We start from the raw sequence: 52,579 nt of genomic DNA, 5'->3' as shown, positions 1-52,579 counted from the left end.
GCGCGGGGGGCCGTGTCCACGCCCCTCAACACGGGGAGGCCCCCGGCCCACCGCCGGGGGCCCTTCCGCGCTTGCGGCTACTTCTCCGGCAGGGCGAACTCGCACCAGACGGCCTTGCCTCCGCCCGGAGTGCGGCGGCAGCCCCAGGACGAGGCGATCGTCGCGACGATGGAGATGCCGCGGCCGGTCTCGTCGGCCGGTTCGGCGCGGCGGCGGCGCGGGAGGTGGTCGTCCCCGTCGGTGACCTCGATGATCAGGCGGCGGTCGGTGCGGCGCAGCCGAAGGCGCATGGGCGGCGTGCCGTGCTGGAGGGAGTTCGCGACGAGCTCGCTCGCGGCCAGTACGCCGAGATCGCACAGTTCGACCGGGAAGCGCCAGGAGGCGAGGACTCCCTGCGCGAAGGCGCGGGCGCGCGGGGCGGCCTCGATGCCGCCGAGGAGTTCCAGGGCGGCGTTGTGGAACAGCTCGGCGTCGGCGCCGGTGCGGGCGGGCTGCTGGAGGACCATCACGGCGACGTCGTCGTCGTGATCGGCATCCACGCCGAGGGCGCGCATCAGGCGGTCGCAGATGACGGCCGGGGTGCCCTGGGCGCCGGACAGGGCCCGTTCCAGGGCGGCGACGCCTTCGTCGATGTCCTCGCCGCGGCGTTCGACGAGGCCGTCGGTGTAGAGGACGGCGGTGGAGCCGGGGCCCAGGGCGATGGTGCCCGAGGTGTGGAGCCAGCCGCCGGTGCCCAGCGGCGGGCCGGTGGGGTCGGCGGCCCTGCGGACGGTGCCGTCCTCGTCGCGCACCAGGATCGGGAGGTGGCCGGCGGAGGCGTACGCGAGCAGCCCCTCGTTGGGGTCGTGGACGGCGTAGACACAGGTGGCGATCTGGCTGGCGTCGATCTCGGCGGCGAGGCCGTCGAGGAGCTGGAGCACCTCGTGCGGGGGCAGGTCGAGGCGGGCGTACGCGCGGACGGCCGTACGGAGCTGGCCCATGACGGCGGCGGCGCGGACCCCTCGGCCCATGACGTCGCCGATGACCAGCGCGGTGCGGCCGGCGCCGAGGGTGATGACGTCGTACCAGTCGCCGCCGACGGCCGCCTCGGTGCCGCCGGGCTGGTAGGTGGCGGCGATGCGCAGGTCGTCGGGCTGTTCGAGTTCCTGCGGGAGGAGGGAGCGCTGGAGGGTGACGGCGGCCTCGCGCTGGCGGCGCTCGCTCGCGCGCAGGCGTTCGACGGCCTCGGCGTGGTCGGTGACGTCGGCGAGGTGGATCAGGATCCCGGTGTGGCCGGGGTCCGGTTCGGGGTCGCGCCCGGGGGCGGACCGGGGGAACTCCACCGGCGAGCAGGTGACGGTGTACGAGCTGGTGCCGCCCGGTGCCGTGCGGTTCTTGGCGGTACGGGGCTTGCCGCTGCGCTGGACCTGGTCGAGGAGGGGGAGCAGGCCGAGCTCGCCGAGCTCGGGGAGTGCCTCGTGGGCGGGGGCGCCGGGGGTGCGGGCGCCGAAGCCGGCGGTGTAGGCGTCGTTGACGTAGGCGACGCGGTGCTCGGGGCCGTGGACGAGGGCGACCAGGGCCGGAAGCCGGCCGAGGACCTCGCGCACGGAGAGCTCTTCGGGGGTGGGCACCGCGGCGGTGACGCCCGTGCGCGGCACGGGGGCGACGGCCGGGGTGGTGCCGGATCCGCTGCCGGTGCCGCAGACCGTGGGGTCCGCGGGGCGGCCGTCCGCGGCGGGCGCGGACCGCTCGGTTCCGGGGTCGGCGCGGCCGCCGCGGGCTGCCGGGACGGAGCCTTCGCCCCGCTTGGCCTGGGCGGCGGCGTGTTCGGTCCGGGCGGCGGCGCGGCGCTGCGTTCCGGGAAACCGGGCGCTCCAGCGCGTGAAGTTCACTGCGTTCAAGCCTCGTGGTGTCGCAAGTGGTCGCTGTGTCGCTGGTGATCGGTCACGGACGGGACGTTGTCACTCTGTGCAGGTGTGAGCCCACCTATGGTCACACGTCCAGTGTGTCCGACCGCACTGACAACGTCAGCCCTGGCTGTCCTGCGGGGGGTTGGGGGCGGGGTTCGGCGGGGGTTCCTTGGGGCCGCCGCCGGCGGCGAGTTCGAATTCTGCCCTGGGGTGTTCGAGTGAGCCTAGGGAGACGATCTCCCGCTTGAAAAGACCGGAGAGGGTCCATTCCGCGAGGACGCGCATCTTGCGGTTGAACGTGGGGACGCGGCTGAGGTGGTATGCGCGGTGCATGAACCAGGCGGGGTAGCCCTTGATCTTGCGGCCGTAGATGTGCGCGACGCCCTGGTGGAAGCCGAGGGAGGCGACGGAGCCGACGTACTTGTGGGCGTACTCGGTGAGGACTTCGCCGCGCAGGGCGGCGATGAGGTTGTCGGCGAGGACCCTGGCCTGGCGGACCGCGTGCTGGGCGTTGGGGGCGCATTCGCGGCCCGGCTGCGCGGCGGTGATGTCGGGGACGGCGGCGGCGTCGCCGGCGGCCCAGGCGTGTTCGACGCCCTCGACCGTGAGGAAGGAGGTGCAGGCCAGCCGGCCGCGCTCGTTCTTCGGCAGGTCGCAGGCGGCCAGGATCGGGTGCGGTCTGACTCCCGCGGTCCACACGACGGTGCGGGTGGGGAATCGGGCGCCGTCGCTGAGGACGGCGACGCGGTTCTCGCAGGATTCGAGACGGGTCTCCAGGCGGACGTCGATGCCCCGGCGGCGCAGTTCGCGGACCGTGTAGACGCCCATCTCGGGGCCGACCTCGGGGAGGATCCGGTCGCTGGCCTCGACCAGGACCCACTTCATGTCCTCGGCCTTGACGTTGTGGTAGTACCGCGCGGCGTAGCGGGCCATGTCCTCCAGTTCCCCGAGGGCTTCGACGCCCGCGTAGCCGCCGCCCACGAAGACGAAGGTGAGGGCGGCGTCACGGATGGCGGGATCGCGGGTGGAGGAGGCGATGTCCATCTGTTCGATGACGTGGTTGCGCAGGCCGATCGCCTCTTCGACCGTTTTGAACCCGATGCCGTAGTCGGCGAGTCCCGGGACGGGGAGGGTGCGGGAGACGGAGCCGGGGGCGAGGACGAGTTCGTCGTACTCGATCTCGACCGCGCCGGTGCCCTCCTCCTCGGTGGCGAGGGTGGTGACGGTCGCCGTGCGCTTGGCGTGGTCGATGCGCCGGGCCTCGCCGATGACGATGCGGCACGTGCCGAGGACCCGGCGGAGCGGGACGACGACGTGGCGGGGGGAGATCGAGCCCGCGGCTGCTTCGGGGAGGAAGGGCTGGTAGGTCATGTAGGGCTCGGGGGTGACCACCGTGACCTCGGCTTCGCCGGCTCTCAGCCTTCTCTGGAGCCTGAGCGCTGTGTACATGCCGACGTAGCCGCCGCCGACGACCAGGATGCGGGTGCGGGGCGGGGTACCGGGGTCCGTGCCCCGGGAGTTAGCAGCCTTCACCATCCCATGACGCAACGTGGCCGGGAGTTTGTCCACAGCCCCGACAGATTGTGTGACCGGAGGTAGTGCTGGGACGGGGCTGAAGCGGACCTTGGAGGGGGGTGCAGATTCGCAGGTCAGAGGGTGCGGAAGGGGTGATTCCGAGAGGGTGGAACGGAAAAGTGGGGGTGAATGCTCCGATCGGGCGGTGCTCCGTCGGGGGCTGCCTCTTCTGAATTGACTCTGGCTCAACTATGTTCGTATCTCGTCGAGGAGTAAGACCGGGCCCACCTGACCGTGGCCCCCTCGACATGAAGGCGGGGAGCGTCTCCGGGGGGAGACAAATGATTACCGGGGGAAACATATGAACATTTCCGATTTCCATGGTTCTGCGACCGCTCTCTCGGTCGAGAGCGAGGGTCGCGGCATCGCGGGCGGCACCACACACGGCGTGGGGCGGTCCACGCCGCTGCGCGTCGACGCCCAGCGCAATCTGGAACACGTCCTGCGCGCCGCCCGCGAGGTCTTCGGCGAACTGGGCTACGGGGCTCCGATGGAGGACGTGGCGCGGCGCGCGCGCGTCGGTGTCGGCACGGTGTACCGGCGCTTCCCGAGCAAGGACGTCCTGGTCCGGCGAATAGCCGAGGAGGAGACCGCCCGGCTGACCGACCAGGCCAGGACCGCGCTGGGCCAGGAGGAGGAGCCGTGGCAGGCGCTGTCGCGCTTCCTGCGCACCTCCGTGGCCTCGGGCGCCGGGCGGCTGCTGCCGCCGCAGGTGCTCCGGGTGGGCTCGACGGGCGAGGACGGCGTCGAGGAGTCCGAGGCGGCGCGGGTTCCGCACCAGCGCCAGGCCGTCGAGGCCGGCGGGGCTCCCGGACTGCGCGTCGTGGGCGCCCGGCCCGCGATCGAGGACGAGCCGTCGGACGACTCGGGTGCCGGTGCGCTGCTGGAGGTCGTCGGCCGCCTGGTGGACCGTGCCCGTGAGGCCGGTGAGCTGCGGACCGACGTCACGGTGGCCGATGTGCTGCTCGTGATCGCCACGGCGGCGCCCGCGCTGCCCGACCCGGCGCAGCAGGCGGCGGCTTCGGCGCGGCTGCTCGACATCCTGCTCGAAGGGCTGCGGTCCCGCACGGTGTGATTCCGGGTGACAGTGCGGTATTTCGCCGGACTGTCCCCGGATGGGTGGATGGTGTGCAAACGGGTTCGACGCGTGGCACCCGTGTGACACGCTTGATCGGTGTACCGGTTGAGTGTGTCGTGCGGGGGCTTCCGCGATGAGCGTTGACGGGCGGGAAGGGCCACTCGGTGGCACCGGTGGCGAGGTCGAGGCGGGCAGCCCGCCCGCCCGCCAGGTACCCGCCCAGCGCGAACCGGGAGGCCGGCACGCCGCTTCGGCGGGCATCGGCATCGGAACCGAACTGCCCCCTTCCGACGGCGACTTGATCGCCCGGCTGCGGGGCGGGGACGACGGTGCGTACGAGGAGCTGTTCCGTCGGCACGCCGATTCCGTACGCCGCTACGCGCGGTCCTGCTGCCGGGACGCGCACACCGCCGACGACCTGACCGCCGAGGTGTTCGCGCGGACCCTGCAGGCGGTACGGGGCGGGGCCGGCCCGGACCAGTCGGTGCGGGCCTATCTGCTGACCACCGTGCGCAGGGTCGCCGCGGCCTGGACGAAGACCGCGAGGCGGGAGCATCTCGTCGAGGACTTCGCCGTCTTCGCCGAGCAGGCGGCCACGGGTTCGGCGGGCGGGGCCGGGCTGTCCGGGCTGTCCGGGGACGACACCCTCGAACTGGGCGCGGACGTCCGGGCGATGCACGAGGCCGAGCAGTCCCTCGCCATGCAGGCCTTCCGGAGTCTGCCCGAGCGGTGGCAGGCCGTGCTGTGGCACACCACCGTGGAAGAGGCCTCGCCGAGCGCGATCGCGCCGCTGTTCGGGCTGAGCGCCAACGCGACGGCGGTGCTGGCCAGTCGCGCCCGCGAGGGGCTCAAGCAGGCGTACCTGCAGGCCCATGTGAGTTCGGCGCTGACTGCGGGGGGCGACTGCGCGCGGTACTCGGACCGGCTGGGGGCGTACGCGCGCGGCGGCCTGCGGATGCGGGCGGAGCGGGGGCTCCGGGGGCACCTGGAGGAGTGTGCGCGGTGCCGGCTGGCCGCCGGGGAGCTCAAGGACGTCAACGCGGGTATCCCCGCACTGCTTCCGGTCGCCGTCATCGGCTGGTTCGCCGCCGGGTACGCGGCCAAGGCGGCCGGGGTGGTGGCCGGTGGTGCCGTCGCCGCGGGCGGAGCCGGGTTCGCCGTGGCCGCCGTCGGCGGGTCGACCGCGGGAGCAGCTGCCGCCGGGGCCGGGGCCGCGGGCACGGGGGCCGCAAGCGCGGGGGCCGCTGGTGGGGCTGCCGGTGCGGGGGCTGCCGGTGGGTCCGGTGCCGGGGCCGGGGTCGGGGGGGCCGTGGTGTCCGAGGCGCTGGGGCTGCCGGTCAAGGCCGCCATCGCCGCCGGGATCGCCGTCGCGGCGGCCGCCGGGGTGGTGTTCGCGCTGGCCGGGGACGACACCGAGCCTCAGGCCCGGGCGAAGCCCGTGCCCGGAGCGGTGGCTCCGGCGGTGCCGGCCGCGCCCGCCCTGCCGGAGCCGCCCGCGCCGGAGCCGAGCCCGCCGGAGCCGAGCCCGCCGGAGCCGAGCCCGCCGGGGGCGGAACCGCCGCCCGCGCGGGTCTCCGTACCTCCGCGCAGCCCGGCACCTGCCACGCCTGCCGTGGCCGCTCCCCCTGGCCCCTCGCCGTCGTCATCGCCATCGCCGTCTCCCTCTCCCGGCCCGGAGCAGCCCTCGCCGATGCCGGCTCCGAGCCGGACCTCACCGAGGCCCACCCCCACACCGGTGCCTGCGCCGAAGCCGGCACAGGGGTTCCAGCTGGCCCGGCTCGGCCACTCGGCGTACGGGGACCACAGCGGCCCGGAGCTCCAGACCTGGCGCAGCAGCTGGGTGTGGCAGCGCTGGGGCCTGGAGGTGGGCGACCGGCGGTTTGGACAGGGGATCACCGTGAACCCCCGTTCCTCCGTGGAGATCGCCCTCAACCGGCCGTGCACGGCCTTCTCGGCGCGGGCCGGGGTGGACGGCCTCTCCCCGTACACCGACGGCTCGGTGCGGTTCTCCGTCTACGCCGACGGGAAGCGGCTGTGGCAGTCCGCCGCCCTCGGGTACGGGGACGCCCCGGCGGCCGTGGACGTCCCCCTCGCCGGGCGCGGGACGCTGCGGCTGGTGGTGGAGAAGGCGGGGCAGGGCAGGCTCCCGACCCTGGCGAGCTGGGCCGACGCCGTGATCAGCTGCCGGTGAGGAGGGTGACGACCTCGGCCGGGGAGAGTGCGGCGCCCGCCGCCGCCTCCTCCTCGTAGCGGTCGGGGCCCAGCACGGCGCGGGTGCGGTCCGGGAGTCCGCCGACGGCGGCCCGTTCCGGGGCCGAGCGCGGGTGGCCCGCACGCCAGGCGGTGGCAGCCGCGAGCAGCCGTACGGCCTCCGCGGCGCGGTCGGCGGCGTCCAGCAGCAGGGCCGCGGTGTCGGTGAGCGAGGCCAGGACGCGCTCGGCGCAGTGCGCGGCAACGGCGGCGGCCAGGGCCGGCCCGAGCTTGGCGAGGCCGGCCTCCGGGCCGTGTTCGCGGAAGGCGAGGACCGCGTCGATGTCGTCGAGCCCGGCGGTGAGCTGTGGGGGAACCGTGATCTTGCCGGCCGCGGTCCGGGCGGTTTCACAGGCGGCGCGGGCCCGGTCCTGGTCCCCGCGCACGAGGGCGAGCAGCGCGGTGAGGAGGCCGCCGTAGGCCTGGATGTCGTAGATGCCACCGTGCGCGTACTGTTCGGCTTCGTCGTGGGCCTGCGCCACCAGGCGTTCGGACTCGACGAAGTCCCCGGCGCAGAAGGCGGTCTCCGCGAGCCGGGCGATGGCGAAGGGCGCCTCGATGTGGGCGCCGACCTCGCGGGCCAGGCGCAGGCACTCCTCGTACTCGGCGCGGGCCCGGTCGTAGCGGCCGCGGGAGAGCGCCACCTCGCCGGCGGCGCTGGCGACCTGGCCGCGGGTCCAGCGGTCGCCGACCCGGCGGGCGATCTCGTGCAGTTCGGCCAGGTCGGCGTCGACGGTGGACAGGCCGCCGGTGATGTCGATGGCCACATGGGTGCGGAGCATGAGGGTGACCCCCAGTTCCCAGTCGCCCCCGTGGCGGCGGCAGTTGGCGACGGACTCGTCGAGCCCGGCGCGGAAGTCGATGGTGCCGCCGGTCAGGAAGGTCGTCATCGGCCAGAGCATGCCGGGGAACCGGGCAGCCTCGGGGCCGCCGCTCGCGAACACCCGCTGGATGTCGGCGGCGAGCGCGACGTTCTGCGGGGTGCTGAACTCCTCGGGCGAACGGCCGTCGCCGAGCAGGACGAGGTGCAGGATCCGCAGGCGCATGAAACGCCAGTACGCGGGCGTGCCCTCGGGCGCCTCGGCGGGGGTGACGGCCAGGACGCGCCCTGCCCAGTCGGCGCCCTCGGTACGGTAGTTGCGAAGCCACCAGAACCAGCCGAGGGCGAGCGCGAGGCGCTGGGCGCACTCGATGGTCCCGGCGGTCCCTGAAGTCCCTGCGGTCCCGGCGGTGGTGTGGAGGAGCGCTGCGCGCAGGTTGTCGAGCTCGGTCTCGATGCGGCGGATCCAGGGGAGCTGGGCGGCGGACCGCACGAGGGGTTCCGCCTCCTCGGCGAGGGACAGGTAGTGCGCGGCGTGTCGGTGGGCGGCGGCGGCCCGGTCGGCGGGGTGCGCGGCCGCGCGCTCGGCAGCGTACTCGTGGATGGTCTCCAGCATCCGGTAGCGCATTCCGTCGCCCGGCTCGGGGCCCGGCTCGGCCAGGACGAGGGACTTGTCGACGAGGGAGCCCAGGACGTGGGCGACGTCCGGGCCCCGGCCGTCGGCGTCGGCGTCGGCGTCGGCGGCCGTGCAGACGGCCTCGGCGGCCGGCAGGTCGCAGCCGCCGGCGAAAACGGACAGGTGGCGCAGCACCGCCCGCTCGGGCTCGTCGAGCAGGTCCCAGGACCAGTCGATGACGGCGCGCAGGGTCTGCTGGCGCGGCAGGACGGTACGGGCGCCGCTGGTCAGGAGCCGGAAGCGGTCGTCGAGGCGGTCCGCGATCTGGCGCGGGGTGAGCAGCCGCAGCCGGGCCGCGGCCAGCTCGATCGCGAGCGGGAGGCCGTCGAGGCGGGCGCAGATCTCGGCGACCGTCTCCGGGTCCGCGTCGGGGCTGAAGCCGAGGCGGACGGCGGCGGCGCGGTCGGCGAAGAGGCGGTGCGCGGGGTCGGGCGGGAGCGGGTCGACGGGGCGGACCGTTTCGCCGGGCACGCCGAGAAGTTCGCGGCTGGTGGCCAGGATCCGCACGCCGGGGCAGTGGGTGAGCAGCTCCTGGGCCAGCTCGGCGGCGGCCCCGATGACGTGTTCGCAGTTGTCGAGGACGAGAAGCAGGCGGCGCTGCGCGCAGTGCTCGACGAGCTGGGCGGTGGGGTCGTCGGCGGTGGTCTTCTCGCGGCCGACCAGGGTGTTCTCACGCAGGCCGAGGGCGCTGAGGACGGCGCCGGGGACGGCCCCGGGGTGGTCGAGGCGGGCGAGTTCGACGAGCCATCCGGGTTCCGGGTGGGCGGCGGCCGCGTGCTCGGCGAGCCGGGTCTTTCCGGAACCGCCGGGTCCGGTGAGGGTGACGAGGCGGAAGCGGGCCAGGTCGGTGTGCAGGGAGGCGAGTTCGGGCTCGCGGCCGACGAAGGAGGTGAGGCGGGGGCGGAGGTTGCCAGCGGGCAGCGGGGGCGCGGGCGGCGACCAAGGCGAAGGCGCGGGCGAAGGCGCCGACCAGGGCGAAGGCGCGGGCGAAGGCGCGGGCCGGAGCAGCTCCGCGTGCAGGGCGGTGAGTTCGGGGCCGGGGTCGGTGCCGAGGCGGTCGGCGAGGGTGCGGCGGGTGTGCTCGTACGCGGCGAGGGCGTCGGCGGGTCGGCCCGCGGCGCGGAGCGCGCGGAACTGCTGGACGCGCAGCGGTTCGTCGTACGGGTTCTCGTGGATCAGCGCCTCGATCTCCGGCAGGAGTTCGGCCGGGGCGGTGACGCTGCCGCGCAGGTCGGCCTCGATGCGGTCGCGCAGCGCGGCGCGGCGGCGGGCCTCGGGGGCGGCCGCGTGGGCGGAGCGGGCGGACTCGGGCAGGTCGGCGAGGGCGGGTCCGCGCCACAGGGCCAGGGCGGTGCGCAGGGTGTCGGCGGCGCCGGCGGGGTCGGTGGCGAGCTGCCGGCCGCCTTGGACGGCGAGCCGCGTGAACCGGTGCAGGTCGATGTCCTCGCGGGCGGCGGCGAGGCGGTAGCCGCCCGCGGGGTCGGCGTGGACGGAGTCCCGGCCGCCGAGGGCGCGGCGGAGCCGCGCGACGAGCGCCTGCAGGGCGGCGGGGGCGTCGTGGGGCGGGTCGTCGCCCCAGACCTCGTCGACGAGGTCGGGTACGGAGACCCGGGCGCCGGCGCGCAGGGCGAGGGCGGTGAGGAGCGCGCGCAGCCGGGCGCCGCCGATGGGAAGGGGGGCTCCGGTCTCGTCGCGCGCCTCGGTGGCGCCAAGGATGAGATACCGCACCGGGCAATTCTGCCTGGTCCCCGCGGCGGGCGGCAGCGAATTCGTGGCCGGTCCGGGGCCCGCGGACCACGGGGACCGGCCGCGGACCGGACCGTCCCGTCGGGCTCCCGAGCGGTGCGCACGGCCCGCGGCCGCCGGTGGCAGGCCGCGCCCGACCTGCGGCCGGCAGACCGTCCGGTCCCGGCTCGGACCGTCCCGCTCCCGGGCCCAGGCGGCCCCGCCGAGGCCCCACCGAACCGGACCGCACGGGGACGGCCCACGACCCCCTACGGCCCGGGCGTCATCCGCCGGGCGGGGGCCTGCGCGGTGGCGCGGCGGCGCACGGTGTCACGAGCCGCTGCGCAGCGGGCGGGGAGAGCCTCCGGGGCCGAGCCGCGCGAGCGGCGCGTCGAGGGGAGGAGCCGGGACCGCGCGGCGGCGGGGCGTGGAGGTCCCGGTCCAGCAGGTGCCGCGGCGGGCCAGCAGGCGGTGCAGCCACAGCTCCATGGAGACGAGTTCCGCCAGTCCGTCCAGCGGGACCGGGCGGCCGTCCGCGGCGTCGAGCAGGGCCTGTTGGACGACGCGGGCGTCGATCAGCCCGGCGTCCGCCAGCAGGGGCGAGGCGAACAGTGACAGCAGCTCGGTCAGGGCGGCCCGCAGTCCCAGCCGGGTGGCCGTCTCGTTCGGGGTATGGGCCGTGACGCCCCAGCCCGGCGGTAGTTCCCGTACGCCGGCCGAGGACAGGACGCTGCGCAGGATCGCGGCCCGGGCCCCGGGCTGGACGCGCAGGGATTCGGGGAGGGCGCGGGCGGCCCGTACGACCTGGTTGTCCAGGAACGGGGCGTGCAGGCGCTGGCTGCGGACCTCCACGGCCTGTTCGAAGACCCGGTGGTCCGCGGCGTGGCGGGCGAGCAGCGCGCGGGCGCGGGCCTCCCCCGGCCGCAGCGACAGCGGAGGGCGGCCTGCGGCGGCCGTGAGCCGGATCGATACTTCCGCCAGTGCCTCGCCCGTCAGCCAGCCCGCCGCCGGGCCCGGCCGGGACCAGGTCAGGGCCGCGAGGGAGGCGTCCACCGGACCGGAGACGCACTCGGTGGCCCCGCCCTCGCGGAGCCTGGCCGCGGCGGCTTCCATACCCGCGCGGTACGACGTACGGGCGAGTCGGCGGGCCGCGGCGTACACGGTCAGCGGTACCAGCAGGGACTCCCCGGAAGCTCCGGAGGCGGAGGCCGACCGGGCCAGGGCCGCCACCGGGCGCAGCAGGTGGCGTCGGCGGCGGTCCATCAGGAGGTCGGCCATGCGGGCCGGATGCGCGTCGAGGACCTGGCGGGCGCCGTGGCCGGTGAAGTGGTCGGCCGAGCCGGCGGCCAGCCGGCGCCGCTCGCGGCCGGCGAAGACCAGGGAGGGACCGGGTTCGTCCGTGAGCGGGCCGTCGAGTTCGGCGTACGGGAGGGCTTCCTCGGCGGCGGCCACCACGACGTGGTGCAGGCGCGGGTCGGCCGCGATGGCCCGGGCCCGCTCCAGTTCCGGCTCGCGGCCCTGCGGGGTGGCCAGGTCGTTGAAGGTGACCGCCAGCAGCCGGGCCCCGCTGGGGCTGGCCAGGCTGCCCGGGGCTCCGGGCAGGCCGGCCGCGAGCAGGGCCAGGGTCGCGGAGGCGCTGCCGCCGGAGAGGTCGGCGCCCACGCCCGGCGCCGGGGCGCCGCGCGCCGCACGCCGGTCTGCGGGGCCCATGCCGGGCACGGGGCCGGGATCGTACGGCGGCAGCGTGTCGGGGGCATGGCGGGGGGCCGTGAGCCGGGCGCGCACGGCATCCACCAAAGCTTCCCGTACGCCCTCCACCGCCCGGTCGGGATCGGACTCGGGCGCGGCCACGGCGAGCGAGGCGACCGCCTCGTAGCCGGTGATCTCGCGGGAGCCCTCGCGCAGGATGAGGGCGTGCCCGGGCGGGATGCGGCGGACACCGGCGTACGGTGTGCCGTCGCCCAGTGCCTCCGGGCTGTCGGGGCAGGCCAGCAGGGCGGCGAGATGGCCGATGTCGAGCTGGGCCTCGATGAGGTCGGCGAGCGGGAGGGCGGCGGTGGCGTACGCCGTGCCGCTCGCCCAGGGGGTGTAGAAAACGGGCCGTGCGCCCGCGAGGTCGCCGACGACGGTGATCCGGCGGCCGGTCTGGACGACGGCGGTGTAGCTGCCGGGCCACTGGGTGAGGTGGCGCAGGGCCCCGCCACGGGCGGCGTAGAGCGCGCGGCGCAGTTCGGCGTCGGTCGCGCCGCAGCAGCCGAGGACCGCGAGCCGGGTGAAGGGGTCGGCCGGGTCGGCGGTGAGGGTGCGGATCTCGTCGGGGCGCCAGTCGCCGACGGCCCAGAGGGGGTCGGGGTCGCCCCAGAGCAGTTGGGCGCCCACGGGGTGGACGGTGCGCTCGGCGTCCACGCCCGGGTCGCCCGGGTGGGCGGCGTCCGCGATGCCGCCGTGCAGGGGCGCGCCGTTCTCGCCGTAGCCGCCCTGGCCATAATCGCCCCGGCCGTTGACGCCCTGGCTGTTACCGCCCCGGCCGGAGACGCGGCCGGCCGTGCCGAAGCTCGCGGCGATACTGCTCCAACCCACCAACCAGCGCACCGCCGCCTCCCCAGCCTGTGGGCACATGACCGGGGCACGGGCAGCACGGTCGGCGCTGAGGGCGCGGCCGGCGGGACCCCGGGTGGCTCGGGTCCATGCTGCCACGGGACAGGCGTGCGGGAGGGGCAAAGGGGGCGCGCATGCGAACGAACACGCCCCCGCCACGCGGTATTTGGCGTTCCGTTCCACTCGCCCGATAGATCACTTTCGGCCATTCTTCGGCCGCACTGAGAGCCGCTGGAGGCCCCCGGCCCCCGGCGCGCGGGCGCGGTACGGGAGGCGGTTGCCACCCCCCGGACCGTTCCGCCGCCCGCGGGGATTGAGGCAGCGGCATCCCCCGGCCCGCCCGGTCCGCGCGGCGGGCCGACCCACGCACCGCACATCGAATCGCCGGGCCTCCTGCCGGGCCAGAGCGCACGGACGGGCGCACGGCCACACGGACGGAGCACGCGATGACACGTGCGCCCCGATTCCGGTCCGGACCGGGCTGTGCAAACGGACAACAATCCCGCCATACGGAAGTCGAGGCCTTAACGCTTGGGAGGCGGGGAACTACGCTGGGTTTACGAAATGCCGGGCGCCTATGCCCCGGCGGCGTATGCGTTCCGCGTGTGACGAGGGGTGGCGCATGTCCAGGGAGCTCCGCGAGCCCAATGAGAAGCTCGGCGCCGTCCTCGCCCTCGCGGGCATCAGCAACGCCGGGCTGGCCCGGAGGGTCAACGACCTCGGCGCGCAGCGCGGCCTGACGCTTCGGTACGACAAGACGTCGGTGGCCCGGTGGGTGTCGAAGGGGATGGTGCCGCAGGGCGCCGCCCCGCATCTGATCGCGGCCGCCATCGGCGCGAAGCTGGGGCGGCCGGTGCCCCTGCACGAGATCGGGCTGGCGGACGCGGACCCCGCGCCCGAGGTCGGCCTGGCCTTCCCGCGCGACGTGGGCGCGGCGGTGCGGTCGGCCACCGACCTCTACCGGCTCGACCTGGCCGGCCGGCGCGGCGGTGGCGGGATCTGGCAGTCGCTCGCCGGTTCGTTCTCGGTGGCGGCGTACGCGACGCCCGCCTCGCGCTGGCTGATATCTCCCGCCGACGGTTCGGTGGCACGCGAGCCGAAGGTCCCCGGAACATCGCTCCAGACCCCCTCGGCTCAGGCGCCCACGGCTCTGGCACCCACGGCTCAAGACGCGCCGCAGCACGACACACCGGCGGTCGGCCCCGCGACCGGCCCGACGACAGGCCCCATGACGGGGGCGGCGGGCAGCCTGCCCGCCCCGCCGTCCACCGTTGTGCCCGCCCAGCCCGGCCCCGAAACGCAGCGGGACCACGGCCAGCGCGTGGGCCACAGCGACGTGACGAAGCTGCGGGAGGCCGCCGAGGACGCCCGCCGCTGGGACTCCAAGTACGGCGGGGGCGACTGGCGTTCGTCGATGGTGCCCGAGTGCCTGCGGGTCGACGCGACGCCCCTGCTGCTCGGCTCCTACACCGACGAGGTGGGCCGCGCGCTGTTCGGCGCGACCGCCGAACTGACCCGGCTCGCCGGGTGGATGGCCTTCGACACCGGCCAGCAGGAGGCGGCCCAGCGCTACTACATCCAGGCGCTGCGCCTCTCCCGCGCCGCCGCGGACGTACCCCTCGGCGGTTACGTACTGGCCTCGATGTCCCTGCAGGCGACCTACCGGGACTTCCCGGACGAGGGCGTGGACCTCGCGCAGGCGGCCGTCGAGCGCAACCGGGGCCTGGCCACCGCCCGCACCATGAGCTTCTTCCGCCTCGTCGAGGCGCGGGCGCACGCGAAGGCGGGCGACTCGGCGGCCGCGAACGCCGCGCTGCGGGCGGCGGAGGGCTGGCTCGAACGCGCCCGGGACGGCGATCCGGACCCGACCTGGCTGGGTTTCTACTCGTACGACCGCTTCGCGGCGGATGCGGCGGAATGCTACCGGGACCTCAAACTCCCCCGGCAGGTCCGGCGCTTCACCGAGCAGGCCCTGTCCCGGCCAACCGAGGAGTACGTCCGGTCGCACGGACTGCGCCTGGTGGTGAGCGCGGTCGCCGAGCTGGAGTCGGGCAACCTCGACGCGGCCTGCGCGGCGGGCACCCGGGCGGTCGAGGTGGCGGGCCGGATCTCCTCGGCGCGGACGACCGAATACGTACGGGACCTGCTGCACCGCCTGGAACCGTACGGGGACGAGCCGCGCGTCGCGGAGCTGCGCGAGCGGGCCCGGCCGCTGCTGGTGGCGCCGGTGTAGGACCCGTCCGACCGCGTTGTCGGTGGCGGGGTGCAGTATGCAGGGGTGGGAGGTGTCGGCGTGGGCGGTGGCGTGGGCGGTGGCGTGGACTGCGATGTGCTGGTGATCGGCGGCGGAATCGTCGGCCTGTCGACGGCGCATGCCCTGTCGCGCCTGGCTCCGGGAACCCGGGTGGTGGTCCTGGAGAAGGAGACCGGTCCGGCCCGGCACCAGACGGGCCGCAACAGCGGGGTGATCCACAGCGGGATCTACTACCGCCCCGGTTCGCTCAAGGCGCGCTTCGCGGTGCGCGGCGCCGCCGAGATGGTCAAGTTCTGCGCGGAACACGGGATCGCGCACGAGGTGACGGGCAAGCTGATCGTCGCCACCGGGCGAGAGGAGCTGCCGCGGCTGCACGCCCTGGTCCAGCGGGGCCGGGAGAACGGCATTCCGGTGCGCGAGCTCGGCCCGGCCCAGATCACGGAGTACGAACCGCAGGTGCGGGGCCTGGCCGCGATCCACGTGGCGAGCACCGGCATCGCGGACTACGGCGAGGTGACCGCCCGGCTCGCGGAGTCCTCGGGAGCGGAGATCGTCTACGGCGGCGCGGTGGACCTGATCTCCCGCCGCCCCTCCGCCGTGGCGGTCCGCACCACCTCCGGCCTGGTGGTCCGGGGCCGCGTCCTGGTGAACTGCGCCGGCCTCCAGTGCGACCGGATCGCCCGCCTGGCCGGGGACGACCCCGGGATGCGGATCATCCCCTTCCGCGGCGAGTACTACGACCTGGCCCGCCCCGAGCTGGTCCGCGGGCTGGTCTACCCGGTCCCCGATCCGGCCTTCCCCTTCCTCGGGGTCCACCTGACCCGGGGCATCGGCGGCGGCGTCCATGTCGGCCCCAACGCCGTGCCCGCCCTGGCCCGCGAGGGCTACGCCTGGTCCACGGTCCGGCCGCGCGACGTCGGCTCCGAGCTGTCCTGGCCGGGATCCTGGCGGATGGCCGCGCGGCACTGGCGGTACGGGGCGGGCGAGATCCACCGCTCGCTGTCGAAGCAGGCCTTCACCCGGGCGGTACGCCGCCTGCTGCCGGCCGTCACCCCCGCCGACCTGCGCCCCGCCCCGGCCGGGGTCCGCGCGCAGGCCGTCCTGCGGGACGGGACCCTGGTGGACGACTTCCTGATCCGGGACGCCCCGCGGACGGTGCACGTCCTCAACGCCCCGTCGCCGGCCGCGACCGCCTCGCTCCCGATCGGCCGCGAGATCGCCGCCCGCGCCCTGCGGACCCTGCGCGCGTCCTGACCGGTCGCCGCCGCGCGGCGGGGGTGGCCCGGTGCAGCCGGGCCAACGCCCCGGCCCCCGTCGTAGAATCAGCGCATTGTGTCTGAGTCCCGAAACCCCCAGCCGCCCAGCCTCCCGGACGCCGCTCCGGAGGCGACCTCGTACGTGCCCCCCAAGTGGCGGACCGAGCCCCGGTTCCCCGACGGGCCCTCGCCGGACCCGGCCGGCTCGCACCACGAGCGGCGCATCCGGAGCTTCCAGCCCCGGCGCAGCCGGGTCACCACCGGCCAGGGCGAAGCCCTGAAGCGCCTGTGGGGCACCTGGGGCCTGGACATCGACGGCCACGAGGTCATCGACCTGGAGGCCCTCTTCGACGGCCTCCCCGTCGTCCTGGAGATCGGCTTCGGCATGGGCGAGGCCACCGCCCAGATGGCCGCCGCCGACCCCGCCACCGGCATCCTCGCCGCCGACGTGCACACCCCCGGCCAGGGCAACCTGCTCGCCCTCGCGGAGCGCGGCGGCATGACCAACGTCCGCGTCGCCAACGGTGACGCGATCATCCTGCTGCGCGAGATGCTGCCGCCCGACTCGCTGGCCGGGATCCGCGTGTACTTCCCGGACCCGTGGCCCAAGGCCCGCCACCACAAGCGCCGGCTGATCCAGCCCGAGTTCCTCACCCTGGCCGCGACCCGCATGGCCCCCGGGGCCGTGCTGCACTGCGCGACCGACTGGGAGCCGTACGCCGAGCAGATGCTCGAAGTCCTCACCGCGCACCCGGACTTCGAGAACACGCAGGCGGACGGCGGCTACTCCCCGCGGCCCGACTTCCGCCCGCTCACCCGCTTCGAGGGCCAGGGCCTCGACAAGGGCCACGTCGTACACGACTTGCTCTTCCGTCGCATCGAGAACTGACAACGTCACTCCACGTGTCGGACCGGCTCGGTAGGGTCATCATGTGTTCCGAGCGCTCCGCCCTCAGCTCGCCCGGCTCGCACGCCCGTCGGGCACGGTCCGCATGTGCGTGCTCGTCGTCCTGCTCGCCGGTACGGGGATCGCGATCCTCGAACTCGTACGGCAACAGACCGGCACCCCGGGCTTCTTCGTAGGCCTCGGCCTGGCCCTGCTGCCGGTGGCGCCCCTCATGGCGGCCTTCCGGTGGCTCGGCCGGGCCGCGCCCGCGCCCTGGCTCCAGCTGCTGTTCTGCTTCGGCTGGGGCGCCTGCACGGCAGCGCTGATCGCCATACTGGCCAACAGCTTCGCCACCCAGTGGATAGCCGCGGCCACGGCGGATGCCGCCGACGCCGACACCCTCGGCTCGGTGGCGATCGCCCCGGTGGTGGAGGAGATCGCCAAGGCGGCGGCTCTGCTCCTCGTCTTCGTCTTCCGCAGAAGGCACTTCACCGGCCCCGCCGACGGTTTCGTGGTGGCCGGCTTCACCGCCACCGGCTTCGCCTTCACCGAGAACATCCTCTACCTGGGCAACGCCTTCGGTGAGGACGTGGCGGAAGGCACCGGCGTCCTGGACTCGGTGACGGCGGCGACCTTCTTCGTACGGATAGTGATGTCGCCGTTCGCGCATCCGCTGTTCACCGTGCTCACCGGGCTCGGGTTCGGCGCGGCCGCGGTCAGTGCCCGCCGGGTGCGCAGGATCGGTTTGCCGCTGCTCGGCCTGGCGCTCGCCATGACCATGCACGCCCTGTGGAACAGCGCCTCCCAGTTCGGGGAGTCCGGTTTCTACACGGTCTACGGCTGCGTGATGGTCCCGGCGTTCGGGGTGCTGCTGTGGCTGGCGGTCCGGATAAGGCGACGCCGACTGCGGGCCGTCGCCGGGGAGCTCGCGGTGTACGCGGCCGCCGGCTGGCTCGGCCCGGCCGAGGTCCCGGCCCTGGCTTCGATGCCGGCCCGGTCACTGGCCCGCAGCCTGGCCCGGCGCAGCGGGGGCCGGGCCGCCGGGCGGGCGGTCGCCCTGTACGAGGCGGACGCGGTGGCCCTGGCGCTGCTGCGGAACCGGGCGCGCCGGGGCGGCCCGGTGCGCGAGCCGGACTTCGCCGGCCGGGAGCGGGAGCTGCTGCGCAGCCTCTGGCAGCGCCGGGCGACGGCGGGCCCCGCGCTGGCCCGGGCCGCCGTCATGGAGGAGCTGCTTCCGCCCTGGTTCGACCCCCTGGACCGCAGGCCGAACTGCAGGCCGGACTGCAGGCCGGGCCGCGGCGCCGCACCGGGCGTCGCGCCCGCCGAGGTGCCCGTCGAGGTGCCCGCCGACGCCCTGGCCGGCGTACCGGCTCCCCGGCCGGTTCCTTCGCCTAGACGTCCAGACCCTTGGACGTCAGCCACGCCAGCGGGTCGATCGTCGAACCGCCCTTGCGGACTTCCAGGTGGAGATGGGGTCCGGTGACGTTGCCGGTGGCGCCGACCCGGCCGATGGTCTCGCCGGGCGCGACCGTGCCGGAGGTCACCGACATCGAGGAGAGGTGGCAGTACCAGACCTCCGTACCGTCCTCCAGCTGCAGCACGATCCGGTAACCGTACGCACCGGACCAGCCGGCCGAGGTGATCTTCCCGGCGGCCACGGCCTTGGCCGGGGTGCCGGTGGGAGCGGCGAAGTCGAGGCCTGTGTGGTAACCCGAGGACCACATGGAGCCGGGGTCGCCGTAGTGCGAGGTGAGGGTGTAGGCGGAGGTGGGCAGGGAGTAGCTCCCGGCCAGTTTGGCGACGCGCTCCTGCTCGGCCTTGGCCTCGGCGGCCTTCCGGGCCTCCTCGGCCTCCTGCGCGGCCTTCGCCTCGGCCTGCGCCGCCGCTTCCTCGGCCGCCTTGCGCGCGGCCTCCACCTTGGCCTTGGCCTCCTGGGCGGCGGTCTCGCGGGCGACCCGCTCGGCCTCCGCCTGGGCCTGCGCCGCCGCGGCGGCGTGCTGGGAGTCGGCCTGCTGGAGGATGCGGTTGCGCAGCACCTCCCCGGCATCCGTGTGCCGGTCGGACTGCTGCGGAATGATCCCGGTCCGCGCGTCCGCCCCGGCCGCCTGCCCGGAACCGTCCTCCGCGTCCCGGACGGCGTCCCCGGTGATCCCCTCGCCGGAGCCGCCGGGCATCAGGTCGGGCAACGATGGCAGGGATATGGCGACTTGGGGGCGGTCCTGAGCGGTGGCGATGCCGCCCGCGCCGACCGCCGCGATGACACCGACGCCCAGCACGGTGGAGCTGCGCGCGAGTCCCCCGCGCGGCTTGGCCACCCGGTGCTTGCCGCGGACCGGACGGACCGAATCCTCGGTGGGATTCCACTCGCCCCAGGCACCCGCGGTGGGCGGCTCCTGGATCTCGGTGCCTTCAGGGGCAGGCAAGTTGGAGGCCACCGGGGCACACTCCTCATTGACACGCACGCGCACGGCGCCGTCTCTTGCGACGGCTGGGACGACCGCGCTGCGTTATCGAAAGGTAATAGACGTGGGGGAGTGATTCCAAGCTGTTGCGATTGATCGTTCGTACCAATCGGCCACTCACCGACGACTCTTGGCCATACCTTATCGCTCCAAAACCGGAGCAATCAGGGCAAAAATCAGGGAACTCCGCCACCCCTTCAGCCACGCAGGGGAAGTGACGAACCATCAACTTGCTTGCGGAGCGCGCCCTTTCGACTACGCACCGTTACCCGGCGACGGGGGTGACGGTGGCGGCGGACGGAGCACGACGAAGGCCCGGTTCCCAAGGGAACCGGGCCTTCGTACTGAGTAGCGGGGGCAGGATTTGAACCTACGACCTCTGGGTTATGAGCCCAGCGAGCTACCGAGCTGCTCCACCCCGCGTCGGTAAACACAACTCTACGCCATCCGGGGGGAGGGCTCCGCCAATTAACGGCCGCCGCCCCCTCAGGACCCTCATCGCCGCAGGTCAGAGCCTCGAAACCCGGCTTCCGCAGGGCTGGACCGGGCCGCGGCCGGGCCGGGATCAGGCCGGCACGGGGGGAGTTCAATCGAAGATCATCTCTGTTGCGCGCCGGTGACGCTCCGGGGATGGTTCCGCGATCGGATCCGGGCGAACATTCACCTGTCGCCAGGGCCAGGGGGAACACGGACCGGCCGGGCGACACCAACCACACCAACGGCTCGGCGCTCTGCCGATGCCCCTGTGATTCCCGGGGGGAGTCCACCATGTCCGTTCGCACCGCTGCCGCCGTCGCAGTCGTCGCCGGCGTTGTCACCACTCTGCTGCCGCTCTCGGCCACCGCCGCGTCCGCCGCGCCGACCGTCGGCGACCACGCCCTGCTGCGTACGGAAATGGGCACTCCCGTCCCCAGCGGTCCGCTGACCCGCGGCGGCGCCACCGAGACCTTCGACCTCACGGTGAAGAACCCGACCGGCAAGCCCGTCACGTACAAGCCGTGGATGCTCCTGCACCCGACCGGCCCGAGCCCGCTGCAGCACGACGCCGTCGTCTTCAAGGTCGACGCGGTGGACGCCCCGGCGACCACGTCCTCGTTCGGCCAGCAGGACGGCGAGCGGCAGGGCCTGTTCTACCCGGCGGGCTCCGGGCCGAACGGCGCGCACGGCTTCGACATCCCCGCGAACGGCAAGATGACCTGGAAGGTCACCCTCGGTCTGGGCGCGAACTACCCGACCAACGACGGCGACTTCACCTTCACGGCCGACAGCTACAACAACTCGGTGGACCCCTCCGCCAAGGACTCCCACGTGTTCAAGGTCGACCCGCAGATCAAGACGGGCGCCCTGAAGACCTCGTTCAAGCAGATCAGCTCCGGCATGGACGGCCAGGAGCAGCGCGCGTACCTGGACCTGACCTACGAGGCCACCGGCGACGGCTCCTTCGACTCCGCCCTCGCGAGCACCCTGAGCCTGACGCACCCCGGCGAGGAGAAGGCCGACTTCCGGCTGCAGGCCGTGATCGACGGCCGCTGGCAGGACCTGAAGGCCAAGGACAGCCGGTACACGCTGCCCCGGATCCCCAAGGGCTTCGGCGCCGCGTCCGGCAGCCGCACCCTGCCGCTGCGGGTCAGCCTCGGCAAGGACACGAAGCTCAAGAAGAAGACCACCATCACGATGTCCGTCGAGGTCTCGCTGGCCAAGGGCAACACCTGGCCCTTCAACTCCGCCTCCGTGAAGTTCCCGCTCGCCCCGATCGTGGAGACGGAGCCCACCCCGACCCCGACCCCCTCCACCACGACCGGCAAGACCCCGCCCACCACCACGGTGCAGCCGGCCGCGGCCACCTCCTCGGCCGCCGTCGTCGCCGCGGGCAACACCGACACGACCACCACGGGTTCGGCCACCGGCTCCCTCGCCCACACCGGCGCGGGCTCGGGCACGGGCCTGTACGCCGGCCTCGCGGCCGCCCTGGTCACCCTCGGCGCGGCCGTCGCCTGGCTCGGCGCCCGCCGCCGCCGCGGCCTCTCGGCCTGACCGGCACCCCGTACGACGAAGCGCCCCACCCGATGACTTCGGGTGGGGCGCTTCTGTTCCCGGCGCTTCTGTTCCCGGCGCTTCTGCTGCGCGTGCTCCTGCTGCGCGTGCTCCTGCTGCGCGTGATTCTCTTACCGGCCCTTCGGCTAACCGCCCTTCGGCTGCCGGCGCTGCCGCTGCACCTCGTCGGCGTCGCGGCGGCGCCCGACCTCCCTCAGTTCGGTGACCAGCAGATCCAGCCTCCCGGGGAAACGGTGGCGCGCCGCGGCCCGGATCACCTCACCCTTCAAAGGCCCCATCCCCAGCCCGTCCAGGTCGCCGAGGATCCCGATCAGGTCGCTGGTCATGCGCTGCGCACAGAACCGGATCACCGCCGCCGAGTCACTCGCGGCGGATACGTGGGCCATGGCCCCCGCCCCTCTCAGGGTGTGGACCAGCATCGCGACGTCGGCCGCGCTCCGCCGCTGCGCGCCTCCGACGAGGAGCGTGCGGGCATCCTCGTCCAGGCCCTGGGAGCGCAGGTGGGACACCAACGCCGGGAAATCGGCGACCGGCAGGACCGCTCCACCGGTCAGCAGGAAGTCCTGCACCGATCCGCCGGCGTCCCGGGTGGCCTGGAGCTGGTCGAGGAAGGCCGTGGCCCCCGGGGTGAGCCAGACCTCGGTCGGGCTCGGCGCCGAGGCGTCCCGCGTACCGGCCGACGGCACGGTGGCGGCGGCGCCGGGCTCGTCCCCGCCCATGGGCAGGGGCTGTTGCCCGGCCACAGCCGCAGGCCGGGGCTGCTGCTCGGTCACAGCAGTGGGTAGCGGCTGTTGCCCGGTCAGAGCCGCAGGCCGGAGCTGCTGCTCGGTCACGGCAGTGGGCAGGGCGACGGCCACGGCCTCGGGAAGCCATTGCCTCTCGGTCAGGATGGCGGTCGCGGTCACGGTCGGGGTCACTTCGCTGTCACCCGTCCCGAGCGCCTGGGCGAGTTCCGACACCACCTCGGACACCGCCGGCCTCAGCCCGGGTTCCTTGACCAGACACCGGCCGATCACCTCCAGGCCGGGCGGCAGCCCCGTGAGATCGGGCTCCTCGTAGACCGCGCGGAAGTTCACCGAGTGGGCCGATCCGGTCCCGAACGGGCCGGACCCGGTGGCCGCGTACGCGAGTACGCCGCCCAGCGCGAAGACGTCCGCGGCCGGCCCGACCGGCTCGCCCCTGACCTGCTCCGGCGACATGAAGCCGGGCGTGCCGATCGCCGCGGCCGTCTGGGTGACCGCGCTCAGATCGGATCCGACGGAGATGCCGAAGTCGATCACTCTCGGACCGTCGGCGGCCAGCAGGATGTTCGACGGCTTCAGGTCCCTGTGCACCAGCCCGGCCCGGTGGATGGCCTCCAACGCCTCGCCCAGTCCCGTCCCCAGGGCGAGCACCGACCGCTGCGGCCACGCGCCGTGGGCCTGTACGGCCTCCTGGAGCGACATCCCCTCGACGTAGGCCGTGGCGAGCCAGGCCGGCGTCCCCTCCGGGTCGGCGTCGACGACCGCGGCGGTGAAGAATCCCGTCACCCGCCGCGCGGCCTCGACCTCTCGTGCGAACCGCCGCCGGAACTCCGCGTCCTCGGCGAGTTCCGCCCGTACGACCTTGACCGCCAACGCCCGTCCGCTCACCGAGCGCGCCAGGTAGACGCGGCCCATACCGCCCGAGCCGAGACGCGCGACGATGCGGTAGCGGCCCAACTGCCTTGGATCCCCCGGTTCCAGCTCTTCCACGGCACCTCCTCCGCCGAAGCCCCCTCCCCGGGGCCCGCCTGATCCTGATTAAAGGTCAGATAACGCCTCCTGCCCAGAGTGCGCACCGCACGAGGATCCGGAAACGACGGAGCGCCCCACCGGCCGAAACCAGGTGGGGCGCTCAGCGCCAGGTCAGAGGCATCGCCCCGACCTGTGAGCGGTAGGCCATGTCGGACTCGAACCGACAACCAACGGATTAAAAGTCCGCTGCTCTGCCAATTGAGCTAATGGCCCTCCAGGTGCTCACCCCAGAGCATAGCCGGACAGCGCCCGTCAGCCGATCGGGTATCGGAGACCGGCCTGTCGGCCGCAGCGCCCGGGCCCTGCCGCCCGGGACGGAAAGCCTTCGAGAGCGGGCGGACAGGCGGTCGTGAGCCGCCGGGACGGTGAGGGTCTCGCTGCGGCCCGTGGCCCGGTCGTGGAGGGCGAGCGGCCCCGCCGTCGTGGCCGGGGTGCGGTAGCGCAGCCGATGGTCGCCGAGGCTCGTCCACGGGCCGGACGGCCCCGACGGGCAGTCCGCGAGCGGCACTTCGCGGCAGGCATCGCCGGCGCGGCGGTCGGCGCGCCGGTGGCCGTGGCCGGTGTGGGCGCCGCGGCGCCCGGCACACGGATCGGCCTCATGGAGCGTCCCCGCCCCCTTGGAAGAGCGACAGGGCCCCCACGACCGTGTCGTGGGGGCCCTGTCAGGGGTTCAGCTCAGCCGGGATCAGCCGTTGCGCTTCCAGCGCGGCTTGTCGTCGCGGCGGCCGCCGAAGGAGCCGGTGGAACCGGAGCCGGACGGGCGGTGGTCGTCACGACGGCCGTACGGGCGGTCGCCGGCGCCGCCGGAGCGGAAGCCACCGGACGGACGGTCGTCACGACGGTCGCGGTTGAACGGGCGGTCGCCGCCACCGGAGCGGAAGCCGCCGGAGGGGCGGTCGTCGCGGTTGAAGCCACCCGACGGACGGTCGTCACGGCGGAAGCCGCCACGGTCACCGCCACGGTCGCCACCGCGGTCGTCACGGTTGAAGCCACCCGAGGGACGGTCGTCACGGCGGAAGCCACCACCGGACGGACGGTCGCCACCCGAACGGAAGCCACCCGACGGACGGTCGTCGCGACGGAAGCCGCCACGGTCACCGCCACGGTCGCCACCGCGGTCGTCACGGTTGAAGCCACCCGACGGACGGTCGTCACGACGGAAGCCACCACCGGACGGACGGTCGCCACCCGAACGGAAGCCACCCGACGGACGGTCGTCGCGACGGAAGCCGCCACGGTCACCACCGCGGTCGTCACGGCGGAAGCCGCCACGGTCGCCACCGCGGTCGTCACGGCGGTCGTCACGGCGGAAGTTGCCGCGGTCGCCACCACGGTCGCCACCGCGGTTGTCACGGCGCTCGAAGTTGCCGCGGTCGTCGCGCTGGGCGCGCTGCTCCTCGCGGCGCTCCTGCGCGGCCAGCTCGGCGGCAGCGGCGGCGGCAGCGGCCGCGACCTCGGCCTCGGCGGCCTCCGCCACCTCGGCGACAGCGGCCTCCGGGTCCTCGCCGCGCTCACGCGCGGAACGGGCGACCAGACGGTCGGCCTCCTCGCGGAGCTCCACGGCACGGCGCGACAGGCGCTCCAGCTGCTTGGTGAGCTCGGCGACCTCGCGCTCGGCCTGCTTGGCGGCGTTGTTCGCGGAGTCGGCCTGGACCTCGGTCAGCGAACGCGCACCGGTGATCTCGGCGACCTCCGGCTCGAAGGCGCCGGCGCCCTGGACGATGTGACGCGAGGCGTCGACGCCCGCGTCCTCCATCAGGCGGAAGATCTGGCGGCGCTGGTGCGGCAGGGCCAGGGAGACGACGACACCGGACTTGCCGGCACGGGCGGTACGGCCCGAGCGGTGCAGGTAGTCCTTGTGGTCGCCGGCCGGGTCCACGTTCAGGACCAGGTCGATGCCGTCGACGTGGATGCCGCGGGCGGCGACGTCGGTGGCGACGAGCGCGTTGACGTAACCGTCCTTGAAGTCCGCGAGGACGCGGGTACGGGCGCCCTGCGTCATGCCGCCGTGCAGCGCGTCGGCCTTCACACCGGCCTCGACGAGCTGCTCGGCGATGCGGTCGGCGCCCAGCTGGGTGCGGACGAAGATGATGGTGCGGCCCTTGCGGGCGGCGATGGCGGCCGTGACCGGCGCCTTGTCCTTCGGCTTCACGACGAGGACGTGGTGCGTCATGGTCGTGACGTTGCCCTGGGCGCTGTCGACCTCGTGCGTGACGGGGTTGGACAGGTAGCGCTTGACCAGGGTGCCGATCTCGTTCTCCATGGTGGCGGAGAAGAGCATGCGCTGGCCGCCGCCGGGGATCTGGTCGAGCAGCTCGGTGACCTCGGGCAGGAAGCCCAGGTCGGCCATCTGGTCGGCCTCGTCGAGGACCGCGACCTGGACGTTCTCCAGGGAGCAGGCGCCGCGGTTGATGATGTCGCGCAGACGGCCCGGGGTGGCGACGAGGACGTCGACACCGCGCTCCAGGGCGTAGATCTGGTTGCTCATGGAGGTGCCGCCGCAGACGACCTTCATCTTCAGGCCGAGGACGTCACCGTAGGGCTGGAGGGCGTCCGCGACCTGCATCGCGAGCTCACGCGTCGGCGTGAGGATGATGGCGCGGGGCTTCTTCTTCTCGGTGTGGCCGCCGGCCAGCGAGGCCAGGGTCGGCAGACCGAAGGAGAGGGTCTTGCCGGAGCCGGTGCGGCCACGGCCGAGGATGTCCTTGCCGGCCAGGGCGTCCGGGATGGTCGCGGCCTGGATCGGGAAGGGGGCGGTGACGCCGTTCTGCGCGAGCTTGCGCACGATGCCGTCCGGCAGACCGAGGTCGCCGAAGGTGATCGTGGGCTCGGCGTCGTCGTCGCCGTCGAAGTCGTCGGTGGAGTCCTCGACGGAGTCGTTGAACTCGTCGGACTCGTGGGACTCGTCGGCCGTCACATCAGCCTCAAGAGCCTCGATCGCCTCGTCGACCACGAGGGTCTCTACGGCGTCGACGATCTCGTTGGAGTCGTTCTCGGGCATGACGGCACGGTCAGAACTGGAAATGGACATGCGAAATGCGAAACCTTCCGGAGTCTCGGCACGCGCCCAAACTCCGTGAATCGCAAATCGACCGCCTCAATGCGGTCAGCCACGGCTAGGGAGAGTACGCGCCACACGGCGCTCTTCGGATTCGGCGCCGGGCAATGGGATCAAACGATCTATAACCATACGCACCCTCCCCCGGGTCTGGCAAATCCCTCCTGCCACGATGCCCCTGACCTGCAAGAACGAGCCGGGCCGACGGCCAGGCGCGGCCGGGCGGGGCCGGGCGGGGCGGGCACCGACCCTAAGACTGCGGCCCCGGCTGGGTGCTCGGGTCGGGCTGCGGATTCGTCGGCAGCGGAGTGGGTTCCGTCACAGGAGGTGTCGTGGCCGGCGGGTCCGGGACCGGACTGGCCGGCGGCTGACCGCCGCCCGAACCGCCCGAACCGCCCGAGCCGCCGGCCCCGGCCGATCCGCCGGCGCCCCCGGAACCGCCCGACCCGCCCGAGCCGCCCGCCCCGCCCCCGGGGGGCTGCTGCGGACCCTGCCCGCCCGCCCCGCCGCCCGGTCCCGCCGACGGCGTGGGCACTCCCGGCTTCGCGCCCGTCGCCCCCGGGCTCGGCGAGGCCCCGGTCGCGCCGGACGCCTTGCCGTCCTCCTTGGGCCTGCCGTCCTGGCTCCCCGCAGCGTCCTTCGTGCCGTGCCCGTTGCCGTGGATCCCCGAGCCCTTCCCGGTCGTGGACCCGCCCCGCGCGTCGGCGCCCTTGCGGTCCGCCGGGGAGGAGGCACCGGGCTTCGCGGCGTCGTCGCCGACGCTCATGCAGCCGGCCGTCGCCGCGACCGCGAGCGCGGTGACGGCCAGTCGGAGGGAAGCGGACAACTGGCGCACGGGGCACCTCCGGAGCCTGAGGGTGAGCGGGTCCGCATGAGCGGGTCAATGTGCCCAACTCCCATTGCCCCGTAAGGGACACGCCCTCAGCCGAACAGCTGCTGCGCCACCTGCGACCCGAGGTGTACGGAGCCCAGCCCGACCAGCACCGAAGCGACCACGTTCGCCGCCGCGAGGAACCGCCAGCCGCGCTCGGCCAGCCGCAGCGTCTCGTACGAGAACGTCGAGTAGGTGCTCAGCGCCCCGCACAGGCCCGTCCCCAGCAGCAGGTGCAGCCGCGAGGAGGCGGCCCCGGCCAGCAGCGCACCGGTCAGCACCCCCAGCACCAGGCAGGCGGCCGCGTTGGCCACGAAGGTCCCCCAGGGGAACACCGAGTCGTGCCGCGCCTGCACCGCACGGTCCGTCAGGTACCGCAGGGGCGCGCCCAGGACCGCGCCCGCGACCACGAGCAGCCAGTTCACCGGCGCCCCCGCCACCGCCACGCCCACCGGGTCACCGAGGCGGCCGCCCACACCGCGCCGAGCGCCGCGGCCACCGTCAGCCCGGCATAGGCCAGAGCGGTGCCCGCCTCCCCCTCGTCCAGGAGCCGCGAGAAGTCCACCGCGTAGGTCGAGAAGGTGGTGAAGCCGCCGAGGATCCCGACCCCGACGAAGGGCCGCACCAGCGGATGCGGCGCCGACCGGCCGCCCTCACTGATCAGCACCATCAGTACGCCGATCAGCGCGCAGCCGGCCGTGTTGATCCACAGGGTCGCCCACGGGAACGCCGCGGGCCCGGCCGGCCACAGCAGGGACACCCCGTAGCGCGCCGACGACCCGAGCGCCCCGCCCGCCGCCACCGCCGCGAGCACCCGGCCCCGGGGCTCGGCGGCTTGCGCGGGAACGTGCAGGTCGACGTCCGGGTCGATCGCCTCCCCGCCGGGGACCGGCCGGGTCACCCGTAGCCCAGGGCGTGCAGCCGGTCGTCGTCGATCCCGAAGTGGTGGGCGATCTCGTGCACCACGGTGACCTCCGTCTCCGCGACCACGCTCTCCCGGTCCTCGCACATCCGCAAGGTGGGGTTCCGGTAGATCGTGATCCGGTCCGGCAGCACCCCGGCGTACCACTCGCCGCGGTCCGTCAGCGGGGTCCCCTCGTACAGACCGAGCAGCTCGGGGTCGTCGGCGGGCGGCTCGTCCTCGACGAACACCGCCACGTTGTCCATCAGCCGCGTCAGCTCCGGCGGGATCCGGTCCAAGGCCTCTGCGACGAGCTCTTCGAACTCCTCGCGCGTCATCTCCAGCACCGGGCCATTCTCCCTCCGGCAGCGGCGCCTCCCGCTTGCCGGGGGGAAACCGTTTTGGCGATAGCTCCCCGGATCCCATATGCTTCTCACGTCCCCGACGCGCTGGAAAGTGCCCGGCGGGCCTTTAGCCCTCATCGTCTAGTGGCCCAGGACGCCGCCCTTTCAAGGCGGTAGCACGGGTTCGAATCCCGTTGGGGGTACGCATTACCGTGTGCAAGACTTGGTCTCGCACACTGCAAGGTCCTGTGGAGCAGTTGGTTAGCTCGCCACCCTGTCAAGGTGGAGGTCGCGGGTTCAAGTCCCGTCAGGATCGCTGAAGCCGGAAACGGTTTCGTGGCTGGGTAGCTCAGTTGGTACGAGCGATCGCCTGAAAAGCGATAGGTCGCCGGTTCGACCCCGGCCCCAGCCACCATCAAGAAGGCCCCGTCCATCGGACGGGGCCTTCTGTGGTTACTCCCCTTCGGTGACCGCCCGAACCTTGCGGCGCCACTGCACCAGCCCGACGGCCGCCGCCCCCGCCGCGACCAGTCCGAGCAGCGCCGCGTCCGGGACCGCGGCAGCCAGGGTCCGGACCCGCTGCTCCACCGCGAACGAGTCGTCCACGTCCAGCAGCCCCGGCAGCGCGCTCGCCCCGTCGAAGGCCAGGAACATCGCGCCCAGCGCGATGAAGAACAGCCCGGACAGCAGCGAGGTGGTGTGCAGCTCGAAGCGGCCCGCCCGCAAGGCCCTGCCGCGCAGCCAGCGCCGCCTGCCCAGCTCGAAGCGCTCCCACAGCAGGGCCAGCACGAACAGCGGTACGGCCATCCCCAGCGCGTAGACGGCGAGCAGCAGGCCGCCGTAGACCGGGCTGCCGCTGACCGCCGCGACCGTCAGGACGCTGCCCAGGATCGGGCCGGCGCAGAAGCCGGCCAGGCCGTAGACCGCGCCGAGGGCGTACACCGACAGGGCGGTCGTCGGCCGGATCCTGCCCGACAGCTCCGAGGCGCGCTTCGAGGCGAAGCCGAGGCCGAGGATCTGGGCGAGTCCCAGCGCGATGATGAGCCAGCCGCCGGCGAGGACCAGCGCGTCACGGTTGCCGTGGAAGAACCGCCCCGCGTACGAGCCGGCCGCCCCCAGCGGTACGAGGGTGCTCGCGAGGCCCGCGTAGAAGATTCCGGTCCGCGCCAGCAGCCGGGACGCCGAGTCGATCGAGTACGCGAAGAAGGCGGGCAGCAGCAGGGCGCTGCACGGGCTGAGCAGCGCGAGGAGGCCGCCGAGAAGGGCGGCCAGGTATCCGATGCCGGTCACTCGCCCGCCGCCGTCCTGGCCCGGGTGATGGCCGCGGTGAAGGCGCCGATCGGCTGGGCGCCCGCGATCGGCTGCCCGTTGACCAGGAAGGACGGGGTGGAGGTGACGCCGATGGCGTAGCCCTCCTCCCGGTCCTTCGCCAGGGCGGCGGCGGCCTGCTCCCCGGCCATGTCCCGCTTGAAGCGCTCCAGATCGGGGACGCCTGCCTGCCGGGCCAGCTCCAGGAGGCGGTCCTCGCCGAAGCCCTTCTCCTTGGCCCCGTCGGCGTACGCGGCTTCGTGGAACTGCCGGAACCGGTCCTGCTGCCCGGCCGCCCAGGCGGCCTTGGCGGCGGCCTCGGAGTCGGCGCCGAAGATCGGGAAGTTGCGCCACTCGATGCGCAGGATGCCGTCGTGCACGTACCGCTCGATCAGCTCGGGCTCGGTGTCCCGGGCGAACTTGCCGCAGTAGCCGCACTTGAAGTCGGAGTACTCGATCAGCACGACGGGCGCGTCCGGCCTGCCGACGGCGAGTTTGTCGCCGGCCTCGCGGCGGGCCAGCGCCTTCAGCCCGGCGGCGGGGTCGGTACGGGGCGCGGCGGAGGCCGCGGGACCGCCGGTGGGCTCCTCGGCGGGGGCGGTGGCCTGCCAGGAGACGAGGCCGAGGGTGATCGCCGCGACCGCGATCGCGGCGGAGAGAAGGAGGGGCTTGCGGGCGGAAGAAGACACAGGGGTACTCCAGAGGTACGGATGACAGGGGACCGGCACGACCGGTCCCCCTAGATCCGCATCACGGAGAGCTCCACCGGTCCGGGGGCCGGCCCGTCGGGTCCGCGGACGAGGATCCGTACGGGCGCCGCCGCGTACGGCCGGGCCGCCTCGGGGCACAGCCGCGCAGGCGGGAGCTGGGCGTGGTCGGACCCGGTGCGCGGCGGTACGGCGGGGAGGCCGCCGTGGTCCGGGGCTCCGGGGGCGCACGAGGGCCCGCGGTCGTCGGCGGCCGCGGTGACGTGGCGCCGCGCGGCGTCCGGGGCCGTCACCGGGCCCGGCCCGGCCGTGGCCGCGATCAGGCCCCGGGCCACGTTCGCCGACGGCTGCGCCGCGACCGTCCACCCGGCGGCCGGGCCGGCCGTGGCGGAGCCCGCCACGGCCGGGAGCACCGCGCAGATCACCGCGGCCAGGCAGGCCACGACTGCCAGAGCGGCGCGGTCCCATCGGCACCGGAGGCGGCGGGGGCGGGACATGGTGGGCGGCCTCTCATTCGCGTACGGCGTGGAAACTGGCGCAGTCGTCCCGAAATGGTACGGGTCCTCCTCACAAATGCGTTCGCCACCCGGCGGCCCCGGGTGAGATCCTCGACCAGGTATGTCTACTTCCTTCGCCGCCCTGCAGACGCTTCTCGGTGAGATCTCCCTCCGCGACGCGCACCGCCTCGGCCGCCGCCTCGAGGGCGCCCGCCGCATCCGCAAGCCCGAGGCCAAGCAGGCCGTGCTCGACGAGATCGCCGCGGAGGCCGAGAAGGCCGCCGCGCGACTGGCCGGCCGTGCCTCGCGGATGCCGGAGGTCACGTATCCCGAGAACCTGCCCGTCAGCCAGAAGAAGGACGAGATCGCCGAGGCGATACGCGACCACCAGGTCGTGATCGTCGCGGGCGAGACCGGCTCCGGCAAGACCACGCAGATCCCCAAGATCTGCATGGAGCTGGGCCGCGGCGTCCGGGGCATGATCGGGCACACCCAGCCCCGCCGGATCGCCGCCCGCACGGTCGCGGAGCGCATCGCCGAGGAGCTGAAGTCCGAGATCGGCCGGACGGTCGGCTGGAAGGTCCGGTTCACCGACCAGGTGGACCAGGACGCGACCTTCGTGAAGCTGATGACCGACGGCATCCTGCTCGCCGAGATCCAGACGGACCGCGAGCTGCGCGCGTACGACACGATCATCATCGACGAGGCCCACGAGCGGTCGCTGAACATCGACTTCCTGCTCGGCTACCTCGCCACGCTGCTGCCCAAGCGCCCCGACCTCAAGGTGATCATCACCTCCGCGACCATCGACCCGCAGCGGTTCTCCCGGCACTTCGGGGACGCGCCGATCGTCGAGGTCAGCGGGCGGACGTACCCGGTCGAGGTCCGCTACCGGCCCCTGCTCGAAGAAGAGGGGGACGACAGCGACCGCGACCAGATCACCGCGATCTGCGAGGCCGTGGACGAGCTCCAGTCCGAGGGGCCGGGCGACATCCTGGTCTTCCTGTCCGGCGAGCGCGAGATCCGTGACACGGCGGACGCCCTCAACAAGCGGAGTCTGCGCTTCACGGAGGTGCTGCCGCTCTACGCGCGCCTCTCGCACGCCGAGCAGCACCGCGTCTTCCAGCAGCACACCGGCAGGAGGATCGTCCTCGCGACCAACGTCGCCGAGACCTCCCTCACCGTCCCGGGCATCAAGTACGTGATCGACCCGGGCACCGCCCGGATCTCCCGCTACAGCCATCGCACCAAGGTGCAGCGCCTGCCCATCGAACGGATCTCGCAGGCCAGCGCCAACCAGCGCAAGGGCCGCTGCGGCCGCACCAGTGACGGCATCTGCATCCGGCTCTACTCCGAGGACGACTTCGACGCCCGTCCCGAGTTCACGGACGCCGAGATCCTGCGCACCAACCTGGCCTCCGTCATCCTCCAGATGACCGCGGCCGGCCTCGGCGAGATCGAGAAGTTCCCCTTCATCGACCCGCCGGACCACCGCAACATCCGCGACGGCGTGCAGCTGCTCCAGGAGCTCGGCGCGCTGGATCCCTCCGAGAAGGATCCGAAGAAGCGGCTCACGCCGATGGGCCGCCAGCTCTCCCAGCTCCCGGTGGACCCGCGCCTGGCCCGCATGGTCGTCGAGGCCGACAAGAACAACTGCGTGCGCGAGGTCATGGTCATCGCGGCGGCCCTGTCCATCCAGGACCCGCGCGAGCGCCCCTCGGACAAGCAGACGCAGGCCGACCAGAACCACGCCCGGTTCAAGGACGAGACCAGCGACTTCCTGTCGTTCCTGAACATGTGGCGCTACGTGCGCGAGCAGCAGAAGGAGCGCGGCTCGTCCTCCTTCCGCCGGATGTGCAAGCAGGAGTACCTGAACTTCCTGCGGATCCGGGAGTGGCAGGACATCTACTCGCAGCTGCGTACGGTCGCCAAGACCATGGGCATCCACGTGAACGAGGCCGACGCCCCCGAGCAGCACGTCCACATCTCCCTGCTGGCGGGTCTGCTCTCGCACATCGGCCTGAAGGACACCGAGAAGAACGAGTACCTCGGCGCCCGCAGCGCCAAGTTCGCCATCTTCCCGGGCTCGTCGCTCTTCAAGAAGCAGCCGAAGTTCGTGATGTCCGCCGAGCTGGTGGAGACCTCGCGGCTGTGGGCGAGGGTCAACGCCAAGGTGGAGCCCGAGTGGGTGGAGCCCCTCGCGCAGCACCTGATCAAGCGCACGTACAGCGAGCCGCACTGGGAGAAGGACCAGGCGGCCGTGATGGCGTACGAGAAGGTCACGCTGTACGGCGTGCCGATCGTGGCCCAGCGGAAGATCAACTACGGCCGGATCGACGCCGAGGTCTCGCGCGAGCTGTTCATCCGCAACGCGCTGGTCGAGGGCGACTGGCGGACCCACCACAAGTTCTACGCCGACAACCGCAAGCTCCTCACCGAGGTGGAGGAGCTGGAGAACCGGGCGCGGCGCCGCGACATCGTCGTGGACGACGAGACCCTCTTCGACTTCTACGACCAGAGGATCCCCGAGCACGTGGTGTCGGGGGCGCACTTCGACTCGTGGTGGAAGCACAAGAAGCGGGACGAGCCGGAACTGCTCGACTTCGAGCGGGAGATGCTCCTCACCGAGAAGGCCGCCGGGGTCACCAAGGCCGACTATCCGGACTCCTGGCGGCAGGGGCAGCTGAAGTTCCGGGTGACCTACCAGTTCGAGCCGGGCGCGGACGCCGACGGCGTGACCGTGCACATCCCGCTCCAGGTGCTCAACCAGGTCACCGACGAGGGCTTCGACTGGCAGATCCCGGGTCTGCGCGAGGAGGTCGTCACCGAGCTGATCCGCTCGCTGCCGAAGCCGATCCGCCGGCACTACGTGCCCGCGCCGAACTTCGCGACCCGCTTCCTGGACACGGCGGTTCCCCTGCAGGAGCCGCTGCCCGTGACGCTGGCGCGCGAGCTCCAGCGGATGGTCGGGGTCCCGGTGTCCGCCGAGGACTTCGACCTCACCCGGATCCCGGACCATCTGAAGATCACCTTCCGGATCGTCGACGAGCGTCGCAGGAACCTCGCCGAGGACAAGGACCTGGAGGCACTGCGGCTGCGTCTGAAGCCCAAGGCCCGCCAGGCCCTGTCCAAGGCCGCCGCGGCCACGGCCGAGCGGGCGGGCGGGGAGTCGGTGGAGCGCACCGGGCTCACCGGCTGGACGATCGGCACGCTGACCAAGGTCTTCGAGACCCGTCGGGCGGGCCAGCCGGTGAAGGCGTACCCGGCGCTGGTGGACGAGGGCACGAGCGTGTCGGTACGGCTCTTCGACACCGAGGCCGAGCAGCAGCAGGCGATGTGGCTGGGGACGCGCAGGCTCATCCTGCTGAACATCCCCGTGAATCCGGCGAAGTTCGCCTCGGACCACCTGACCAACCAGCAGAAGCTCGCCCTCTCCAGGAACCCGCACGGCTCCATCCAGGCGCTGTTCGACGACTGCGCCACCGCGGCGACCGACAAGCTGATCGCGGACCACGGTGGCCCCGCGTGGGACGAGGCGGGCTTCCGCAAGCTCTACGAGGCCGTCCGCGCCGACCTCGTGGACACGACGGTGCGTACGGTCGGCCAGGTGCAGCAGGTACTGGCCGCCTGGCAGGCCTGTGAGCGCCGGCTGAAGGCCACCGGCAGCCTCGCGCTGGTGGCGAACCTGCAGGACGTCAAGACGCAGCTGGCGGCCCTCATGCCGGCCGGCTTCGTGACGCTCACCGGGCTGCGCCGGCTGCCGGACCTCATGCGCTACCTGGTGGCGGTGGACCGGCGGCTCCAGCAGATGCCCACGGGCGTCCAGCGCGACACCACGCGCATGGAGAAGGTCCACGAGATGCAGGACGAGTACGCCTGGCTGCTGGAGCAGTTGCCGAAGGGGCGGCCGGTGCCCACGGCGGTCACCGACATCCGCTGGATGATCGAGGAACTGCGGGTCAGCTACTTCGCGCACGCGCTCGGGACGGCGTATCCGGTCTCCGACAAGCGGATCGTGAAGGCCGTGGATGCGGCGGCCCCGTGATCCGGTTCGACTGCACCCCCTGAGCTGCGGTACAGTCTGATTCGCAGCCGCCCAGCGGCCGCAAATCGAGGACCTGTGGAGCAGTTGGTTAGCTCGCCACCCTGTCAAGGTGGAGGTCGCGGGTTCAAGTCCCGTCAGGTTCGCAGAAACGTCAGGGCCCGTATCCCCCAGGGGATGCGGGCCCTGACGCGTTGGCGGCAAAACTTCCGGCCGGCCTCGGCGCCTTCGGCGTTCTCGGCACCTTCGGCACCCCCGGCGGTCCCGAGGTCCTGCGCGGCCCGCACGGCCCCGGACACGTCCGCCCCCGCTCCGCGACCTCCCGCGCCCCGCCCGGCGGCCACAGCGGCTCGTGGCGGCCCCGCCGGGGCGCACGCAGCGGCCGGCTGCCGCCCGTCGCACCGCCCCGCCGTCGCACCGGTCCGCCCTGCACCGCCCTGAGGTCGAGATTCCCCCGTTCGCATGATGCGCCGCAGGAGGCGCGCCTCCTTACGGGGAACACGGCCGGTAATACAAGAGTGATCATCTGTGACGGGAGTCACCGCACGGGTTTTTGGGACATGTGCTTTTATCGCACCCATACACCCGCTCAATTTAATATGTGCAATGGCACCTACCCGAAGGCTCCGCCGCGTCCACTCGACACCGCCTTGACCTGGGCATAAAAAAGATCGCGCTGGACCCGGCGGAGTCCAGCGCGATCGACGACTGAGGTCCTGTTGGGGCAGGTCCGGCCGTATGAAGCTATGTGGGTTTCATCGGATTGGGGGACCCGATATAGACCCGTTAAAGCGGGGTGTTTGCGCGACCTCAGGCCTCGCTGCGCTGCTGCGGAATTCCCGCGAGCAGGGCGCGAACCTCAGCCTCGCGGTAACGGCGGTGTCCACCCAGGGTGCGGATGGACGTGAGCTTGCCAGCCTTGGCCCAGCGAGTGACCGTCTTCGGGTCCACGCGGAACATCGTGGCAACCTCAGCCGGGGTCAGCAGCGGCTCGGCATCAGGGGTGCGAGCGGTCATGAGCGGCCTCCTCGGGAGAACCGAACCATCTCGGTTCTTTCCTCTAAATTCTGCACCTTGGCCCGCGTTGCCCGAAATGGACACACGCGGGCCGAGTCGGTTATAGGACGAACGGCTTGTCCTCGGCACTACAACTACACCATCCGTCCAGCCCTAAGGGCCAAACCGACGGAATTGCCCTCCGAGGTGTTCATCAGCGGCGGAAGCCGATGGACCGTCCCATAACGGACAGTCACCCCACTGTGACGATCAGTCACAGAGTGATCAGGAAGCGATCAGGAGCCGTCAGACCCCCCGTAGAGCGCAATGCCGAGCATTCCGCCCTTAGTTGGGCGGAAGGAACCCTCCCCGGACTCCTTGTCCTATTTTGGCACGAGGGTAGGGGAAGGGCGCAAGGGTGTGGTTAGTGCGGTCCGTCACGCTTGGGCCAATGGCCCGTATCGGGACGTAGGTCCTGGAGCTTAGTCCTGAATGCCATGATCAAGGCCCTGATCAGCCATTTATGACCGTTCGGACGATACGCGGTGGTCCGTACGGGTGCCGCGAGACCTGCCGGGGCCGGTTTCGGCCCCCGGGAACTAATTCGCGAACAGTCTCTCCCGGACCGCCCTCCACCGGTCCGCCAGCTCCCCGTAAGCCTCGGCCGCCCCCTCCTCGTCCCCCGCCCGCAAGGCCGCGATCCCCGCCGCCAGCTCACCCGCCGACCGGTCCGCCGCGAGCCGGTCCGCCGGCAGCGCGTGCAGCAGCCCGCCATAGTCCAGTTCGACCATCGACCGCGGGTGGAACTCCTCCAGCCAGCTCCCGACCTCGACCAGGCCGTCGGCGAGCGCCCCGTACCCCTCCGCCTCGCGCAGGGTCCGCAGGGCCCGCGCGAGACGTCGCCGCGCCTGCACCATCGGCGTCCGGTAGCGCAGCCGCTCACCCGCCACGTACTCCCGCTCCTCGTCGGCCACCAGCACGAACCAGCGCAGGGGCACCTGCCACACGCCCGTACGGATCCAGGGGCGCGCGTCCGGGTTCCGCTCGCGCCAGCGCTCGTACTCCTCGGCCGCCCGCCTGCGCATGAGCGGGGGGAGCGCCGCGTCCAGCACCGTGGGCGGGAACCACTCGACCAGCTCCTGGAGCGCCAGCCAGCCACGGAGCCGGGTGCGCCACGGGCAGACGAGCAGCACCCCGTCGACCTCCGCCGTGAAGGCGTCCGCGCTCTCCTGCGCCGGCACCCCCACCCGGGGCACCCGGACCAAGTCCGTGAGCGATCTGCGCAGTTCGTCCTGGGCGGTCGGGGCCGTCCCGCGCCGGGCGTAGTCGGCCCAGTGCGTGCGCTCCTCCTCGGGAAAGGCCGCCAGGGGCTCGTAGACACGCAGGTAGGAGGCGTACGGGACGGTCGGCGCCGAGCGCGCGGAGGGCAGCAGGGGATCCGGGGTTTCGCTCACGCCCTCCTCTTCCCCCGCGCCGCCCGGACGTACTCCGGGGGGCCGTCGCAGCACGGGAGGATTCCGATCCTCGGACAGGACGACTACGCGCGCCCCGGAGGTCTTACGCTGCTCCCAGCACGCCCTCCCCCCACCCGCAGGGCGGGCGTCATTCCGCCGCATCTCTTCCATGGGAGTCACCACCGTGACCGAAATGACCGACGGCGTCCTGCACACCCTGTTCCGCACGGAACAGGGCGGCCACGAGCAAGTCGTGCTGTGCCAGGACCGAGCCACCGGCCTGAAAGCCGTCATCGCGATCCACTCCACCGCCCTGGGCCCCGCCCTCGGCGGTACGCGGTTCCACGCGTACGCCTCCGACGAGGAGGCCGTCCTCGACGCGCTGAACCTCTCGCGCGGCATGTCGTACAAGAACGCCCTCGCCGGTCTCGACCTCGGCGGCGGCAAGGCCGTGATCATCGGTGACCCGGACGTCCTCAAGAGCGAGGAACTGCTGCTGGCCTACGGCCGGTTCGTGGAGTCCCTCGGCGGCCGCTACGTGACCGCCTGCGACGTCGGCACCTACGTCGCCGACATGGACGTCGTGGCCCGCGAGACCCGCTGGGCGACCGGCCGCTCCCCCGAGAACGGCGGCGCGGGCGACTCCTCGGTGCTCACCGCCTTCGGTGTCTTCCAGGGCATGCGCGCCAGCGCGCAGCACCTGTGGGGCGACCCGACCCTGCGCGGTCGCAAGGTCGGCGTGGCCGGCGTCGGCAAGGTCGGCCACTACCTGGTCGAGCACCTGCTGGAGGACGGCGCCGAGGTCGTGATCACGGACGTGCGCGAGGAATCCGTGCGCCGGATCCTCGACAAGCACCCGGGCAAGGTCACCGCGGTCGCCGACACGGACGCACTGATCCGCGTCGAGGGCCTGGACATCTACGCCCCCTGCGCGCTGGGCGGCGCCCTGAACGACGACTCGGTCCCGGCCCTGACCGCCAAGATCGTCTGCGGCGCGGCGAACAACCAGCTCGCCCACCCCGGCATCGAGAAGGACCTCTCGGACCGCGGGATCCTCTACGCCCCGGACTACGTGGTCAACGCGGGCGGCGTGATCCAGGTCGCCGACGAGCTGGTCGGTTTCGACTTCGACCGCTGCAAGGCCAAGGCCACGAAGATCTTCGACACCACTCTGGAGATCTTTGCTCGCGCGAAGGCGGATGGCATTCCGCCGGCCGCCGCGGCCGACCGGATCGCCGAGCAGCGGATGGCGGACGCCCGCGCCGCGCGCGCCGTCTAGGCATCCGCCGGGGCTCCCGGAAGCGCCCGCCGGGGTGCGGCGAGACGGAACTCACTGCACTTCGGCGGGTCGCGGGCCAGGAAAGCGTTAAAATCGCGGTGACCAGCGAGGACGGGGCGCCTTGTTGGTTCTGCACCGGGGCGCGTCATGCGGGCGGCGTACCGTATGGCCGCGGAAGCAGGTACCGTTAAACCCCTACGGACGGTCTCTCCACGGAGAGCCCGCTCCGAACCATGAACGCGTGTCAGACTCTGGGGCCGTCGAGCCCCGTCACCGAGGGGGTCGAGCCATGGGGCGCGGCCGGGCCAAGGCCAAGCAGACAAAGGTCGCCCGCCAGCTGAAGTACAACAGCGGCGGGACTGACCTCTCGCGTCTGGCCAATGAGCTGGGCGCATCGCCGACGGATCCGCTGCCTGTCAGCGAGCCGGTCGAAGTCGATGACGATCTGGACGACGACGACCCGTACGCCAAGTACGCGGATCTGTACAACAGCGATGACGACGACGAGGACGAGGAGTCCGGTCCGTCGGCACAGCGTCGCGGCGCTTGACGCCCTGAGGCGTCTGCACGACAGGTCAAAAGACTGAAACCCGGCCCGGGGCATCGCCCCGGGCCGGGTTTCAGTGCTGCTCAGCTCGCGTAGGAACCGGTGAGGGTCGCACCCTCGGTACGGTCGCCGCGGTCCAGGATCTCTCCCGCGACCCAGGCGTCCACACCCCGGTCGGCGAGCGCGGTCAGGGCCACGTCCACCGACTCCTGCGGGACCACGGCCATCATGCCGACGCCCATGTTCAGGGTCTTCTCCAGCTCCAGCTGCTCCACCTGCCCGGCCTTGCCGACCAGGTCGAAAATCGCGCCCGGCGTCCAGGTCGAACGGTCGACCGTGGCGTGCAGGTGGTCCGGAATGACCCGGGCCAGGTTCGCCGCGAGGCCGCCGCCGGTGATGTGCGAGTACGCGTGCACCTCGGCCGTACGGGTGAGTGCCATGCAGTCCAGCGAGTAGATCTTGGTGGGCTCCAGGAGCTCCTCGCCCAGGGTGCGGCCGAGCTCCGCGATCTCCTGCTCCAGGGCCATCCCGGCCCGGTCGAAGAGGACGTGCCGGACCAGCGAGTACCCGTTCGAGTGAAGGCCGGACGAAGCCATCGCGATGACGGCGTCACCCGTACGGATGCGATCCGCGCCGAGCAGCCGGTCGTACTCGACGACACCGGTGCCGGCGCCCGCCACGTCGAAGTCGTCCGGGCCCAGCAGGCCCGGGTGCTCGGCGGTCTCGCCGCCCACCAGAGCGCAGCCGGCGAGGACACAGCCCTCGGCGATGCCCTTGACGATGGCGGCGACACGCTCGGGGTGAACCTTGCCGACGCAGATGTAGTCGGTCATGAAGAGCGGCTCGGCGCCGCAGACGACGATGTCGTCCATGACCATGGCGACCAGGTCGTGGCCGATGGTGTCGTACACGCCCAGCTGGCGGGCGATGTCCACCTTGGTGCCGACCCCGTCGGTGGCGGAGGCGAGCAGCGGGCGCTCGTAGCGCTTGAGGGCGGAGGCGTCGAAGAGGCCGGCGAAGCCGCCGAGGCCGCCGAGGACCTCGGGGCGCTGCGTCTTCTTCACCCACTCCTTCATCAGCTCGACGGCGCGGTCTCCCGCTTCGATGTCCACGCCTGCGGCTGCGTAGCTGGCACCGGTGGTCTTCTCTGTCATGACAGGAGAGAGCTTTCGTGTCGTTACTGCGGGTGGTGCTGGGCCCCCCGGAGAAGCCTCGAAGAGAGGGCCCAGCGCAGGTTGAGCCGGCGAACGAACGCGCCTACGGGCGGCGGAGCGCGTCGGCGGCGTCCGTGCCGCCGGCCAGCTCGGTCTCCAGCAGCTGCTTGCCCAGGAGCTGCGGGTCGGGCAGCTCCATGGGGTACTCGCCGTCGAAGCAGGCACGGCAGAGGTTGGGCTTCTGGATGGTGGTCGCCTCGATCATCGCGTCGAGCGAGATGTACGAGAGCGAGTCCGCGCCGAGCGACGTGGCGATCTCGTCGACCGTCATGCCGTTGGCGATGAGCTCCGCCCGGGTGGCGAAGTCGATGCCGAAGAAGCACGGCCACTTCACCGGCGGCGAGGAGATCCGGATGTGGACCTCGGCCGCGCCGGCCTCGCGGAGCATCTTGACCAGGGCGCGCTGGGTGTTGCCGCGGACGATCGAGTCGTCGACGACCACCAGGCGCTTGCCCCGGATGACTTCCTTGAGGGGATTGAGCTTCAGGCGGATGCCGAGCTGGCGGATCGTCTGCGAGGGCTGGATGAAGGTCCGGCCGACGTAGGCGTTCTTGACCAGGCCGGAGCCGTACGGAATTCCGCTGGCCTCGGCGTATCCGACGGCGGCGGGCGTGCCGGACTCCGGCGTCGCTATCACCAGATCGGCGTCGACCGGGGCTTCCTTGGCCAGGCGCCGGCCCATCTCGACACGCGAGAGATAGACGTTCCGGCCGGCGATGTCGGTGTCCGGGCGCGCCAGGTAGACGTACTCGAAGACACAGCCCTTGGGCTTCGCTTCCGCGAATCGGGAGGTCCGCAGACCGTTCTCGTCGATCGCGATGAGCTCACCCGGCTCGACCTCGCGGACGAAGCTGGCGCCGCAGATGTCGAGGGCGGCGGTCTCACTCGCGACCACCCAGCCGCGCTCCAGGCGGCCGAGGACCAGCGGGCGGATGCCCTGCGGGTCACGGGCGGTGTAGAGGGTCCCCTCGTCCATGAAGACCAGCGAGAAGGCACCCTTGACCTGCGGGAGGACCTTGGCGGCCGACTCCTCGATGGTCAGGGGCCTGCCCTCGTCGTCGGTCTGGCCGGCGAGCAGGGCGGTGACCAGGTCGGTGTCGTTGGTGGCGGCCACCTGGGTGGCGCGGCCGTCCTGACGGGGGAGGTCGGCGACCATTTCGGCGAGCTCGGCGGTGTTCACCAGGTTGCCGTTGTGACCCAGGGCAATGGAGCCGTGGGCGGTCGCACGGAAAGTGGGCTGAGCGTTCTCCCAGACGGAGGCTCCGGTGGTCGAGTAGCGGGCGTGACCGACCGCGATATGACCCTGGAGCGAGCCGAGAGAGGTTTCGTCGAAGACTTGGGATACGAGGCCCATGTCTTTGAAGACGAGGATCTGGGAACCGTTGCTCACAGCGATTCCCGCGGACTCTTGTCCGCGGTGCTGCAGTGCATACAGTCCGAAGTAGGTGAGCTTGGCGACCTCTTCACCCGGAGCCCAGACACCGAAGACGCCGCAAGCGTCCTGGGGGCCTTTCTCTCCGGGGAGCAGGTCGTGGTTGAGTCGTCCATCACCACGAGGCACGCTCCCGAGTGTAGGCGAGATCGACCACTGGTCCGAATTGGGGACGGCCGGGAAATGTCACAGCACAGAGGGTGACGGGATGCCCTCGTCTCGGTATTCGGATGCCCTTGTCGATTGCTACAAGAGCATGCGCACACATTCTCGCCCCGCGCAGCCCCTCGGTGACCGTTCCGTCACCCTCCTCGGGCGCCGCCACGCAGGCACCTGGCCCGTGCCGTGAGCGTCATCCGTCGCCGCCGCGCGCAGCCACAACTCCTCCTCGCCCTTCCTCATTTCGGCTCCGACCGGCCCCGCCCTGCCGCGCCGCGCGCCATCCCGCGCCCCGCCGGGAGCCGCCGGCAGCCGACGGGCGGGCCGCGGCTTGAAATACTTGTGTCTTCGTACGAGAGGGAGCTGCCCCGGCGTGCCCCCGACGTGCCCTCGGCGGCGCCGTCGCAGTGACCGCCGCCGCTGCGGCGGGGCCGGGAGCGGGCCCGGCGGCGGCTGCCGAGACCGCCGGGGACGGGCGCGCAGGATCCGGCGAACGCGCCTTCCGGACGGCGCACGGGCGGCGTGCGCGCCGTGGCGGAACCGGCCCGGCCGGCGGAGCCGCGGGCGGCCCGGAAGTCGGTGAACGCGCGACTCCTCCCCCGCCGGCCCCCCTGCCGGGCCGGGCTTCCTGGGCGTAGGGGACCTGTCGCCGCTGCCCGACGAGGTGCGGGCCGAGTCGGCGCGCACGGGTGACGTCACTCGGCGGCTGAGGCCCCCGCGGCGGTCAGGCCCTTGCCGTCGGCGGCGGTGAGCGTCAGGATCCGGTCCTGGATCTTCCAGGTGAGCGGACCGCTGCCGAACAGCTCCGTCAGCGCCCGCTCGACCTCGCCCGCCGGGCCCTCGCAGGCCATGCGGGTGGTGGTGAGCGGACCGAAGGTGACCGTGGGCCCGGCGACGGTGGCCTTGGCGCTGAACCGGTTGCAGCCGAGACTGCCGCTCGCCGAGCCGTCGGTCGCGATCGTGAACCGTGCCGCGCCGGCGGCCTCGGCGGGCACGGAGGACGCGGTCCCGCCACCGGTCAGGGAGTCGACGGACCACTCGGTCGCGGTGAGCGGCGCGTCCGCGGCCGGGGGCTTCGACGTCATGGCGATGGTGCTCCCGTCGGCGGTCTTCAGGGTGAGCCGGTCGGGGCCCCGGTCGATGGTCAGCCGACCCGTGAACAGCCTGGCGAACTCCGTCTCGAAGGCCTGGTCCGCGCAGGCCATGGCGGTCGTCGCGCCGGGGGTGACGGTCAGGGCGGAGGTTCCTTCGAGGACCACCGCCGCCGTGAACCCGTTGCAGCCGTAGTTGCCCTTGGCCTCGTCCCGCCCGATGTCGAGACGGGCGGCGTCCGGCGCGTGCAGGGTGCGGCCGCCGGTGGTCAGGGACTCCACGGCCCAGGAGCCGACGGGCTCGGGGAGCCTGCGGGCGCCGCCGTCCCCGGACTGGCCGCACGCGGCGAGCGCGAGGACGAGCGCCAGGCCGGCCGGAAGGTTCCGAAGAGTACGCATGTTCCTGGGACGGAGACGGCCCCCGGCCGGTTCCGCTCAGCTCATCAGCGGGAGCAGCGCCGCCAGGTCGGCCCGCTCGCCGCTGGCGCTGACCTGCGCCGCGTCGAGGGCCTCGGCCCATCCGGTACGGCCCGTGGCGAGCCGCATCCAGGTCAGCGGGTCCGTCTCCACGACGTTGGGCGGGGTGCCGCGGGTGTGCCGGGGGCCCTCGACGCACTGGACCACGGCGAAGGGCGGGATCCGTACCTCGACCGCGCCACCGGGCGCCTTGAGGGCGAGGGCGTCGGCGAGCAGCCGGGTGCAGGCGGCCAGGACCTGCCGCTCGACGGGGATGTCCAGTCCGGCGGCCCGGTTCAGGTCGTCGGTGTGGACCGCCAGCTCCACGGTCCGCGTGACCAGGAAGTCGGCCAGGGTCATGTCGCCGATCCACAGGGTCAGCACCCGGTCGCCGCCCGGGTTCGCCGCCAGCGCCTCGGCCAGCCGGGCGGCCGCCCGGTCGAACAGCTCGGGCAGCGGGGCCCCGTCCACGGTTTCCCTGGCCGCCTCGGAGATCTTCCCGGCGAGCGACGCGGTGGCGAACGGCCACTCCACGGCCGAGATCTCGGCGACGCCGGCGGGCGGCCGGGCGAGGCCGCTCGCGAGCGAGTCCGCGATCCACGCGATGTGCCCGGCGAGGTCGGCGACGCTCCAGTCCCCGAGCCCGCTGGGCCGCGCCAGCTGCTCGGGCGTCAACTCGTGTACGGCGTCGGCGACATGTGCGAACTGCGCGGTGACGGCCGCGCGGATCTTCGCGGGGTCGTACCTACGCTGCTTCTTCTTCCCGGGCGGCATGCGGCGACCCTATCCGGGCGGCGTCGGCTCGGTGCGTCCACGCCGCGCGGCGGCGTGGGCACCGGGAGACCGCGGGAACCCGCCGCGGGCAACGCCGAGGCCCCGCCCACGGCGTGGACGGGGCCTCGTACGCGAAAGGCGGGATCAGGCGAGCAGCGCCGGGATCGTCGCCTCGTGAGCGGTACGCAGTTCCGCGAGCGGAATCGTGAACTCGCCCTGGACCTCGATCTCCTCGCCGTCCACCACGCCGATGCGGGTGGCGGGCAGGCCCCGCGCGCCGCACATGTCGGTGAAGCGGAGCTCCTCGCTGCGCGGGACGGACACGATGGCGCGGCCCGCGGACTCGGAGAACAGGAAGGTGAACGCGTCCAGACCCTCGGGCACCACGATCCGCGCACCGTTGCCGCCGCGCAGGCAGGACTCGGTGAGCGCCTGGATCACGCCGCCGTCGGACAGGTCGTGCGCGGCGTCGATCATGCCGTCGCGCGAGGCGGAGATCAGGATCTCGCCGAGCAGCTTCTCGCGGCCCAGGTCCACCTTGGGCGGCATGCCGCCGAGGTGGTCGTGGACGACCTGGGACCAGGCCGAGCCGCCGAACTCCTCGGCCGTGTCGCCCAGCAGGTACAGCAGCTGGCCGGTCTCGGCGAACGCCATCGGCGTACGGCGGTTGACGTCGTCGATCACACCGAGGACCGCCACGACCGGGGTCGGGTGGATGGCGGTGTCGCCCGTCTGGTTGTAGAGCGAGACGTTGCCACCGGTCACCGGGGTGCCCAGCTCCAGGCAGCCGTCCGCCAGACCGCGCGTGGCCTCGGCGAACTGCCACATGACGTCCGGGTCCTCGGGGGAGCCGAAGTTGAGGCAGTCGGAGATGGCCAGCGGCTTGGCGCCGGTCGCGGCGACGTTGCGGTAGGCCTCGGCCAGCGCCAGCTGCGCGCCCGTGTACGGGTCGAGCTTGGCGAAGCGGCCGTTGCCGTCGGTGGCCATGGCGACGCCGAGGTTGGACTCCTCGTCGATGCGGACCATGCCCGCGTCCTCGGGCTGCGACAGGACGGTGTTGCCCTGCACGAAGCGGTCGTACTGGTCGGTGACCCAGGACTTCGAGGCCTGGTTCGGGGAGGAGACCAGCGCGAGGACCTGGGCGCGCAGCTCGGCCGGGGTCGCCGGGCGCGGCAGCTTGCCCGCGTCGTCCGCCTGGAGCGCGTCCTGCCAGGAGGGGCGCGCGTAGGGGCGGTGGTAGGTCGGGCCCTCGTGGGCGACGGTGCCCGGGGGCACGTCCACGATGAGCTCGCCGTGCCAGAAGATCTCCAGGTGGTCGCCGTCGGTCACCTCACCGATGACGGTGGCGATGACGTCCCACTTCTCGCAGATCTCCATGAAGCGGTCGACGTGCTGCGGCTCGACGATCGCGCACATGCGCTCCTGCGACTCGCTCATGAGGATTTCCTCGGGCGAGAGCGTCGCGTCGCGCAGCGGGACGGTGTCCAGCTCGACGCGCATGCCGCCGGTGCCGGCGGAGGCCAGCTCGGACGTGGCGCAGGAGAGCCCGGCGCCGCCGAGGTCCTGGATGCCCGCGACCAGCTTCTCCTTGAAGATCTCCAGGGTGCACTCGATCAGGAGCTTCTCCTGGAACGGGTCGCCGACCTGGACGGCGGGGCGCTTGGTGGGCTTGGTGTCGTCGAAGGTCTCGGACGCGAGGACCGAGACGCCGCCGATGCCGTCGCCGCCCGTGCGGGCGCCGTAGAGGATGACCTTGTTGCCGGGGCCGGACGCCTTGGCGAGGTGGATGTCCTCGTGCTTCATCACGCCGATGCAGCCGGCGTTGACGAGCGGGTTGCCCTGGTAACAGGCGTCGAAGACGACCTCGCCGCCGATGTTCGGCAGGCCGAGGCAGTTGCCGTACCCGCCGATGCCCGCGACCACGCCCGGCAGGACGCGCTTGGTGTCGGGGTGGTCGGCGGCGCCGAAGCGCAGCGGGTCCACGACGGCGACCGGGCGGGCGCCCATGGCCAGGATGTCGCGGACGATGCCGCCGATGCCGGTGGCCGCACCCTGGTAGGGCTCGATGTATGAGGGGTGGTTGTGCGACTCGACCTTGAAGGTGACCGCGTAACCCTGGCCGACGTCGACGACGCCGGCGTTCTCGCCGATACCGACGAGCATGGCGTCGTTCTGCGGGACCTTCTCGCCGAACTGCTTCAGGTGGACCTTGCTGCTCTTGTACGAGCAGTGCTCGGACCACATGACCGAGTACATGGCGAGCTCGGCGCCCGTGGGGCGGCGGCCGAGGATCTCCCGGATGCGCGCGTACTCGTCCTCCTTGAGGCCGAGCTCCTTCCAGGGCTGCGCGGCGTCCGGGGTGTCCGTGGCGTGCTTGACGGTGTCCAGGCTCATGCGTTGACCAGCTTCTTCAGTACCGACGTGAAGAACGGGAGGCCGTCGGTGCGGCCCGTCCCGATCAGCGGCTCGACCGCGTGCTCGGGGTGGGGCATGAGGCCGACGACGTTGCCAGCGGCGTTGGTGATGCCGGCGATGTCGCGCAGCGAACCGTTCGGGTTCACGTCGAGGTACCGGAAGGCCACACGGCCTTCGGCCTCGAGTTCGTCGAGCGTGTGCTCGTCGGCGACGTAGCGGCCGTCCATGTTCTTGAGCGGGACGGAGATCTCCTGGCCGGCGGTGTAGTCGCCGGTCCACGCGGTCTCCGCGTTCTCCACCCGCAGCTTCTGGTCGCGGCAAATGAAGTGCAGGTGGTTGTTGCGGAGCATCGCCCCCGGCAGCAGGTGGGCCTCGGTGAGGATCTGGAAGCCGTTGCAGATGCCGAGGACGGGCATGCCCGCCTTGGCCTGCTCGATGATGGTCTCCATCACCGGCGAGAAGCGGGAGATGGCCCCGGCGCGCAGGTAGTCCCCGTAGGAGAAGCCGCCCGCGAGGACGACCGCGTCGACCTGGTGCAGGTCCTTGTCGCGGTGCCAGAGCGAAACCGGCTCGGCCCCGGCGAGGCGGACGGCGCGCAGCGAGTCACGGTCGTCGAGCGTTCCGGGGAACGTGACGACACCGATGCGAGTGGTCACCGTCAGGCCTCGACCTTCACGGTGAAGTCTTCGATGACGGTGTTGGCGAGGAACGTTTCGGCCATCTTGTGGATGCGGTCGAGGGCGGCCTCGTCGACCGGTCCCTCCACTTCCAGTTCGAAGCGCTTCCCCTGACGGACGTCGGCGATCCCGTCGAAGCCCAGGCGCGGCAGTGCACGCTGCACCGCCTGGCCCTGGGGGTCGAGGATCTCCGGCTTGAGCATGACGTCGACTACGACGCGTGCCATCGGGCACTCCCGTGTGTGGTTGGTGCGAAGGCGGTTCCCTCAGCGTACCCGGCCGAAATTTCTACGCGGGTAGATATCCTCCGGACGTGATCACCGGCCGGTTTGGCTTCACCAACGCTTCGCAAAATCACCAGGAAAAACACGCGTCCGGGATTGCGGCGGGACACGCGGAGAGAATTAACTGGGCTTCGCAATGCAATGGGAATCGGGGTACAAAGGAATCACCCCGCGAGGTGGGATTTCACCGCTTCACAACGGGGACGGAAAGATGCATTGCTCCGAAACATCCACACAGGCGACATCGCCCCACGCCAGCAGGTGGCGGCGTCGCACGAAGGGACCGATATCCGTGGCGCAGCGCGTAGTAGTCACGCTCTCCGACGACATCGATGGCGGAGAAGCGACGGAAACGGTCGTGTTCGCTCTGGACGGTAAGTCGTACGAGATCGACCTCAATGCGGCCAACGCAATGAAACTGCGGAAGGGGCTGGAGCCCTTCGTGGCCGCCGGCCGCCGCCAGTCGCGTTCGGGGAAGGCCTTCAAGCACACGTCCATCGCACCGGACCCGGCGGTCGTCCGGGCCTGGGCCCGGTCCAACCAGTACGAGGTCCCGCCCCGCGGCCGCATCCCCAAGAAGATCTACGAGGCCTACAACGCGGCTCACTGAGGGCCGATTTGCCATCCACCCCCCTGCGTCGGCTAATGTGTGGATCACGCCGAGGGGCGAGGCCGCAGGTCAGAACCCCGAAGGTCGTGCGGGTGTAGTTCAGTAGTAGAACGTCCCCCTTCCAGGGGGAAGGCGCAGTGTGCGATCCCTGTCACCCGCTCTGCATCGGTTTACCGACCACCACCGTGGATCAGGTAGAGTGATGCACGCATTGCCGAGGCAGTGCACGCAGTACATGCGGACGTAGCTCAGTTGGTAGAGCACCACCTTGCCAAGGTGGATGTCGCGCGTTCGAGTCGCGTCGTCCGCTCCACAGGAGAAGGCCCCGGTCATTACGACCGGGGCCTTCTTCGTGTTCCTCCTGGTGCTCCCTCGCCTTTGCCGCTCCGGACCTTCCCTGACAAATGTCATCGCGGATCGTGACGGCTCGCACTGCCGGACCCGTCCGGACGACGCGAGGCTTGGGCCATGACCGAAGCCGCCGCCGACCGGCCCGCCCGGATCCGCTTCACGCTGCCCGCCGGGGTGCCCGCGGCGAGGCTCCCGCTGACGCTGCGCGCGGCGGCGTACGGGCAGTTCGTGGAGATCCGTACCGGACGGCTCCAGGTGGCGCTGACCGAGCTGCTGCGCTGGGCGAACGACTCCGGCGTGGAACTGGCGGGGCTCGACGTCCGGTCCGGCCCCCTGGAGGAGGCCTTCCGGGAGTGGCTCGCGCGCACGGGCGAGCCGGGCCCGGCCTGCCGGTGCACGGCAGGAACGTCCTCCGCACTGGCCCGGATCGTGATCACCGTGTTTGCTGATCTGCGGCGGTTCCGCCGGGAACCGCGCGGCCGGCAGAAGAAGGAAAGATCCGGGGGACGGGAAGCATGCCGAAGCTGAAGGGGTGGTGGCGCAACCGGAGCACCGCCGGGAAGGTCGAGCTGTACACGCGCTGGTCGTTCCACTTCTTCGTGGTCATGGAGCTCCTGGGGGTCGGGCTGGCGCCGCTGGCCGGCGCCGTCGGGAACACCCCGCCGCTGGTGCCGGTCTCGCTCGGCCTGATGGCGTGCGCCCACGCGGTGCTGTGCGGAGTGCACTCCTCCAGGGCCCTGCACTGGGTGGTGGGCCGGCGCGAACGCCCCACCCGGCTCGCGGTGGCCACGGCCCTCGCGACGGGTGCGGCCGCGCTCGGCGTCCTCGCGCTGCGCGCCACCGGGACACTCGACCCGGCCGTGGCGCCGCCGCTGGTCTCGGGGCTCACCTGCTTCGCCACCGGATCACTGGTCCTGTCCTTGCGGTCGGTGAGACTCATGTGGTGCGTCGGTCCGGCCGTGGCCGCCGGTACGGCCGTGGCCGTGCTCGCGATGGGCCTGCCGCCGGGGGAGGCGCTGGGCTACGCGGTGGGTGCGCTGATCGGCAACCTGCTCTTCAGCGCCACCTGTGGATTCTCGGCCTGGCTGCTGAAGACGGTCTACGAACTGGACCGGTCCCGCGAGATCCAGGCGCGCCTCGCAGTCGCCGAGGAGCGGCTGCGCTTCGGCCGGGACCTGCACGACGTGATGGGCCGGAACCTGGCGGTGATCGCGCTCAAGAGCGAGCTGGCGGTCCAGCTGGCGCGGCGCGAACGGCCCGAGGCCGTGGACCAGATGATCGAGGTGCAGCGGATCGCCCAGGAGTCCCAGCGGGAGGTGCGCGACGTCGTGCGCGGCTACCGGGAGGCGGACCTCGCCGTGGAGCTGGAGGGCGCGCGGGGCGTGCTGCGGGCGGCCGGAATGGCCTGCAGGGTCGACTTCGAGGCGGCCGGGCACGAACTGCCGCCCGAGGTCCAGTCGGCGCTCGGCTGGGTGGTGCGCGAGGCGACCACGAACGTCCTGCGGCACGGGGACGCGCACAACTGCGTGATCCGGCTGACGGCGCCCCAGGAGGGGCCGGTGACCCTGGTGGTGGAGAACGACGGAGCTCCCGATACGCCCGCCGGGCCGCCCGGCTCGGGGCTGGCCGGGCTGCGGGAGCGGCTCGCGGTGGTGGACGGAACCCTGCGGGCGGGACCGGCGGCCGGCGGCCGCTTCCGGCTGTGCGCCGAGATACCCGGCGGACACGTGCAACGACTGGAGGTGCGGGCGTGAGCCCCGTACGCGTACTGCTCGCCGACGACGAGCACCTGATCCGCGGGGCGCTGGCCGCCCTGTTGGCCCTGGAGGACGACCTGCTGGTCGTGGCCCAGGCGGCCTCCGGGCCCGAGGCCCTCGCCATGGCGCGGGCGCACCGGCCGGACGTGGCGGTGCTGGACCTGCAGATGCCGGGCGCCGACGGTGTGAGTGTGGCCACATCCCTCCGGGCCGAACTCCCCGACTGCAAGACCATGATCGTGACGAGTCACGGCCGTCCCGGGCACCTGAAGCGGGCCCTGGCGGCGGGCGTGCGGGCCTTCGCGCCGAAGACCGTCTCGGCGCAGCGGCTGGCCGAGCTGATCCGGACCGTGCACGCCGGAGGGCGTTACGTGGACCCGGAGTTGGCGGCCGACGCGATCAGCGCGGGGGACTCGCCGCTGACCGCGCGGGAGGCGGAGGTACTGGAGCTCGCGGCGGACGGGGCGCCCGTCGCGGAGATCGCCGAGCGGGCCTCGCTGTCGCAGGGGACCGTACGGAACTACCTCTCCTCGGCGGCGTCGAAGCTCGGGGCCGAGAACCGGCACACGGCAGTGCGTCTCGCACGGCAGCGAGGTTGGGTATAGTAGGTCTCGCCTTACGGCGCTTGCGGACATAGCTCAGTTGGTAGAGCACCACCTTGCCAAGGTGGATGTCGCGCGTTCGAGTCGCGTTGTCCGCTCTGCAGGGAAGAAGCCCCCGGTCCTCGACCGGGGGCTTCTTCGTGTCTCAGGCCGGGGTGATCCCGGTCGTCGCCGTCCAGGTCAGACCGGTGAGCCGCTCGTAGGCCTCGACGTACTTGGCGCGGGTCTGCTCGACGACCTCCTGCGGGAGGGCCGGCGGCGGGAGTTCGCCCTTCGGGTCCCAGCCGGAGGCCGGGGAGGAAAGCCAGTTGCGGACGAACTGCTTGTCGAAGGAGGGCTGGGTACGGCCCGGCTCCCACAGGTCGGCCGGCCAGAAGCGGGAGGAGTCCGGGGTCAGCACCTCGTCGGCGGCGACCAGCGTGCCGTCCTTCGGGTCGAAGCCGAACTCGAACTTGGTGTCCGCCAGGATGATCCCCCGCTCGCGGGCGATGTCCCGGGCGCGGCCGTAGACGGCGAGGGTGGTCCGGCGCAGCAGGGCCGCCGTCTCGGCGCCCTCGGTGCGCACGACCTCCTCGTAGGAGACGTTCTCGTCGTGCTCGCCGACCTCGGCCTTGGCGGCCGGGGTGAAGATCGGCGCGGGCAGCTCGGAGCCGTCCACGAGGCCCTCGGGGAGGGCGAGCCCGCAGACGGTGCGGGTCTGCTTGTACTCGGCGAGGCCGGAGCCGGTCAGGTAGCCGCGGGCCACGCACTCGACCGGAACCATGTCGAGGTTGCGGCAGACGAGCGTGCGGCCGGCCCAGTCGGCGGGCGCGCCTTCGGGCAGGTCGGTGGAGATGACGTGGTTCGGGACGAGGTCGGCCAGCTGGTCGAACCACCAGAGCGAGAGCTGGGTGAGGACGCGGCCCTTGTCCGGGATCTCGGTGGGCAGCACCCAGTCGAAGGCGGACATCCGGTCGCTGGCGACCATGACGAGGCGGTCGTCCTCGTCGCGGTAGAGGTCGCGCACCTTGCCGGTGTGGAGGTGGACGAGGCCGGGAACCTCAACCGGCTCGGGCTTTTCGACGAATCCGGACACGGGGTCTCCCTGTGGGTCTGTACGAGCGCAAACCCATTCTCCCGTACCGGCCCGTCCGCCCCGTCCAGGGGGTGTACCTCCCCGGCGGCGGTCAGTCCCTCTTGCAGATCCGGTCGAGCAGGTTGGCGGTGGCCCGCTGGACCCGCTCGTCGACGTGGCCGGGGCGGTCGAGCGCCGGGGACCAGGCGAAGGTGCCGGACGCGAAGACCAGCGCGCCGCTGGGTGCCCGGTAGAGCGAGGTCTCCTGGTGGCGGCGGTGGTTCTCGCCGTCGAGGTACGGGGAGTGCGCGAGCAGGATCCGGTCCTGGTGCTCGGGGAGCTGGGTGCGGGGGAAGTACCGGTCGGCCTCGCCGGCGACCAGGCCGGGCAGCTCATCGTT

38 protein-coding genes, 9 tRNA genes and 1 pseudogene (1 of these 48 cut by a window edge) are annotated in these 52,579 nt (G+C 72.6%); 21 read left to right on the top strand and 27 right to left on the bottom strand.

Going from position 1 to position 52,579, the window contains the following annotated elements; genetic code table 11:
• Nucleotides 1–77: 77 nt before the first annotated feature.
• Together ACFCZ1_RS10495 and ACFCZ1_RS10490 are read right to left on the bottom strand one after the other, a co-directional pair.
• A complete protein-coding gene (locus ACFCZ1_RS10495) occupies nucleotides 78–1,871 on the bottom strand; it encodes a SpoIIE family protein phosphatase (protein ID WP_376677985.1) in 1,794 nt (597 codons plus the stop codon).
• Nucleotides 1,872–2,006: 135 nt separating this feature from the next.
• Complete coding sequence (locus ACFCZ1_RS10490; protein WP_376677968.1) at nucleotides 2,007–3,425, bottom strand: NAD(P)/FAD-dependent oxidoreductase; 1,419 nt, start codon at nucleotides 3,423–3,425, stop codon at nucleotides 2,007–2,009.
• Between the two features lie 340 nt (nucleotides 3,426–3,765).
• Here ACFCZ1_RS10490 and ACFCZ1_RS10485 point away from each other — a divergent pair, with 340 nt between their 5' ends.
• Nucleotides 3,766–4,539: a TetR/AcrR family transcriptional regulator gene (locus ACFCZ1_RS10485; RefSeq protein ID WP_376677967.1), complete on the top strand. Its 774-nt coding sequence runs from the start codon at nucleotides 3,766–3,768 to the stop codon at nucleotides 4,537–4,539.
• A 136-nt stretch (nucleotides 4,540–4,675) separates the two neighbouring features.
• Nucleotides 4,676–6,733 carry a sigma-70 family RNA polymerase sigma factor gene (locus ACFCZ1_RS10480; protein ID WP_376677966.1) on the top strand — a complete coding sequence of 686 codons (2,058 nt, stop codon included), beginning with the start codon at nucleotides 4,676–4,678 and terminating at the stop codon, nucleotides 6,731–6,733.
• Here ACFCZ1_RS10480 and ACFCZ1_RS10475 read toward each other — a convergent pair.
• Nucleotides 6,720–10,016, bottom strand: coding sequence for a BTAD domain-containing putative transcriptional regulator (locus tag ACFCZ1_RS10475; protein WP_376677965.1), 3,297 nt, complete (start codon nucleotides 10,014–10,016; stop codon nucleotides 6,720–6,722). The genes ACFCZ1_RS10480 and ACFCZ1_RS10475 overlap by 14 nt on opposite strands.
• Before the next feature lie 327 nt (nucleotides 10,017–10,343).
• Entirely contained in the window at nucleotides 10,344–12,605 is a 2,262-nt protein-coding gene (locus ACFCZ1_RS10470; RefSeq protein WP_376677964.1) for an asparagine synthase-related protein, read from the bottom strand.
• 628 nt (nucleotides 12,606–13,233) lie between these two features.
• Here ACFCZ1_RS10470 and ACFCZ1_RS10465 point away from each other — a divergent pair.
• The 4 genes from ACFCZ1_RS10465 (at nucleotide 13,234) to ACFCZ1_RS10450 (ending at nucleotide 18,490) form a co-directional block, all read left to right on the top strand.
• Nucleotides 13,234–14,844 carry a sporulation protein gene (locus tag ACFCZ1_RS10465; protein ID WP_376677963.1) on the top strand — a complete coding sequence of 537 codons (1,611 nt, stop codon included), beginning with the start codon at nucleotides 13,234–13,236 and terminating at the stop codon, nucleotides 14,842–14,844.
• A gap of 30 nt (nucleotides 14,845–14,874) precedes the next feature.
• Complete coding sequence (lhgO, locus tag ACFCZ1_RS10460; RefSeq protein WP_376677962.1) at nucleotides 14,875–16,119, top strand: L-2-hydroxyglutarate oxidase; 1,245 nt, start codon at nucleotides 14,875–14,877, stop codon at nucleotides 16,117–16,119.
• A gap of 78 nt (nucleotides 16,120–16,197) precedes the next feature.
• Nucleotides 16,198–17,010, top strand: a complete 813-nt coding sequence (trmB, locus tag ACFCZ1_RS10455; RefSeq protein ID WP_376677961.1) for a tRNA (guanosine(46)-N7)-methyltransferase TrmB — start codon at nucleotides 16,198–16,200, stop codon at nucleotides 17,008–17,010.
• Nucleotides 17,011–17,113: 103 nt separating this feature from the next.
• Nucleotides 17,114–18,490: a PrsW family intramembrane metalloprotease gene (locus tag ACFCZ1_RS10450; protein ID WP_376677984.1), complete on the top strand. Its 1,377-nt coding sequence runs from the start codon at nucleotides 17,114–17,116 to the stop codon at nucleotides 18,488–18,490.
• Here ACFCZ1_RS10450 and ACFCZ1_RS10445 read toward each other — a convergent pair.
• A complete protein-coding gene (locus tag ACFCZ1_RS10445) occupies nucleotides 18,399–19,442 on the bottom strand; it encodes a M23 family metallopeptidase (protein ID WP_376677960.1) in 1,044 nt (347 codons plus the stop codon). The two genes, ACFCZ1_RS10450 and ACFCZ1_RS10445, sit on opposite strands and share 92 nt — an antisense overlap.
• A gap of 376 nt (nucleotides 19,443–19,818) precedes the next feature.
• Nucleotides 19,819–19,892: transfer RNA gene (locus ACFCZ1_RS10440), tRNA-Met, on the bottom strand.
• A gap of 345 nt (nucleotides 19,893–20,237) precedes the next feature.
• Here ACFCZ1_RS10440 and ACFCZ1_RS10435 point away from each other — a divergent pair.
• Nucleotides 20,238–21,503: a hypothetical protein gene (locus ACFCZ1_RS10435; RefSeq protein ID WP_376677959.1), complete on the top strand. Its 1,266-nt coding sequence runs from the start codon at nucleotides 20,238–20,240 to the stop codon at nucleotides 21,501–21,503.
• Nucleotides 21,504–21,649: 146 nt separating this feature from the next.
• Here ACFCZ1_RS10435 and ACFCZ1_RS10430 read toward each other — a convergent pair whose 3' ends face one another.
• The 7 genes from ACFCZ1_RS10430 to ACFCZ1_RS10400 form a co-directional block, all read right to left on the bottom strand.
• Nucleotides 21,650–23,257 carry a protein kinase gene (locus tag ACFCZ1_RS10430; RefSeq protein WP_376677958.1) on the bottom strand — a complete coding sequence of 536 codons (1,608 nt, stop codon included), beginning with the start codon at nucleotides 23,255–23,257 and terminating at the stop codon, nucleotides 21,650–21,652.
• Nucleotides 23,258–23,439: 182 nt separating this feature from the next.
• Nucleotides 23,440–23,512 (bottom strand) — tRNA-Lys (locus ACFCZ1_RS10425).
• Between the two features lie 472 nt (nucleotides 23,513–23,984).
• Nucleotides 23,985–26,300 (bottom strand): DEAD/DEAH box helicase, encoded by a 2,316-nt coding sequence (locus ACFCZ1_RS10420; protein WP_376677957.1) that lies wholly within the window; start codon nucleotides 26,298–26,300, stop codon nucleotides 23,985–23,987.
• A 307-nt stretch (nucleotides 26,301–26,607) separates the two neighbouring features.
• Nucleotides 26,608–27,192: a hypothetical protein gene (locus tag ACFCZ1_RS10415; protein WP_376677956.1), complete on the bottom strand. Its 585-nt coding sequence runs from the start codon at nucleotides 27,190–27,192 to the stop codon at nucleotides 26,608–26,610.
• An 86-nt stretch (nucleotides 27,193–27,278) separates the two neighbouring features.
• Nucleotides 27,279–27,653: a fluoride efflux transporter FluC gene (locus ACFCZ1_RS10410; RefSeq protein ID WP_376677955.1), complete on the bottom strand. Its 375-nt coding sequence runs from the start codon at nucleotides 27,651–27,653 to the stop codon at nucleotides 27,279–27,281.
• A complete protein-coding gene (locus tag ACFCZ1_RS10405; RefSeq protein WP_376677954.1) occupies nucleotides 27,650–28,129 on the bottom strand; it encodes a CrcB family protein in 480 nt (159 codons plus the stop codon). The genes ACFCZ1_RS10410 and ACFCZ1_RS10405 overlap by 4 nt, the downstream gene beginning before the upstream one ends.
• Entirely contained in the window at nucleotides 28,126–28,476 is a 351-nt protein-coding gene (locus tag ACFCZ1_RS10400) for a metallopeptidase family protein (RefSeq protein WP_030726307.1), read from the bottom strand. Before ACFCZ1_RS10400 ends, ACFCZ1_RS10405 begins: the two co-directional genes overlap by 4 nt.
• Before the next feature lie 127 nt (nucleotides 28,477–28,603).
• On the opposite strand from ACFCZ1_RS10400, the gene ACFCZ1_RS10395 reads away from it, so the two are divergent.
• From ACFCZ1_RS10395 to ACFCZ1_RS10385, 3 genes are all read left to right on the top strand, one after another.
• Nucleotides 28,604–28,676: transfer RNA gene (locus tag ACFCZ1_RS10395), tRNA-Glu, on the top strand.
• A 39-nt stretch (nucleotides 28,677–28,715) separates the two neighbouring features.
• Nucleotides 28,716–28,789 (top strand) — tRNA-Asp (locus ACFCZ1_RS10390).
• Nucleotides 28,790–28,811: 22 nt separating this feature from the next.
• A tRNA-Phe gene (locus ACFCZ1_RS10385) sits at nucleotides 28,812–28,888 on the top strand.
• A 38-nt stretch (nucleotides 28,889–28,926) separates the two neighbouring features.
• Here the strand turns inward: ACFCZ1_RS10385 and ACFCZ1_RS10380 are convergent.
• From ACFCZ1_RS10380 to ACFCZ1_RS10370, 3 genes are read right to left on the bottom strand one after another with little or no spacing between them, the layout of a single operon-like run.
• Entirely contained in the window at nucleotides 28,927–29,763 is an 837-nt protein-coding gene (locus ACFCZ1_RS10380) for a cytochrome c biogenesis CcdA family protein (RefSeq protein WP_376677953.1), read from the bottom strand.
• Nucleotides 29,760–30,470 (bottom strand): DsbA family protein, encoded by a 711-nt coding sequence (locus ACFCZ1_RS10375; RefSeq protein ID WP_376677952.1) that lies wholly within the window; start codon nucleotides 30,468–30,470, stop codon nucleotides 29,760–29,762. The genes ACFCZ1_RS10380 and ACFCZ1_RS10375 overlap by 4 nt, the downstream gene beginning before the upstream one ends.
• Before the next feature lie 50 nt (nucleotides 30,471–30,520).
• Entirely contained in the window at nucleotides 30,521–30,985 is a 465-nt protein-coding gene (locus tag ACFCZ1_RS10370) for a hypothetical protein (RefSeq protein WP_376677951.1), read from the bottom strand.
• Between the two features lie 121 nt (nucleotides 30,986–31,106).
• On the opposite strand from ACFCZ1_RS10370, the gene hrpA reads away from it, so the two are divergent.
• Together hrpA and ACFCZ1_RS10360 are read left to right on the top strand one after the other, a co-directional pair.
• On the top strand, nucleotides 31,107–35,030 hold the full coding sequence (gene hrpA / locus ACFCZ1_RS10365) for an ATP-dependent RNA helicase HrpA (protein WP_376677950.1): 3,924 nt from the start codon (nucleotides 31,107–31,109) through the stop codon (nucleotides 35,028–35,030).
• 69 nt (nucleotides 35,031–35,099) lie between these two features.
• Nucleotides 35,100–35,173: transfer RNA gene (locus tag ACFCZ1_RS10360), tRNA-Asp, on the top strand.
• A 664-nt stretch (nucleotides 35,174–35,837) separates the two neighbouring features.
• Here ACFCZ1_RS10360 and bldC read toward each other — a convergent pair.
• The gene (bldC, locus tag ACFCZ1_RS10355) at nucleotides 35,838–36,044 is read right to left on the bottom strand and encodes a developmental transcriptional regulator BldC (protein WP_003949541.1); all 207 of its coding nucleotides are present in this window, start codon (nucleotides 36,042–36,044) and stop codon (nucleotides 35,838–35,840) included.
• Nucleotides 36,045–36,622: 578 nt separating this feature from the next.
• Nucleotides 36,623–37,477, bottom strand: coding sequence for a hypothetical protein (locus ACFCZ1_RS10350; protein ID WP_376677949.1), 855 nt, complete (start codon nucleotides 37,475–37,477; stop codon nucleotides 36,623–36,625).
• Nucleotides 37,478–37,661: 184 nt separating this feature from the next.
• On the opposite strand from ACFCZ1_RS10350, the gene ACFCZ1_RS10345 reads away from it, so the two are divergent.
• Nucleotides 37,662–38,756 (top strand): Leu/Phe/Val dehydrogenase, encoded by a 1,095-nt coding sequence (locus ACFCZ1_RS10345; protein ID WP_376677948.1) that lies wholly within the window; start codon nucleotides 37,662–37,664, stop codon nucleotides 38,754–38,756.
• 289 nt (nucleotides 38,757–39,045) lie between these two features.
• Nucleotides 39,046–39,306 (top strand): DUF3073 domain-containing protein, encoded by a 261-nt coding sequence (locus ACFCZ1_RS10340; protein WP_328926452.1) that lies wholly within the window; start codon nucleotides 39,046–39,048, stop codon nucleotides 39,304–39,306.
• Nucleotides 39,307–39,386: 80 nt separating this feature from the next.
• Here ACFCZ1_RS10340 and purM read toward each other — a convergent pair whose 3' ends face one another.
• The 7 genes from purM to purS form a co-directional block, all read right to left on the bottom strand.
• On the bottom strand, nucleotides 39,387–40,457 hold the full coding sequence (gene purM / locus ACFCZ1_RS10335) for a phosphoribosylformylglycinamidine cyclo-ligase (protein WP_376677947.1): 1,071 nt from the start codon (nucleotides 40,455–40,457) through the stop codon (nucleotides 39,387–39,389).
• A gap of 103 nt (nucleotides 40,458–40,560) precedes the next feature.
• Nucleotides 40,561–42,078 (bottom strand): amidophosphoribosyltransferase, encoded by a 1,518-nt coding sequence (gene purF, locus ACFCZ1_RS10330; RefSeq protein WP_376677946.1) that lies wholly within the window; start codon nucleotides 42,076–42,078, stop codon nucleotides 40,561–40,563.
• A gap of 725 nt (nucleotides 42,079–42,803) precedes the next feature.
• On the bottom strand, nucleotides 42,804–43,598 hold the full coding sequence (locus ACFCZ1_RS10325; RefSeq protein ID WP_376677945.1) for an META domain-containing protein: 795 nt from the start codon (nucleotides 43,596–43,598) through the stop codon (nucleotides 42,804–42,806).
• 36 nt (nucleotides 43,599–43,634) lie between these two features.
• Nucleotides 43,635–44,429 (bottom strand): sterol carrier family protein, encoded by a 795-nt coding sequence (locus tag ACFCZ1_RS10320; RefSeq protein ID WP_376677944.1) that lies wholly within the window; start codon nucleotides 44,427–44,429, stop codon nucleotides 43,635–43,637.
• A gap of 144 nt (nucleotides 44,430–44,573) precedes the next feature.
• Entirely contained in the window at nucleotides 44,574–46,823 is a 2,250-nt protein-coding gene (purL, locus tag ACFCZ1_RS10315; protein WP_376677943.1) for a phosphoribosylformylglycinamidine synthase subunit PurL, read from the bottom strand.
• Nucleotides 46,820–47,500, bottom strand: coding sequence for a phosphoribosylformylglycinamidine synthase subunit PurQ (gene purQ, locus ACFCZ1_RS10310; RefSeq protein ID WP_376677942.1), 681 nt, complete (start codon nucleotides 47,498–47,500; stop codon nucleotides 46,820–46,822). The genes purL and purQ overlap by 4 nt, the downstream gene beginning before the upstream one ends.
• A gap of 2 nt (nucleotides 47,501–47,502) precedes the next feature.
• The gene (purS, locus tag ACFCZ1_RS10305; RefSeq protein ID WP_376677941.1) at nucleotides 47,503–47,748 is read right to left on the bottom strand and encodes a phosphoribosylformylglycinamidine synthase subunit PurS; all 246 of its coding nucleotides are present in this window, start codon (nucleotides 47,746–47,748) and stop codon (nucleotides 47,503–47,505) included.
• A gap of 349 nt (nucleotides 47,749–48,097) precedes the next feature.
• Between purS and ACFCZ1_RS10300 the strand changes: the two genes are divergently transcribed.
• From ACFCZ1_RS10300 to ACFCZ1_RS10270, 7 genes and pseudogenes are all read left to right on the top strand, one after another.
• On the top strand, nucleotides 48,098–48,415 hold the full coding sequence (locus ACFCZ1_RS10300) for an Lsr2 family protein (RefSeq protein ID WP_376677940.1): 318 nt from the start codon (nucleotides 48,098–48,100) through the stop codon (nucleotides 48,413–48,415).
• A gap of 88 nt (nucleotides 48,416–48,503) precedes the next feature.
• Nucleotides 48,504–48,575: transfer RNA gene (locus tag ACFCZ1_RS10295), tRNA-Gly, on the top strand.
• A 77-nt stretch (nucleotides 48,576–48,652) separates the two neighbouring features.
• Nucleotides 48,653–48,728, top strand: a tRNA-Gly gene (locus tag ACFCZ1_RS10290).
• A gap of 167 nt (nucleotides 48,729–48,895) precedes the next feature.
• Nucleotides 48,896–49,114, top strand: a pseudogene (locus ACFCZ1_RS10285) (ABC transporter ATP-binding protein); the annotation flags it as partial.
• A gap of 167 nt (nucleotides 49,115–49,281) precedes the next feature.
• The gene (locus ACFCZ1_RS10280) at nucleotides 49,282–50,520 is read left to right on the top strand and encodes a sensor histidine kinase (protein ID WP_376677939.1); all 1,239 of its coding nucleotides are present in this window, start codon (nucleotides 49,282–49,284) and stop codon (nucleotides 50,518–50,520) included.
• A complete protein-coding gene (locus tag ACFCZ1_RS10275) occupies nucleotides 50,517–51,128 on the top strand; it encodes a response regulator (RefSeq protein ID WP_376677938.1) in 612 nt (203 codons plus the stop codon). Before ACFCZ1_RS10280 ends, ACFCZ1_RS10275 begins: the two co-directional genes overlap by 4 nt.
• Nucleotides 51,129–51,150: 22 nt before the next feature.
• Nucleotides 51,151–51,223: transfer RNA gene (locus tag ACFCZ1_RS10270), tRNA-Gly, on the top strand.
• Between the two features lie 47 nt (nucleotides 51,224–51,270).
• Here the strand turns inward: ACFCZ1_RS10270 and ACFCZ1_RS10265 are convergent.
• Both ACFCZ1_RS10265 and ACFCZ1_RS10260 read right to left on the bottom strand, forming a co-directional pair.
• Nucleotides 51,271–52,200: a phosphoribosylaminoimidazolesuccinocarboxamide synthase gene (locus tag ACFCZ1_RS10265; RefSeq protein WP_376677937.1), complete on the bottom strand. Its 930-nt coding sequence runs from the start codon at nucleotides 52,198–52,200 to the stop codon at nucleotides 51,271–51,273.
• A 91-nt stretch (nucleotides 52,201–52,291) separates the two neighbouring features.
• On the bottom strand, nucleotides 52,292–52,579 hold the 3' portion of the coding sequence (locus ACFCZ1_RS10260) for a N,N-dimethylformamidase beta subunit family domain-containing protein (RefSeq protein WP_376677936.1). 1,200 nt of this gene lie beyond the right edge of the window; the window shows 288 of its 1,488 coding nt (coding positions 1,201–1,488); the start codon falls outside the window, past its right edge — the gene reads right to left on this strand; it ends in the stop codon at nucleotides 52,292–52,294.

The sequence above is a fragment of the Streptomyces sp. NPDC056224 genome (assembly GCF_042267665.1).
Taxonomy (GTDB): Bacteria; Actinomycetota; Actinomycetes; order Streptomycetales; family Streptomycetaceae; genus Streptomyces.
Note: the sequence above shows the minus strand (reverse complement) of the source record. Positions and strands in the feature narration are given on the sequence as shown.

What these genes read in the sequence shown, in the direction of transcription:
- ACFCZ1_RS10490 (WP_376677968.1), bottom strand. Translation starts at nt 3,425, where the DNA reads ATGGTGAAGGCTGCTAACTCCCGGGGCACGGACCCCGGTACCCCGCCC.
- ACFCZ1_RS10485 (WP_376677967.1), top strand. Translation starts at nt 3,766, where the DNA reads ATGAACATTTCCGATTTCCATGGTTCTGCGACCGCTCTCTCGGTCGAG.
- ACFCZ1_RS10480 (WP_376677966.1), top strand. Translation starts at nt 4,676, where the DNA reads ATGAGCGTTGACGGGCGGGAAGGGCCACTCGGTGGCACCGGTGGCGAG.
- ACFCZ1_RS10465 (WP_376677963.1), top strand. Translation starts at nt 13,234, where the DNA reads ATGTCCAGGGAGCTCCGCGAGCCCAATGAGAAGCTCGGCGCCGTCCTC.
- ACFCZ1_RS10450 (WP_376677984.1), top strand. Translation starts at nt 17,114, where the DNA reads ATGTGCGTGCTCGTCGTCCTGCTCGCCGGTACGGGGATCGCGATCCTC.
- ACFCZ1_RS10435 (WP_376677959.1), top strand. Translation starts at nt 20,238, where the DNA reads ATGTCCGTTCGCACCGCTGCCGCCGTCGCAGTCGTCGCCGGCGTTGTC.
- ACFCZ1_RS10420 (WP_376677957.1), bottom strand. Translation starts at nt 26,300, where the DNA reads ATGCCCGAGAACGACTCCAACGAGATCGTCGACGCCGTAGAGACCCTC.
- ACFCZ1_RS10370 (WP_376677951.1), bottom strand. Translation starts at nt 30,985, where the DNA reads ATGTCCCGCCCCCGCCGCCTCCGGTGCCGATGGGACCGCGCCGCTCTG.
- hrpA (WP_376677950.1), top strand. Translation starts at nt 31,107, where the DNA reads ATGTCTACTTCCTTCGCCGCCCTGCAGACGCTTCTCGGTGAGATCTCC.
- bldC (WP_003949541.1), bottom strand. Translation starts at nt 36,044, where the DNA reads ATGACCGCTCGCACCCCTGATGCCGAGCCGCTGCTGACCCCGGCTGAG.
- ACFCZ1_RS10340 (WP_328926452.1), top strand. Translation starts at nt 39,046, where the DNA reads ATGGGGCGCGGCCGGGCCAAGGCCAAGCAGACAAAGGTCGCCCGCCAG.
- purM (WP_376677947.1), bottom strand. Translation starts at nt 40,457, where the DNA reads ATGACAGAGAAGACCACCGGTGCCAGCTACGCAGCCGCAGGCGTGGAC.
- ACFCZ1_RS10325 (WP_376677945.1), bottom strand. Translation starts at nt 43,598, where the DNA reads ATGCGTACTCTTCGGAACCTTCCGGCCGGCCTGGCGCTCGTCCTCGCG.
- ACFCZ1_RS10320 (WP_376677944.1), bottom strand. Translation starts at nt 44,429, where the DNA reads ATGCCGCCCGGGAAGAAGAAGCAGCGTAGGTACGACCCCGCGAAGATC.
- purL (WP_376677943.1), bottom strand. Translation starts at nt 46,823, where the DNA reads ATGAGCCTGGACACCGTCAAGCACGCCACGGACACCCCGGACGCCGCG.
- purS (WP_376677941.1), bottom strand. Translation starts at nt 47,748, where the DNA reads ATGGCACGCGTCGTAGTCGACGTCATGCTCAAGCCGGAGATCCTCGAC.
- ACFCZ1_RS10280 (WP_376677939.1), top strand. Translation starts at nt 49,282, where the DNA reads ATGCCGAAGCTGAAGGGGTGGTGGCGCAACCGGAGCACCGCCGGGAAG.